This is a genomic window from Pseudomonas sp. 13B_3.2_Bac1 (assembly GCF_025466205.1).
In the GTDB taxonomy this organism is placed as follows: domain Bacteria; phylum Pseudomonadota; class Gammaproteobacteria; order Pseudomonadales; family Pseudomonadaceae; genus Aquipseudomonas; species Aquipseudomonas fluorescens_H.
In genome coordinates this window covers 1-53,706 of record NZ_JANLOG010000133.1, presented here as the reverse complement: position 1 = coordinate 53,706, position 53,706 = coordinate 1, and the positions used below count along the sequence as shown (strand labels likewise).

Annotated in this window: 55 protein-coding genes and 3 pseudogenes; 29 read left to right on the top strand and 29 right to left on the bottom strand. The window is 59.1% G+C overall.

What is annotated here, in order from left to right:
- Together NTD85_RS22045 and NTD85_RS22040 are read right to left on the bottom strand one after the other, a co-directional pair.
- Positions 1-798 (bottom strand): annotated as a pseudogene (locus NTD85_RS22045) (hypothetical protein); the annotation flags it as partial.
- Positions 799-1,392: 594 nt separating this feature from the next.
- Positions 1,393-2,160 (bottom strand): helix-turn-helix transcriptional regulator, encoded by a 768-nt coding sequence (locus NTD85_RS22040; RefSeq protein WP_103486740.1) that lies wholly within the window; start codon positions 2,158-2,160, stop codon positions 1,393-1,395.
- A 570-nt stretch (positions 2,161-2,730) separates the two neighbouring features.
- On the opposite strand from NTD85_RS22040, the gene ycaC reads away from it, so the two are divergent.
- Complete coding sequence (gene ycaC, locus NTD85_RS22035) at positions 2,731-3,363, top strand: isochorismate family cysteine hydrolase YcaC (RefSeq protein WP_007966399.1); 633 nt, start codon at positions 2,731-2,733, stop codon at positions 3,361-3,363.
- A gap of 134 nt (positions 3,364-3,497) precedes the next feature.
- Here the strand turns inward: ycaC and NTD85_RS22030 are convergent.
- A pseudogene (locus tag NTD85_RS22030) lies at positions 3,498-4,235 on the bottom strand (Fic family protein).
- The gene (locus NTD85_RS22025) at positions 4,232-4,495 is read right to left on the bottom strand and encodes a hypothetical protein (RefSeq protein WP_225138720.1); all 264 of its coding nucleotides are present in this window, start codon (positions 4,493-4,495) and stop codon (positions 4,232-4,234) included. The pseudogene NTD85_RS22030 and the gene NTD85_RS22025 overlap by 4 nt, the downstream one beginning before the upstream one ends.
- Positions 4,496-4,757: 262 nt before the next feature.
- On the opposite strand from NTD85_RS22025, the gene NTD85_RS22020 reads away from it, so the two are divergent.
- From NTD85_RS22020 to NTD85_RS21970, 11 genes are all read left to right on the top strand, one after another.
- Complete coding sequence (locus tag NTD85_RS22020; RefSeq protein WP_262143218.1) at positions 4,758-5,693, top strand: Gfo/Idh/MocA family protein; 936 nt, start codon at positions 4,758-4,760, stop codon at positions 5,691-5,693.
- A gap of 215 nt (positions 5,694-5,908) precedes the next feature.
- Positions 5,909-6,961 (top strand): isopenicillin N synthase family dioxygenase, encoded by a 1,053-nt coding sequence (locus NTD85_RS22015; protein WP_262143217.1) that lies wholly within the window; start codon positions 5,909-5,911, stop codon positions 6,959-6,961.
- A 27-nt stretch (positions 6,962-6,988) separates the two neighbouring features.
- A complete protein-coding gene (locus NTD85_RS22010) occupies positions 6,989-7,798 on the top strand; it encodes a MetQ/NlpA family ABC transporter substrate-binding protein (RefSeq protein ID WP_262143216.1) in 810 nt (269 codons plus the stop codon).
- On the top strand, positions 7,795-8,595 hold the full coding sequence (locus NTD85_RS22005) for a methionine ABC transporter ATP-binding protein (protein WP_262143215.1): 801 nt from the start codon (positions 7,795-7,797) through the stop codon (positions 8,593-8,595). The genes NTD85_RS22010 and NTD85_RS22005 overlap by 4 nt, the downstream gene beginning before the upstream one ends.
- Positions 8,592-9,263 (top strand): methionine ABC transporter permease, encoded by a 672-nt coding sequence (locus tag NTD85_RS22000; protein WP_103486640.1) that lies wholly within the window; start codon positions 8,592-8,594, stop codon positions 9,261-9,263. Before NTD85_RS22005 ends, NTD85_RS22000 begins: the two co-directional genes overlap by 4 nt.
- Positions 9,264-9,271: 8 nt before the next feature.
- Entirely contained in the window at positions 9,272-10,822 is a 1,551-nt protein-coding gene (locus NTD85_RS21995; RefSeq protein ID WP_262143214.1) for a sugar ABC transporter ATP-binding protein, read from the top strand.
- Positions 10,815-11,840, top strand: a complete 1,026-nt coding sequence (locus NTD85_RS21990; RefSeq protein WP_139055987.1) for an ABC transporter permease — start codon at positions 10,815-10,817, stop codon at positions 11,838-11,840. The genes NTD85_RS21995 and NTD85_RS21990 overlap by 8 nt, the downstream gene beginning before the upstream one ends.
- 31 nt (positions 11,841-11,871) lie before the next feature.
- The gene (locus NTD85_RS21985) at positions 11,872-12,927 is read left to right on the top strand and encodes a substrate-binding domain-containing protein (RefSeq protein ID WP_262143213.1); all 1,056 of its coding nucleotides are present in this window, start codon (positions 11,872-11,874) and stop codon (positions 12,925-12,927) included.
- Between the two features lie 68 nt (positions 12,928-12,995).
- Positions 12,996-13,661, top strand: coding sequence for a sulfite oxidase-like oxidoreductase (locus NTD85_RS21980; protein WP_003224252.1), 666 nt, complete (start codon positions 12,996-12,998; stop codon positions 13,659-13,661).
- An 808-nt stretch (positions 13,662-14,469) separates the two neighbouring features.
- Complete coding sequence (locus NTD85_RS21975) at positions 14,470-16,857, top strand: TonB-dependent receptor plug domain-containing protein (protein ID WP_262143212.1); 2,388 nt, start codon at positions 14,470-14,472, stop codon at positions 16,855-16,857.
- A 41-nt stretch (positions 16,858-16,898) separates the two neighbouring features.
- The gene (locus NTD85_RS21970) at positions 16,899-18,263 is read left to right on the top strand and encodes an APC family permease (protein WP_262143211.1); all 1,365 of its coding nucleotides are present in this window, start codon (positions 16,899-16,901) and stop codon (positions 18,261-18,263) included.
- On the opposite strand, the gene NTD85_RS21965 is transcribed toward NTD85_RS21970, so the two are convergent.
- Positions 18,260-18,721: a DUF3574 domain-containing protein gene (locus NTD85_RS21965; protein WP_262143210.1), complete on the bottom strand. Its 462-nt coding sequence runs from the start codon at positions 18,719-18,721 to the stop codon at positions 18,260-18,262. The genes NTD85_RS21970 and NTD85_RS21965 overlap by 4 nt on opposite strands.
- A 603-nt stretch (positions 18,722-19,324) precedes the next feature.
- Positions 19,325-20,236, bottom strand: a complete 912-nt coding sequence (locus tag NTD85_RS21960; protein WP_262143209.1) for an AraC family transcriptional regulator — start codon at positions 20,234-20,236, stop codon at positions 19,325-19,327.
- Between the two features lie 103 nt (positions 20,237-20,339).
- Between NTD85_RS21960 and NTD85_RS21955 the strand changes: the two genes are divergently transcribed.
- The 5 genes from NTD85_RS21955 to NTD85_RS21935 all read left to right on the top strand — a co-directional run bounded on the left by NTD85_RS21955 (position 20,340) and on the right by NTD85_RS21935 (position 24,789).
- Entirely contained in the window at positions 20,340-20,885 is a 546-nt protein-coding gene (locus NTD85_RS21955) for a carboxymuconolactone decarboxylase family protein (RefSeq protein WP_027614171.1), read from the top strand.
- 65 nt (positions 20,886-20,950) lie between these two features.
- Complete coding sequence (locus NTD85_RS21950) at positions 20,951-22,021, top strand: acyl-CoA dehydrogenase family protein (RefSeq protein WP_262143208.1); 1,071 nt, start codon at positions 20,951-20,953, stop codon at positions 22,019-22,021.
- The gene (locus tag NTD85_RS21945) at positions 22,018-22,860 is read left to right on the top strand and encodes an ABC transporter ATP-binding protein (protein WP_262143207.1); all 843 of its coding nucleotides are present in this window, start codon (positions 22,018-22,020) and stop codon (positions 22,858-22,860) included. Before NTD85_RS21950 ends, NTD85_RS21945 begins: the two co-directional genes overlap by 4 nt.
- A complete protein-coding gene (locus tag NTD85_RS21940) occupies positions 22,826-24,025 on the top strand; it encodes an ABC transporter substrate-binding protein (protein ID WP_262143206.1) in 1,200 nt (399 codons plus the stop codon). The genes NTD85_RS21945 and NTD85_RS21940 overlap by 35 nt, the downstream gene beginning before the upstream one ends.
- Positions 24,025-24,789, top strand: coding sequence for an ABC transporter permease (locus NTD85_RS21935; protein ID WP_262143205.1), 765 nt, complete (start codon positions 24,025-24,027; stop codon positions 24,787-24,789). Before NTD85_RS21940 ends, NTD85_RS21935 begins: the two co-directional genes overlap by 1 nt.
- On the opposite strand, the gene NTD85_RS21930 is transcribed toward NTD85_RS21935, so the two are convergent.
- The 3 genes from NTD85_RS21930 to NTD85_RS21920 form a co-directional block, all read right to left on the bottom strand.
- A complete protein-coding gene (locus NTD85_RS21930; RefSeq protein WP_262143204.1) occupies positions 24,763-25,668 on the bottom strand; it encodes a LysR family transcriptional regulator in 906 nt (301 codons plus the stop codon). The genes NTD85_RS21935 and NTD85_RS21930 overlap by 27 nt on opposite strands.
- 33 nt (positions 25,669-25,701) lie before the next feature.
- Positions 25,702-26,883, bottom strand: coding sequence for an MFS transporter (locus tag NTD85_RS21925; protein WP_262143203.1), 1,182 nt, complete (start codon positions 26,881-26,883; stop codon positions 25,702-25,704).
- Between the two features lie 224 nt (positions 26,884-27,107).
- A complete protein-coding gene (locus NTD85_RS21920; protein WP_262143202.1) occupies positions 27,108-29,486 on the bottom strand; it encodes a DUF3772 domain-containing protein in 2,379 nt (792 codons plus the stop codon).
- Between the two features lie 171 nt (positions 29,487-29,657).
- Here NTD85_RS21920 and NTD85_RS21915 point away from each other — a divergent pair, with 171 nt between their 5' ends.
- Positions 29,658-30,236: a DUF4337 domain-containing protein gene (locus tag NTD85_RS21915; RefSeq protein WP_262143201.1), complete on the top strand. Its 579-nt coding sequence runs from the start codon at positions 29,658-29,660 to the stop codon at positions 30,234-30,236.
- A gap of 66 nt (positions 30,237-30,302) precedes the next feature.
- Here the strand turns inward: NTD85_RS21915 and NTD85_RS21910 are convergent, their stop codons facing one another.
- The 3 genes from NTD85_RS21910 to NTD85_RS27810 form a co-directional block, all read right to left on the bottom strand.
- Positions 30,303-31,139 (bottom strand): PhzF family phenazine biosynthesis protein, encoded by an 837-nt coding sequence (locus NTD85_RS21910; RefSeq protein WP_262143200.1) that lies wholly within the window; start codon positions 31,137-31,139, stop codon positions 30,303-30,305.
- Positions 31,140-31,208: 69 nt separating this feature from the next.
- Positions 31,209-31,385 (bottom strand): GNAT family N-acetyltransferase, encoded by a 177-nt coding sequence (locus NTD85_RS21905; protein WP_262143199.1) that lies wholly within the window; start codon positions 31,383-31,385, stop codon positions 31,209-31,211.
- A gap of 105 nt (positions 31,386-31,490) precedes the next feature.
- Positions 31,491-31,772, bottom strand: a complete 282-nt coding sequence (locus NTD85_RS27810; protein WP_410017545.1) for an alpha/beta fold hydrolase — start codon at positions 31,770-31,772, stop codon at positions 31,491-31,493.
- Positions 31,773-31,940: 168 nt separating this feature from the next.
- Here NTD85_RS27810 and NTD85_RS21895 point away from each other — a divergent pair, with 168 nt between their 5' ends.
- On the top strand, positions 31,941-32,537 hold the full coding sequence (locus NTD85_RS21895) for a DJ-1/PfpI family protein (protein ID WP_262143198.1): 597 nt from the start codon (positions 31,941-31,943) through the stop codon (positions 32,535-32,537).
- On the opposite strand, the gene NTD85_RS21890 is transcribed toward NTD85_RS21895, so the two are convergent.
- Positions 32,532-32,696: a DUF2986 domain-containing protein gene (locus NTD85_RS21890; RefSeq protein WP_003224289.1), complete on the bottom strand. Its 165-nt coding sequence runs from the start codon at positions 32,694-32,696 to the stop codon at positions 32,532-32,534. The two genes, NTD85_RS21895 and NTD85_RS21890, sit on opposite strands and share 6 nt — an antisense overlap.
- A 114-nt stretch (positions 32,697-32,810) precedes the next feature.
- Positions 32,811-33,842, bottom strand: a complete 1,032-nt coding sequence (locus tag NTD85_RS21885) for an alpha/beta hydrolase family protein (RefSeq protein WP_262143197.1) — start codon at positions 33,840-33,842, stop codon at positions 32,811-32,813.
- A 222-nt stretch (positions 33,843-34,064) separates the two neighbouring features.
- Between NTD85_RS21885 and NTD85_RS21880 the strand changes: the two genes are divergently transcribed.
- From NTD85_RS21880 to NTD85_RS21870, 3 genes are all read left to right on the top strand, one after another.
- Positions 34,065-34,760 (top strand): tRNA (adenine(22)-N(1))-methyltransferase, encoded by a 696-nt coding sequence (locus NTD85_RS21880; protein ID WP_315975166.1) that lies wholly within the window; start codon positions 34,065-34,067, stop codon positions 34,758-34,760.
- A 73-nt stretch (positions 34,761-34,833) separates the two neighbouring features.
- Positions 34,834-35,277 carry a MerR family transcriptional regulator gene (locus NTD85_RS21875; protein ID WP_201137860.1) on the top strand — a complete coding sequence of 148 codons (444 nt, stop codon included), beginning with the start codon at positions 34,834-34,836 and terminating at the stop codon, positions 35,275-35,277.
- 84 nt (positions 35,278-35,361) lie between these two features.
- Positions 35,362-36,594 (top strand): NADH:flavin oxidoreductase/NADH oxidase family protein, encoded by a 1,233-nt coding sequence (locus NTD85_RS21870; RefSeq protein WP_262143195.1) that lies wholly within the window; start codon positions 35,362-35,364, stop codon positions 36,592-36,594.
- Positions 36,595-36,659: 65 nt separating this feature from the next.
- Here NTD85_RS21870 and NTD85_RS21865 read toward each other — a convergent pair whose 3' ends face one another.
- On the bottom strand, positions 36,660-37,220 hold the full coding sequence (locus NTD85_RS21865; protein ID WP_003224301.1) for a fasciclin domain-containing protein: 561 nt from the start codon (positions 37,218-37,220) through the stop codon (positions 36,660-36,662).
- A 69-nt stretch (positions 37,221-37,289) separates the two neighbouring features.
- On the opposite strand from NTD85_RS21865, the gene NTD85_RS21860 reads away from it, so the two are divergent.
- Entirely contained in the window at positions 37,290-37,835 is a 546-nt protein-coding gene (locus NTD85_RS21860) for a GFA family protein (RefSeq protein ID WP_262143219.1), read from the top strand.
- A 20-nt stretch (positions 37,836-37,855) separates the two neighbouring features.
- On the opposite strand, the gene NTD85_RS21855 is transcribed toward NTD85_RS21860, so the two are convergent.
- Positions 37,856-38,374: a DUF1993 family protein gene (locus tag NTD85_RS21855; protein ID WP_103486018.1), complete on the bottom strand. Its 519-nt coding sequence runs from the start codon at positions 38,372-38,374 to the stop codon at positions 37,856-37,858.
- 182 nt (positions 38,375-38,556) lie between these two features.
- Between NTD85_RS21855 and NTD85_RS21850 the strand changes: the two genes are divergently transcribed.
- Positions 38,557-39,189, top strand: coding sequence for a LysE family translocator (locus tag NTD85_RS21850; RefSeq protein WP_103520317.1), 633 nt, complete (start codon positions 38,557-38,559; stop codon positions 39,187-39,189).
- 122 nt (positions 39,190-39,311) lie between these two features.
- Positions 39,312-39,623: a hypothetical protein gene (locus NTD85_RS21845; protein WP_045122409.1), complete on the top strand. Its 312-nt coding sequence runs from the start codon at positions 39,312-39,314 to the stop codon at positions 39,621-39,623.
- Positions 39,624-39,751: 128 nt separating this feature from the next.
- On the opposite strand, the gene NTD85_RS21840 is transcribed toward NTD85_RS21845, so the two are convergent.
- Positions 39,752-40,114 (bottom strand): DUF6124 family protein, encoded by a 363-nt coding sequence (locus NTD85_RS21840; protein ID WP_262143194.1) that lies wholly within the window; start codon positions 40,112-40,114, stop codon positions 39,752-39,754.
- A 598-nt stretch (positions 40,115-40,712) separates the two neighbouring features.
- The gene (gene soxR, locus NTD85_RS21835; protein WP_103486166.1) at positions 40,713-41,189 is read right to left on the bottom strand and encodes a redox-sensitive transcriptional activator SoxR; all 477 of its coding nucleotides are present in this window, start codon (positions 41,187-41,189) and stop codon (positions 40,713-40,715) included.
- A 126-nt stretch (positions 41,190-41,315) separates the two neighbouring features.
- On the opposite strand from soxR, the gene NTD85_RS21830 reads away from it, so the two are divergent.
- Positions 41,316-41,621: a DUF6506 family protein gene (locus tag NTD85_RS21830; protein ID WP_003224312.1), complete on the top strand. Its 306-nt coding sequence runs from the start codon at positions 41,316-41,318 to the stop codon at positions 41,619-41,621.
- Positions 41,622-41,765: 144 nt separating this feature from the next.
- Here NTD85_RS21830 and NTD85_RS21825 read toward each other — a convergent pair whose 3' ends face one another.
- From NTD85_RS21825 to sseB, 8 genes and pseudogenes are all read right to left on the bottom strand, one after another.
- Positions 41,766-42,506 (bottom strand): NAD-dependent epimerase/dehydratase family protein, encoded by a 741-nt coding sequence (locus NTD85_RS21825; protein WP_262143193.1) that lies wholly within the window; start codon positions 42,504-42,506, stop codon positions 41,766-41,768.
- A 310-nt stretch (positions 42,507-42,816) separates the two neighbouring features.
- Positions 42,817-44,247 carry an IS1182 family transposase gene (locus NTD85_RS21820; RefSeq protein WP_262143192.1) on the bottom strand — a complete coding sequence of 477 codons (1,431 nt, stop codon included), beginning with the start codon at positions 44,245-44,247 and terminating at the stop codon, positions 42,817-42,819.
- A 189-nt stretch (positions 44,248-44,436) separates the two neighbouring features.
- Entirely contained in the window at positions 44,437-44,904 is a 468-nt protein-coding gene (locus tag NTD85_RS21815; protein ID WP_262143191.1) for a hypothetical protein, read from the bottom strand.
- A 243-nt stretch (positions 44,905-45,147) separates the two neighbouring features.
- A complete protein-coding gene (locus NTD85_RS21810) occupies positions 45,148-45,465 on the bottom strand; it encodes a hypothetical protein (RefSeq protein WP_201137856.1) in 318 nt (105 codons plus the stop codon).
- A 106-nt stretch (positions 45,466-45,571) separates the two neighbouring features.
- A pseudogene (locus NTD85_RS21805) lies at positions 45,572-45,729 on the bottom strand (IS5/IS1182 family transposase); the annotation flags it as partial.
- An 88-nt stretch (positions 45,730-45,817) separates the two neighbouring features.
- Positions 45,818-46,363 carry an NADAR family protein gene (locus NTD85_RS21800; RefSeq protein ID WP_262143190.1) on the bottom strand — a complete coding sequence of 182 codons (546 nt, stop codon included), beginning with the start codon at positions 46,361-46,363 and terminating at the stop codon, positions 45,818-45,820.
- 95 nt (positions 46,364-46,458) lie between these two features.
- Complete coding sequence (locus NTD85_RS21795; RefSeq protein WP_262143189.1) at positions 46,459-47,064, bottom strand: hypothetical protein; 606 nt, start codon at positions 47,062-47,064, stop codon at positions 46,459-46,461.
- On the bottom strand, positions 47,061-48,077 hold the full coding sequence (sseB, locus tag NTD85_RS21790; protein ID WP_262143188.1) for an enhanced serine sensitivity protein SseB: 1,017 nt from the start codon (positions 48,075-48,077) through the stop codon (positions 47,061-47,063). The genes NTD85_RS21795 and sseB overlap by 4 nt, the downstream gene beginning before the upstream one ends.
- A gap of 115 nt (positions 48,078-48,192) precedes the next feature.
- On the opposite strand from sseB, the gene NTD85_RS27670 reads away from it, so the two are divergent.
- The gene (locus NTD85_RS27670) at positions 48,193-48,381 is read left to right on the top strand and encodes a YceK/YidQ family lipoprotein (protein ID WP_016773976.1); all 189 of its coding nucleotides are present in this window, start codon (positions 48,193-48,195) and stop codon (positions 48,379-48,381) included.
- Positions 48,382-48,535: 154 nt separating this feature from the next.
- On the opposite strand, the gene NTD85_RS21785 is transcribed toward NTD85_RS27670, so the two are convergent.
- Together NTD85_RS21785 and NTD85_RS21780 are read right to left on the bottom strand one after the other, a co-directional pair.
- Positions 48,536-48,757, bottom strand: coding sequence for a hypothetical protein (locus NTD85_RS21785; RefSeq protein WP_262143187.1), 222 nt, complete (start codon positions 48,755-48,757; stop codon positions 48,536-48,538).
- 1,384 nt (positions 48,758-50,141) lie between these two features.
- Positions 50,142-51,167, bottom strand: coding sequence for an NAD(P)/FAD-dependent oxidoreductase (locus NTD85_RS21780; RefSeq protein ID WP_262143186.1), 1,026 nt, complete (start codon positions 51,165-51,167; stop codon positions 50,142-50,144).
- A gap of 136 nt (positions 51,168-51,303) precedes the next feature.
- Here NTD85_RS21780 and NTD85_RS21775 point away from each other — a divergent pair, with 136 nt between their 5' ends.
- Positions 51,304-52,419, top strand: coding sequence for a saccharopine dehydrogenase family protein (locus NTD85_RS21775; protein WP_262143185.1), 1,116 nt, complete (start codon positions 51,304-51,306; stop codon positions 52,417-52,419).
- A 2-nt stretch (positions 52,420-52,421) separates the two neighbouring features.
- Positions 52,422-52,913 (top strand): DUF2269 family protein, encoded by a 492-nt coding sequence (locus NTD85_RS21770; protein WP_262143184.1) that lies wholly within the window; start codon positions 52,422-52,424, stop codon positions 52,911-52,913.
- An 8-nt stretch (positions 52,914-52,921) separates the two neighbouring features.
- On the opposite strand, the gene NTD85_RS21765 is transcribed toward NTD85_RS21770, so the two are convergent.
- Positions 52,922-53,374: a thiol-disulfide oxidoreductase DCC family protein gene (locus tag NTD85_RS21765; RefSeq protein WP_262143183.1), complete on the bottom strand. Its 453-nt coding sequence runs from the start codon at positions 53,372-53,374 to the stop codon at positions 52,922-52,924.
- Between the last annotated feature and the right edge of the window lie 332 nt (positions 53,375-53,706).

The window sequence follows — 53,706 nt, the reverse complement described above, 5'->3', positions numbered from 1 at the left end:
CAGCCGGTTGATGCCGACAGTGACGACGATACGGGTTTCCTTGCACCAGTCTTCCGATTCATTGTCGACCTTGTCGCGCACCTTGAAGGTGACCGCCAGACCAGAGTCGTCGGTGTCACCGACGCGCTCAATGATGGCTTTGGTGATCCAGATCAGAATCGGGTTGGCCACCGGATCGTCGATCTGCGCCTGGGTCACCGGTGTGGACTCCACAAGGGTGCCACCCCAGTAGAGACGGATGACGTCGTCCACTGCGATGTCAGGGTAAGGCAGGCCGCTGCCGGACTCGGACCTGATGACAATCGGCACTCCCTCTTCGGCAACGTCTTTGTCCACACCACCGTTGACGATTTCCGGGGGAATGTACATGTACAGGTTGGAGTGACCGGGGCCCGGGTCGATGTCCTGGCCACCGGGGAGCTCCAGTTTGACGAAGAGGTCGAGGGGCTTGTCCGGACGCTCTTCTTTTTGATTGGGCTGTTTGATTTCGTAGGTGAGCTCGTAAGAACCGGTCTGCAGATGACGGGGGGCCACCGACAAGACTGTGGGCTGGTCGAGTTCGCTCTTATTGATGATGGGACGCCCGTCGACCTCACGGCCATCGAGCAGCAGCTTGACGGTGTCGCCGATAGCCTTTTGGGCCCAGGCGGGGATCAAGACAAGCATGCCGAGGTCAGGAAAGGCGAATACCGCCGCCCGGTTGATCCCCCACTGGCCGGAAGGCAGGAGGCGCCCGGGGACCCACGGGTCCAGCAGTGAATGGGGGGCAGAGATTCTCTTCTTGGGCTGAACGAGCATGGTCGGCACTCCGTGCGAACTGTCGGGAGACAAAGGGCGTGGAGTTATTCAACGCTGAAGATGACGGCTCTGGCTACTGTCAGAAATTACAGGTAGGCGCTGTTTTCTGACGAGTGGTAAAGCACGGCCCGGTGGATAAAAAGACGCTTTCCGGCATCACTCGGCGCCTTCTGTGCGTGTCGCCGGCAATGTCTGCAGGGCTTGAATGAGATGGTTGCCAGCCGTACCGGCCTCTTCGCGAGCAAGCCCGCTCCCACAGTTTTAACCGGGTGTTGCCGTAGCCATTGGCTCAGCGCATGCCAATGTGGGAGCGGGCTTGCTCGCGAATGCGGTGTGCCAGCCGACACCTTAAGTGCCTGACATGGCCTCTTCGCGAGTAAGCCCTTTCCCACAGTGTTAACCGGGTGTTGCCGTAGCCATTGGCTCAGCGCATATCGATGTGGGAGCGGGCTTGCTCGCGAATGCGGTGTGCCAGCCAACGCCTTAAGTGCCTGACACGACCTTTTCGCGAGCAAGCCCGTTCCCACCCTTGAGATTTACTCTCCTGTGGGAGCGGGCTTGTTCGCAGCGGCAGTTCCTGCAGATCGGGCATCATCAAGCGGCGTGGGGTGAGCCGGGCAGGGTGGCGGTATGTTCAGGCGAATACATCCAGCGCATCAGTGAATGCCGGCCGCTGATCCCCAGTTTGATCGCGGCGCGTTTGAGGTAGCTTTCCACTGTGTTGACCTTCAGTTGCAACTGTTCGGCCAGCTCCGGCGCGGTACGCCCGGCGAGCAGGCCGATGCACACTTCGGTTTCGCGATTGGACAGGCTCAGGCCCAGTTGCTGTAAACGCTCGTTGAAGCGCAGCCGCAGGTTTTCCAGGCCCTGTTGTGCGCCGTCAGCGCCGGGCGACGGGTCTTCTGTGTTGGCCTGCTGGGGTTGCAGGGCGTGAATGTGTTTTTCCAGCATCGGCAACAGCACCGGAGAAATGTCCTGCAACAAACTCTGCTCCTGAGCCGAGAATCGCTGCGACTGGTCGTTGCGATACACCGAAATCACGTAGCGGTAGCCGTCCTTGCGCCGGGTCAGGTGCAGCTGCGAGGCATCGGCGCTGGCCGAGGCTGGCGGGTCCATCGGCTCGCTCGAGCGTGCGGCAATCTGTTCGCAGAATACCGTTTCAGCCTGCTGGGCCGAGTCTTTGCCGGTTTCCGGCGGGTTGCGATGGGCGGGGCGGCCCACCGGCTCGACGCGCATCTGGCGAATGTGGGTGGCGTCCACCGCCAATTGCGTCTGGATCAGGTCATGCAGCATCCGCGGAAAGTGCCGGCTGCCGGTGCTGGCGATGACTTTACCGATGTGGGGAAACAGGTGTGAGTTCATAAACATCATCCATGAGTTGCAGGTGAAACAGTCCCATTCCTGACCTGCGTCGCGCATGTTCCCTGGTCGGCGCAATGTCAGGATGTGGATCCTATCCTAGTACAACGTTTGAAAGACGGTTTAATGAAGGTGTTATTAGCTCATAACTTCATCCACAGGGTTATGCGGTGAACTCAGGAATGGCGGCCTGCCGAGATCCGGTGTGGGAGCGGGCTTGCTCGCGAAAGCGGTGTGTCAGCCATTTGAGATGTTGCCTGGAATGACCCCTTCGCGAGCAAGCCCGCTCCCACAGGGTTATGGGGCACCGCCTACCCGCAAGGCCTCAACTTGATTGGCGCAACGGTGGAGAGGGTCCTGAACCGGGCGCCGTACAGTTTGATGATCGCCAAACCAATGCCCGAGCCGGATTGAGTTGGAGGCTGGCAAGTCAGTGTTATGTCGCCAGGATTGTCCGTTATGAGTTGACAGTGAAACGCTTTTCAACCGATTTATCGGCCCCGGTCGTGTCAGTAATCTGTGCCCATGTTCAACGCCACCCCAACCACCACAACCAAGAAAAGGGATTCAAACATGAGCACTGCAACCTACAACCGCCTGAACAAAGACGACGCCGTAGTCCTGCTGGTCGACCACCAGACCGGTCTGATTTCTCTGGTTCAGGACTTCTCGCCGAACGAGTTCAAGAACAACGTCCTGGCCTTGGCCGACCTGGCGAAATTCTTCAACCTGCCGACCATCCTCACCACCAGCTTCGAACAAGGCCCCAACGGCCCGCTGGTTCCGGAACTGAAAGAAATGTTCCCGGACGCGCCGTACATCGCCCGTCCGGGCCAGATCAATGCCTGGGACAACGAAGACTTCGTCAAGGCGATCAAGGCCACCGGCCGCAAACAGATCATCATTGCCGGCGTGGTGACCGACGTCTGCGTAGCGTTCCCGACCCTGTCGGCACTGGCTGAAGGCTTCGACGTATTCGTCGTCACCGACGCCTCCGGCACCTTCAACACCACCGTCCAGCAAGCCGCCTGGAGCCGCATGACCCAGGCCGGCGCACAAATGATGAACTGGTTCTCGGTCGCCTGTGAGCTGCACCGCGACTGGCGCAACGACATCGAAGGGCTGGGCAATCTGCTGTCGCAGCGGATTCCGAACTACCGGAACTTGATGAACAGTTACTCGGCGTTGACCGCGCAGCAGAAGTGACTGCAGCGTTGTGAAAGTGAAAGCCTGCCCTCAAAGGCAGGCTTTTGTTTTTCGGTTTCAGTCTGCTGCAGGCGTGTGGCACACCTCAAATGTGATGAAGATCTGCAGGGAAGGGGGGGCTTCACAACTGACGCTTACTCAATGGGCTGCGCTCTATAAGTTTTATAGAGCCGCTGAACCTCAGGATCATCCAGGCTTTCGTAGGTGATGCCCTCTTTATCCAGACCATCGAGTCCTTTTATGCCGCCAATCATTTCAGGCCACTCTTCACGGCTGGAGATGTCGATGATGAAAGGTGTCAGGTAACGATCCAGATGGCCTTGGAAAGGATCTCGAATCTCGTCGCTGAGAGCCCGCAGATAGTCATCTTTATTGGTCATTGACCAGTTGATGGCGAATTTGGTCGAAAAGCACAGCTCCATTTACACGAGCAGGATCGTGCGCCCATTGCCGTCCAGAAAAGGGTGCGCAGAAGCCAACTGACCCATGACTTCCCCAGGCCGAGCACGGAAGCGCTTTTTGTTTACCGCGAGTTCGAGGGCGTATTCGACCGACCGTTTGATCAGCTCCGGACGCTCAAATATCGTGTGATGAGGATCATCTTTCGATCCCTTGAAAACTGCCAGATGGGGGACTAGCTCATTTCTGTCTTTCCCCGCCCAAGGGTAAAAGCCCGAGAAAAGTATTTCGTGTGTTTTCAGGACTGCCTTGTAGTCAATGGGCTTTTTCTTGGCGAGATAGGCGAGAGCGTCGTCGATACTGGCTTCAAATGAGAGGTGCTCGGACTCTTTGACTTCAGTGGGATCTTTGAGTTTGAGCGAGTTTTGAAGATAGCCTTCAGTCTCAAAATCGCCGAAGGGGTCGAAATTCATGCGCTGAGTTGCTTGTTGCAACGCCTTTTTTCCTGCAGGTAGCGGCCTTGCAGGGCCATGATTTCTGTCTTGCTCAGAACGCCTTTTCTTTTGAGGTTGACGAGCAATTGCTCAACACCGTCCAGTTCCACGACATCACCGGCCAGGCGTGTGATGGTCACCGCCATGCAACTGAGGTTGTCACGGTCGGCGGTAACTTTGTGGGCTTTGGCGAGCAGGCGAACTTCAGTCGCGACGCTCTCAGTGGCTGATCTGGTCATTTGGAACCCCTCGTTTTCTCTATCGGAGCATAGCATGGCGTCGTTTCTGTGAGCGTGCCAGCTAACGTGCAGCTAGCTGGGAAGATACACAAAGAAAGCAGGCTTTCTTTGTTTGCGCCGCTGCATCAGCGTTGCTACCCGTTGTGGTGAAGTGAGCGCTGGCTTATGCGGTTTTTTGATCAGACTCAGCTGGGTATTCCCTGACGTTTACGGCTAATCTGCGCACTCGCTGACGACAACAAGACAAAAACAGGAGTCACTGATGCAACCGATCCGTCTCGGTCTGGTGGGCTACGGCAAGATTGCCCAGGATCAACATGTGCCGGCGATCAACGCCAATCCCGGATTTCGTCTGGTGGCGGTCGCCACGCAAGGCAAACCCTGTGTCGGGGTGGAGAACTTTCACTCGTTGAGCGAGTTGCTGGAAGACGGCCCCGAGGTGGATGCGATCGCGTTTTGTACGCCGCCGCAAGGTCGATTCGCACTGGTGCAGCAGGCGCTGGCCGCCGGCAAACATGTGTTGGTGGAAAAGCCTCCGTGCGCGACGCTGGGCGAGGCGCTGGCCCTGGTCAGTCAAGCGCAGCAACAGGGTGTCAGTGCGTTGTTCGCCTGGCATTCGCGCTACGCCCCCGGCATTGAAGCCGCCCGCGACTGGCTCGCCGGCTGCACGTTGCAAAGCGTGCAGATCGACTGGAAGGAAGACGTGCGCAAGTGGCATCCCGGTCAGACGTGGATCTGGCAACCCGGTGGTCTGGGCGTTTTCGATCCGGGCATCAATGCCTTGTCGATTGTCACCCGTTTGCTGGCGCAGCCATTGTTTGTCGAAGCCGCCGAACTGCGCGTACCGGACAACTGCCAATCGCCGATTGCCGCGTCGATCAAGATGTCCGACGCGAACCGGCTCGACGTGCAGGCCGAATTCGATTTCGACCACGGTCACGACGAACTCTGGAGCATCGAGATGCGCTGCGCCGAAGGGCTGCTGCGCCTGGACAACGGCGGGGCGCTGCTGAGCATCGACGGCGTGCGCCAGGCGGTGTCGGAAGAGGGCGAGTACACGGCGGTGTATCGACACTTTCAGCAACTGATTGGCGATCGTGCCAGCGACGTCGATCTGCAGCCGCTGCGGCTGGTGGCTGACAGTTTCTTCGTCGGCAGCCGAGTGGCAGTCGAGCCGTTTTATGACCCGGCACGCTGATCAGTTCAAGCGGGAGAGCTGTTGCGCGATGACAGCGAACCTGAGCGTCAGGCCTAAGCTAATGCAAAAAGGGTATTTGTTCGTGGTTTTTAAGATCGTTTAGTTTTGTCTCACGACGAATCAAACGCATCAAACCGATAGACCCCCGATTGCCATGACGGCACACGCTGAATCGATCAAAGGCTCTTCAGGTTTGGTTCACACGGGAGTGAATCATGCCGCATACCCTCGATATCACCACGCTGCCGACGCTGGACCTTTCGTTGTTCGAAGGCACCGCGCAACAGCGTTATGCATTTCTTGAAAACCTGCGTCACGCCGCGCGTGACGTCGGCTTTTTCTATCTCACCGGCCATGGCATCGACAGCCAACTGCTCAAGCAGGTGCAAGATCACGCCCGGCAGTTTTTCGGCTTGTCCGAGCAGGAAAAGGCCGCCGTCGGCATGATCAATTCGCCGCACTTTCGCGGGTACAACCGTGCCGCTTCCGAGATCACCCGTGGTCAACCCGACTGGCGTGAACAGTTCGATCTCGGCGCCGAGCGTGAAGCGTTGCCGCTGGACGCGGACAGCCCGTTGTGGGCACGGTTGCAGGGGCCCAACCAATGGCCGCAGGCTTTGCCGCAACTCAAGCCGTTGCTGCTCGAATGGCAACAGGCGATGACGCGCATGGCGTTGCGTCTGCTGCGTGCATTTGCCCAGGCGCTGTCGCTGCGGGCGGACGCGTTCGATCAGTTGTACGGCGACAAACCCAACGAACACATCAAGTTGATGCGCTATCCAGGCCAGGCCGCCAACGCGAGCCAGCAAGGCGTCGGCGCGCACAAGGATTCGGGGTTCCTGAGCTTTCTGCTGCAAGACCAACAGGCCGGTCTGCAAGTGGAGGTCGAGGAAGGGCACTGGATCGATGCGCTGCCCCGCGACAACACGCTGGTGGTGAACATCGGCGAACTGCTGGAGCTGGCCACCAACGGTTATCTGCGCGCCACAGTGCATCGGGTGGTGTCGCCGCCCGCAGGCAGCGAACGCTTGTCCATCGCCTTCTTCCTCGGCGCGCAACTCGATGCCGTGGTGCCGCTGTATCCGTTGCCCACCGTGCTGTTGCGTGAAGCGCGTGGCCCGGCGAGTGATCCGCTCAATCCATTGTTTCGCGATGTCGGCTGGAACTACCTCAAGGGTCGTTTGCGCTCGCACCCCGACGTCGCCCGGCGCTTTTATGCCGATGCATTGATTCCTGCAGCACCGCTGCGCAAGACCGCCAACGCCTGATTCATCACTCGCTCAAGGACTCCGCACATGTTGAAAAAAGCAGGTTTGACCCTGGCCGTGCTCGGCGCGCTGGTGACTTCGTTCGGCGCTCAGGCACTGGAACCGTTGCGGGTGGCCGCCGACCCGGTGCCCCACGCGCAGATTCTCGCGTACATCCAGACAATCGATCCGCAACTCAACCTCAAGGTCATCGAGATTCCCAACGGCGTGAACTCCAACGAGCTGCTGGTGCATGGCGATGTCGATGCCAATTACTTCCAGCATCTGCCGTATCTGAAATCCCAGGAGCAAGCGCTGGGGCAGAAACTCGCGGTGGCCGCCACGGTGCATATCGAGCCGCTGGGCATCTATTCGCGCCGGCACAAAAGCTTCGCCGACGTGCCGGAAAAAGGCACCGTGGCGGTTCCCAACAACGTCACCAACCTGAGTCGTGCGCTGTACCTGTTGCAGGACAACGGGCTGATCAAACTCAAGCCCGGCTTCAAGGATCCGGCAGCCGATCAGGCCACGCCCAAGGACATCGCCGAGAACCCGAAACAGCTGAAGATCCTTGAAATCGAATCGCCGCAAATCCCTCGGGCGCTGGACGACGTCGACCTTGCGGTGATCAACGGCAACTACGCGCTGGAAGCCGGACTGGTGCCGGCCCAGGATGCGCTGGGGCTGGAGAAGGCCGAGCACAATCCGTACGCCAACATTCTGGTGACCACGCCGAAACTGCAGAACGATCCGCGCATCGCGCAACTGGCCAAGGACCTGACCTCGCCGCAAGTGGCGAAATACATCACCGATAACTTCAAGGGTTCGGTGATCCCCGTGGTGGATGCCAAACCATGATCGTCGTCGAGCAGGTCAGCAAGACCTACCCGTCGGCGCCGACGCCGGCACTGGATCAGGTGTCGCTGAGCATTCCCGATGGTGCGATCTACGGCATCCTCGGGCGCAGCGGGGCAGGCAAGTCGACCCTGTTGCGCTGTCTCAATCTGCTTGAACGCCCGGACAGCGGGCGAATCCTGATCGACGGCGTGGACCTGTTGACGCTGTCAGCCAGCGACCTGCGCCGCCAGCGTCAGCGCATCGGCATGATCTTCCAGGGTTTCAATCTGCTGCACTCGCGCACCGTGTTCGACAACATCGCCGTGCCGCTGGAAATCGCCAACGTCGGTAAACCGTGGCGCCATGTGCGGGTGCGCGAGCTGCTGGAACTGGTCGGCTTGACTGACAAGGCGCAAGCCTTTCCCTCGCAGTTGTCCGGTGGGCAAAAACAGCGGGTTGGGATTGCCCGCGCCCTGGCCGCCGAGCCGGCGTATCTGCTGTCGGACGAAGCCACCAGTGCGCTGGACCCGGAAACCACCGCGTCGATTCTCGACCTGCTGCGCGATATCAATCGGCAACTGGGCGTGACCATCGTGCTGATCACCCATGAGCTGGAGGTGGTCAAGTCGATCTGCGATCACGCGGCGTGCATGGCTGACGGGCGTCTGGTCGAGTCCGGCCCGGTGCCGCGCTTGCTCGCCGATCCGCAATCGAGTCTCGGCACTTCGTTACGTCCCACCTGCGGCCTGCCGCTGGGCCACGACATTCCCGGTCTCAGCTTCCTCAAGCAATACGGCGTACGGGCGGCGCAACCATGAACCGCAGCATCGACTGGAATGAAATCCTGCAACTGGTGTTCAACGCCACCGGCGAAACCCTGTACATGATCTTGCTCGCCGGGCTGTTCACGTTGCTGATCGGTTTGCCGCTCGGGGTGTTGCTGTTTGTCAGTCGGCGCGACGGACTGTGGCCGCTGCCACGCCTCAATGCCGCGCTGGGTTCGCTGGTCAATCTTGGGCGCTCGCTGCCCTTTGTGGTGATGTTGATTGCGCTGATTCCTCTGACGCGTCTGCTGGTCGGCACCACCCTCGGCAGCACCGCGGCGGTGGTGCCGATCACCATTGGCGCGTTTCCGTTTTTTGCACGGATCGTCGAGAACGCCCTGGATGAGGTCGACAAGGGCCGCATCGAAGCGATCCTCGCCATGGGCGGCGATATCCGTCATGTGATTTTCAAAGTGCTGTTGCCCGAAGCGCTGCCCGCATTACTGGCGGGGATCACTCTGACGCTGGTGATGCTGATCGGTTTTTCTTCCATGGCCGGGGTGATTGGCGGTGGCGGCCTCGGTGATCTGGCGATCCGTTACGGCTATCAGCGTTTCAACAATGAAGTGATGGTCGCCACCGTGGTGGTGCTGGTCATTCTGGTGCAGGGCGTGCAGAGCCTGGGCGACCGGCTGGTACGTTCGCTGGCCCATCGACGTTAAGGAATTTTATGAGTGTCGTCGTGGCCCGCGCGCCGCTGATTCAGGTGCGCGAACTAAGCAAAACTTTTGGCTCGAACCGCGCACTGGATCGCGTCAGCCTGCAGATTCATCCCGCCGAAGTGGTGGCGTTGCTCGGTGCCAACGGTGCCGGCAAATCGACGCTGGTGAAGATTCTCGCCGGCAGCCAGCGCGCCGATGGCGGCGAGATTTACATCGACGGGCAGCCCCGGCAATTCAGCTCGCCGCTGTCGGCACGTCGGGTCGGGATTGTCGCGGTGCATCAGCAGATCAACGAGGGCATTGCGCCCGGTTTGAGCGTGGCGGAAAACCTGCTGCTCGATGAGTTGTGCAAGCCTGACGCGGACTTCTGGCTCAATCGCAAACGCTTGCTGGAACGCGCCGCGAGCATCGCCGCCGGGCTGGGTCTGGTGTTGCCGCTGGAGCAGCCGATTGAACACCTGGGCCAGGCCGAACGGCAGTTGGTGGTGCTGGCGCGGGCCTTTGCCTTGCAGCCGCGTCTGCTGATTCTCGATGAGCCGACCGCAGCCTTGTCGGACGCCGAGGCGCAACGGCTGTTCGGTCTGATCGACACCCTGCGCAGCCGTGGCGTGGCGATTGTTTACATCTCCCATCGCTTGTCCGATCTGCAACGGGTGGCGGATCGCGCCATTGTCTTGCGCGATGGGCGACTGGCCGGAGAGTTCAGCGCACGGCAGTTGCCCGAGGCGGTGCAGGCGATGCTCGGGCAGGCGCTGGACGGGCATGTCTACACGCCCGGCAGCGTGGGCCGAAAAGTCCTTGGTGTGCGCGGTTTGCAGATTTTGCCGCGCTCCAGGCGTTTCGATTTCGACCTGCACCAAGGCGAAGTGGTGGTGCTGACCGGGCTGCTCGGCGCCGGCAAAAGCGAGATCGCCGAAGTGCTGTTCGGCTTGCGCAAAGCCGTGGCCGGCAGCCTGCAACTCGATGGCGTGGAATGGCTGCCGGGTTCGCCAAGGGCGGCGATTCGCAGCGGTGTGTTTCTCGCGGCGGAGGATCGCGCCAGTCAATTGTTGGTGCCCGACTTTTCGCTGCGCCGCACCCTGACGCTGCCGTTTTTGGAGCGCTTCACCCGTGCCGGTTTCATTCGCAACCGCGCCGAAGCCGCAGCGGTCGAGGCGCAAGTCGCGGCGCTGGGGATCAAGACCGCCGGGATCGAGGTGCCGATGAGCGCGCTGTCCGGCGGCAATCAACAGAAGGTCGTGCTTGGCCGCTGGCTGCTCGGAGAAGGGCGGGTGTTGATCCTCGACGAGCCGTTTCAGGGCGTCGACGTGCGCGCCCGCCGCGAGATCGGCCAACTGCTGCGCGACAGTGCCGGCGGTCGCGCGACCCTGGTGATTTGCGCCGATGTCGACGAAGCCCTGGAAATCGCCGACCGCATTCTGTTGGTGCGCGAACACGCGGTGGTCGCCGAATACCCGCGCGCCGGCCTTGAACGCGCGACCCTGGTCGCCGCGCTGGCCGGCAGCGACGCTAGCGAAAATCCCTTTCACGCCACGCCAAGGAGCAGAGCGAGTGCCTGATTCGAGTTCATTGTTGTCTGCCGCTACGGCACCTGCCGAGCGCCTGCTGCAAGCGCTGATCCGCTACGGCCTGTTGTGGCTGCTGGCGTTGATCGTGGTGTTTTTCAGTGTCGCGGAGCCGGCGTTTTTGCGCGTCGGCAATCTGTTCAGCATCTTGCAGTCGGTGTCGATCGTCGCACTGCTGGCCCTTGGTGTGACGCTGACCATGGCCGTCGGCGGACTTGATCTGTCGATTGGGGCGGTGGCAGCGATGAGCCTGATGATCGCCAGTTACGTGATGGTGGTGCTCGGCTGGGGCGCGGTGCCGGCGGTGCTGATCAGTCTGGCCGGTGGCGCACTGGTCGGGCTGCTCAATGGCTGGCTGATCGTCAAGCTGCGGGTGCCGGACATTCTCGCGACGCTGGGCAGCATGTTTCTGGTAATTGGCGTGCAACTGATTCCCACGGGCGGGCGCTCGATTGCGGTGGGCATGACCTTGCCCAGTGGCGTGGAAACCGAGGGTACGTTCAGTACCGCGTTTCTCGCCCTCGGCCGCGGTCGCTTGTGGGACGTGGTGCCGGTGCCGGTACTGATCACTGCGTTGGTGGCGCTGGCGGTGTGGCTGTTTCTCGAGCGCACGCGCATCGGCCGGTTGTTTTATGCGATTGGCGGTAACGAACAGGCAGCGCGATTGGCAGGCGCGCCAGTGCAGCGCTTCAAGCTGCTCGCTTACGTGCTCTCGGCATTGCTCGCCTCGCTCGGCGGTTTGCTGTTGGCGGCGCGCCTGGGCCGGGGTGATGTCAGCTCTGGCAACGGTCTGGTGCTCGACGCCCTCGGTGCGGCGCTGATCGGTTTTGCCGTGCTCGGCGCGAAGAAGCCCAATGCGTTCGGCACGTTGGTCGGCGCACTGTTGGTGGCGTCGCTGCTCAATGGCCTGACCATGCTCAACGCGCCGTACTACGCGCAGGATTTCGTCAAGGGACTGGTGCTGGTGCTGGCCCTGATGTTCACCTTCGGCCTCGCGCATCGGGCGCGCTGAGCCGGTTCATTTGTCGCTGCAAGGAAGATGTATGCACGGTTCAATCAAGCAGTTCGCACGCCATTGCCTCGCCGGCGCGGTGCTCTCGGCGTTGGCGTTGAGCGCTCAGGCCAAGGCATTGCCGGGTGCTCCGGCGCCGTTCGACAAGGGCCAGGTGCAGATCGCGCTGGTCGGTTATCTGTTTTCCGGGGACTTTCCCGAGGCCTATCTGCGCGGCGTGGAAAAACAGACCGAGGCGCTGGGGGCCAATCTGCGGGTGTTCGATGCGCGGCAGCAGGCGGCGAGTCAGGGCGAGATGATCGATCAGGCGATCGACCTCGGCGTGGACGGGATCATCGTGCAACTGGGCCTGGCGGAAACCCTCAAGGGACCGATTGACCGGGCGATCGCCAAAGGCATCAAGGTGGTGGCGTTCGACGTCGATCTGAACAGCCCGCAAGTGACCCAGGTCGAGCAGGATCACCATGCACTGGCGCGACTGGCGCTGGATCAGGCGGTGAAGGACAACGGCACGCGGTTCGATGCCGGTTACGTGTACATCAGCGGTTTCACGCCGATGGAGCGCCGCGACGAGATCTGGAATCAGGTGAAAAAGGCCAATCCGGGCATCATCGAGAAGGCGCGGTTCGGCACGCTCAACCCGCCGATTGCCAACTCGGTGGCGGATCAGGCCAGCGCGGTGCTGCGGGCCAATCCGGATATCAGCGTGATCTTCGCGCCGTTCGACGAGTTCGCCAAAGGCGCGAAAATCGCCGTCGACGAGGCCGGGCTGGGGCGCAAGGTGAAGATCTACAGCGCCGACATTTCCACCGCCGACATTCAGATCATGAAAGAACCGGACAGCGCCTGGGCGGCGACCGCAGCGGTCAATCCGCAAGTCGCAGGGGCGATCAGCGTGCGCAGTCTGGCGATGTTGATTGCTGGCGAAAATCCGGGACATCAGGTGTTGGTGCCACCGACCCTGATCACACGCCAACAGTTGCTCGATCTGGACGTGAAAAACGTCCGCGACCTGGCGCAGAAACTCCCGGCGTTCGGTGATAGCGCCAACGTGGCGCGGGCCGAGTGGATTCCTGTGGCGAACTGAATGCAGCCGTTATCACCGGGTGATGCGCTGTATGCGCGGCAGGCATCCTGACGCGCTTGGGAGTGAATATGCACAACAAAGCCATGCGCTTGCGCAACAGCCGCGCACCCAAGGCTGACCCGGCGCTCGGTCAACGTTTGCCGCCGGGGCAGGTGTTGACGGAGCGCTTCCCGATCCTCCACGAAGGCACGGTGCCGGAGTATGAATTGGCAACATGGTCACTGCGCCTGTTCGGCAAGGTCGGACGTGTCGTCGAGTTGAGTTTTGCTGACCTGCAAAGGTTGCCGCAGCGCGAGTTGCAATGTGACATTCATTGCGTGACGCGCTGGTCGAAGTTCGACACGCAGTGGAGCGGGGTGCATCTGCAGGATCTGCTGAGCGAGTTCGGGATCCAGCCCGCGTCACGTTTTGTCATGGCCCACGCCGATCACGATTACCAGACCAACCTGTTGCTGGACGACCTGCTGCACCCGGACAGCCTGCTCGCCACCCATTACGCCGGCCAACCCTTGACCGCCCAGCACGGCTGGCCGCTGCGGCTGGTGGTCGCCGGGCGCTACTTCTGGAAAAGCGCCAAATGGCTGCGCGGTCTGGAGTTTGTCGACGAAGAACAACCCGGCTTCTGGGAGCGCAACGGCTTTCACCTGCACGCCGACCCGTTTGCGGAACAACGCTTCAGTGCGCAGGCCTTGGACATTGCCGCGGATGCCTGGCTGGAAAAGGAATTCGACTAAGTTTTTTGCACTTGTTTGCAGTCAAGGTCTCGGGTGACTGATCGACCGCTTTCGCGAGCAAGCTCGCTCCCACACTGGATTTCAGTCGGGAGTAAAAAGTCAGCTCGCTCCAATAACAACTGTGGGAGCGAGCTTGCTCGCGAAGAGGCCATTCCAGCCAACATCTGCATTGGCTGATACACCGCTTTCACGAGCAGGCTCGCTCTCACGCTGGATTTTAGCCGGGAGTAAAAAGTCAGTTCACTCCAATAAAAAACTGTGGGAGCGGGCTTGCTCGCGAAGGGGCCATTCCAGCCAACATCTGCATTGACTGATACACCGCTTTCGCGAGCAGGCTCGCTCCCACACTGGATTTCAGTCGGGAGTAAAAAGTCAATTCACTCCAATAAAAACTGTGGGAGCGAGCTTGCTCGCGAAGAGGCCATTCCAGCCAACATCTGCATTGGCTGATACACCGCTATCGCGAGCAAGCTCGCTCCCACAGGGTGATATTTATGTTCTAGTTAGTTGTTGGTTAGTTGCTTTGCTGTTGTGGTGGCAACACTTGTGTTGCTCAAAAAACAAATAGTCGGCCCGATCTAACCTAAGTGTTATTGGTTCTTTTACGGCGGGCCTCCACCCGTCTAGCATCGGTGTTCAAGGGGAAATAACTAACTTTGGGGATTCTGCGCTTCACTGACTAATCACGCTAAAAAGCCTTCACCGCCTTCCTGATTTCTAAAACTACAGCAGACATTGCCGTGCATTGATTGCCGAACCCTTATTGTCGGCAACGGCCGGGTATTAGCTGCGATAAAGGAGCTGTCACATGTATCACCGTTCCCGTTCATTACTAGCCATCGCGGTTGTCGGTGCGATCTGGCAAGTTCCGGCGCAAGCCGAAGACACTTCCACGCGCGTTGACGATGACACACGGTTGGGTACCGTGCTGGTCACCGGCACCCGTGGCACTGCTCGCACGGTGCTGGATTCTCCGGTGCCGGTTGACGTGTTGACCGCCGCCGACCTCAAGTCCACCGGCGCGGCCGACGGTGAGTTGGGCCAGGCGCTGCAAACGTTGCTGCCATCGTTCAGCATGCCGCGTCAGTCCAACTCCGGTGGCGCTGACCATGTGCGCGCCGCACAGTTGCGCGGCATGAGTCCGGACCAGGTGCTGGTGTTGGTCAATGGCAAGCGTCGTCACACTTCAGCGGTGGTCAACGACTCGTCGAAAATCGGTCGTGGCACGGCGCCGGTGGACTTCAACTCGATCCCCATCAGCGCGATCAAACGCATCGAAGTGCTGCGCGATGGCGCCGGCGCGCAGTACGGTTCCGACGCGATTGCCGGGGTGATCAACATCATCCTCGACGACGCCCCCGAGGGCGGCGAAGTGTCCACCAGCTACGGCGCGTTTCACACCCATCAGGACGCCATCGGCAGAACCACCACCGACGGCCAGAACAGCGTGACCACGGCCAAGATCGGCACGCGGCTGGGCGAAGAGGGTGGGTTCATTCGTGGCGGCACCGAGTACAAAAATCGCAACCCGACCAACCGCGCCGGTTTCGATGGCTTTGCCGATACCCCCGACCAGCGCAACTATGTGATGGGCGACGGCCTGGCGCGGGACGTCAACCTGTGGTTCAACAGCGAGCTGCCGCTGGCCGGCGGCAAAGCCTACAGCTTCGGCACCTACAACCAGCGCCACACCACTGGCGCCGAATTCTATCGCTACCCCTACGAGCAGCCGCAGTTCTATCCCAACGGCTACCTGCCGCAGTCGCTGGGCGACAACAAGGACGTTTCCGCCACCGCCGGTTTCAAAGGCATGATCGGCGAAGACTGGGACTTCGACAGCAGCGTTACCCATGGCCGTAATCGCTTCGACGGATCCACCCGCCGCACCCTCAACGTCAGCCTCGGCGAGGACTCGCCGACCAAGTTCGACACCGGCGATTACGAGCTGCGCCAGACCACCACCAACCTCGATTTCAGCCGCGAGCTGCGCTTGGGCGGACGCTCGTTCGTGCTGGCGCTGGGCGGCGAATATCGCTACGAAAACTACCTGACCTACGCGGGTGACGAGGCCTCTTACATTGGCTCCGGCGCTGATGGTGCCAACGGTCTGCGCCCCAGCGAAGAGTCGGACCTGGACCGCAACGTGTTCGCGACTTACGCCGAGTTGTCGGGCGATCTCACCGACCGCTTCTTCGTCGACGCCGCCACGCGTTGGGAACATTACGATGATGCCGGTAGCAAACTCACCGGCAAGCTCAGCGGTCGCTACAAACTGACCGAGCAGTGGGCGCTGCGCGGTGCGGTGTCGAACAACTTCCGCGCGCCGTCGCTGGCGCAGAGCGGGTTCCAGAACACCACCAGCAACTTTGGCGAAGGCGGCACACTCACCGATATTCGTGTGCTCTCGGTCAACGACCCGATCGCCCGTGCGCTGGGGGCCGAGAAGCTCGATCCGGAAACCTCGAAGAACTTCAGCCTCGGCCTGACCTTCCAGCTCAACGAACGCTTCGACGCTTCGCTCGATGTGTTCCGCATCGACGTCAAGGACCGCATCACCCTGTCGCAGCGCATCGGCAGCGACGCCATGGAGCAATACATCAACGACAACTTTGGCGTGGCCGGAGTGCATGACGTCAACTTCTTCACCAACGCCGCCGACACCAGCACCCACGGCGCCGAACTGGTGCTCAACTATCACCAGCCACTGTATGAAGGGACGTTGGGCCTGACCACCGCCTACACCTACAACCACACCAAAGTCACCAGCACCAAAGGCACGCCGTCGCAACTGACGGCGTTGGGTATCGGCAACGATGCACTGGTCGGCGTTGAAGAAACCAATACCCTGACCGATGCCGCACCCAAGGATCGTTTCGTGTTTTCCGCCAACTGGGCCAGCGAACACTGGGGGCTGCTCGGGCGTCTGACTCGTCAGGGCGAGACCACTCGGGTGTTCGATTTCGGCGACTCGCAACCGGAGCAGACCTACGGCGCGGTGTGGCAACTGGACGCCGAGGTGACCTACAAATTCACCCCGAAATTCAGCGTCGCCCTGGGCGGCAACAACCTTACCGACAATTACCCGGAACGCTCCGGCTCGGCGATCAACTACGGTGGCAACCTGCCGTATGACGTGCTGTCGCCAATCGGCACCAACGGCGCGTACTACTACGCCAGCGCCACCTACGGCTTCTGAGCCGATCCGCCACGGATGGCGGACTTTTTGCGGAACTCTCCATGAATCACTCCAACGGCCCCAAGCGTCACCTGCCGGTGCTGCAGGCGTTGCTGATCACGCTGGGCATGGTGATCACCACCGACATCCTGAAAACCGCGCCGACCGTGGCGCTGAACGTCGGGCCGGAATATTTCTATTGGGTCTGGGTGCTCGGCGGTCTCGCGTCGATGAGCGGGGCCTTGTGCTTCGCCGAAATGGCCAGCGCATTTCCGCACCCGGGCGGCGACTATCACTTTCTGCGCACGGCCTATGGCGAGCGCATGGGTTTCCTGTTTGCCTGGTCGCGCTTCTCGGTGATGCATACCGGCTGGATCGCCTTGTCGGCGTTCATGTTTGCCGATTACGTCAATGCCGTGGTGCCGCTCGGTCGGTACGGCTCGGGCTTGTTTGCCAGCGGGGTCATCGCTTCGCTGGTGCTGCTCAATCTCACCGGCAAGCACATCGGTTTCATCACCCAGACCTTGTTGGTGGGCCTGTTGGCGCTGGGCTTTTTGAGCATCGCCAGCGCCGGTGTGTGGCTGGCGTGGCAGGGGATTGAAGCACCACCACCGAGCGTTTCGGTCACGCCGGAAAACACCGGTATGGCCGGATTCTCCGCAGCGATGATTTTCGTGTTTCTGGCGTTCGGCGGCTGGAGCGATGCGGCGACCTTGTCGGCGGAAGTGCGCGATGGTCGACGTGGAATATTCATCGCCATGCTCGGTGCGCTGACGGTGCTGATGGCGATTTATCTGGCGCTGAACTGGGCGCTCGTTCGAGGCCTGGGTTTCGCTGGACTGGCAGCGAGCAACGCACCGGCGGTGGAACTGTTAAACCGTGCATTCGGTGCGCCGGGGGTGCTGCTGATTCTGCTGATGGTCGGCATCGCGGCCATCGCCACCATCAACTCGACCTTGCTGGTCGGCGCGCGCACCACCTACGCCGCGGCCCGCGATGTGCCGCAGTTACGTCGTTTCGGCGAGTGGGACGAGCGCGACGGCGTGCCGCGCAAGGCCTTGCTGGCGGAGGGCGCGGTGGCATTGTTGCTGGTGCTGTTCGGCAGTTTCACCCAGAGCGGCTTCAACACCATGGTCGAGTACCTGACCCCGGTGTACTGGTTGTTTCTGAGCTTCAGCAGCCTGGCGTTGATCATCCTGCGCCGGCGCTTTCCCGAGGTGCCGAGGCCGGTCAGGGTGCCGTTGTATCCGCTGTTGCCGCTGCTGTTTTTCGGGCTGTGCCTGTACATGCTCTATTCGAGCGTGACGGTGGTGGGGTGGGGCGCGTTTTTGGGGATTGGTGTGTTGCTGGTCGGCGCGCTGCTGCTGGCGGGATCGAGCCGCCTGGCGTCGACGCCTCGGCAAGCTCTCGGACAGATGAACGATTAGAACGATACGTCGGCCGGTTGCGACAGACGCAGCACCGACAGATCCCCGGTAATGCGTTTGTACGCCAGACGAATCGCCTCGATGTTGCCGGCGTTCTGCGGATTGTTCTCGTGCAGGATCACAATGACCTTGGTGCTCAGCCGCTCAGGCTCTTTCGCCCCATGATCACGCCACTGCCCATAGGCATCGAACACGGTGAAACCGTCGGGAAACCGCGACGTCACTTCCTTGTCGAGAAACTCGCGCCAGCGCGCCGGGCTGACCGCGCCTTCCTTGCCATCCACGGTGCCCACCGAGAAGTACAGCTCGGTGCGGATCCACTGTGCCTGCGCCGGACGCGTGGCATCACCTTGCAGGGTCGAACTGGTGGGGTCTTTGGTATGCACCGAAACAGCAGGAGGACTGGCGCACCCGGCGACAGCGACAAACAGTGCAGCCAGTAACAGGCGTCTTTGCATGGAACATCCTTTTTTATGAGTTAAGTGCAGACGCGCAATTATAAGGGGCGAGTTTAATAGCGATAAAAGATTAAAAAGTGGTTTTCTGGTTGATTAATCGAATAAGAAACGAACGGCCCAGGATGCTGAATGTACCTACGCCTTCGCGGGCAAGCCCGCTCCCACAGGTTTTGTGGCGTGCACCAATCCCGTGATCGACACATCTCCCCTGTGGGAGCGGGCTTGCCCGCGAAAGCGCCGGTTCAGTCAACAAAGATGTTGGATGTACCAACGTCATCGCTGGCAAGCCAGCTCCCACAGGTTTTGCGGTGTGCACAGATCCGTTGATCGACACCATCCCCTGTGGGAGCGGGCTTGCTCGCGAAAGCGCCGGTTCAGTCAACGAAGATGTTGGATGTACCAACACCATCACTGGCAAGCCAGCTCCCACAGGTTTTTGCGGTGGGCACAGATCCGTTGATCGACACATCTCCCCTGTAGGAGCGGGCTTGCCCGCGAAAGCGCTAGTTCAGTCAATAAAGATGTTGGATGTACCGCCGCTTTCGCGAGCAAGCCCGCTCCCACAGATTCTCTGTGCTTTCCAGTAGCGACGGCACGCGTAGCTCAGCGCCCCTCATGCTGCTTGCGATAAGCCCCCGGTTGCACCCCCACCGACTTGGCAAACGCTCGGGTAAACGCGGCGATCGACTGATAGCCCACCGCCGCGCACACCTGCTCCACCGTGTGATTGGCCCGCAGCAACTGGCAGGCATGCCGAATGCGCAACGCCAGCAATACCTGCCCCGGCGATTGCCCGGCCAGCTCATTGAAGCGTTTGAAAAATGCCGAGCGCGACAGGCCGATACTCGCTGCCATGCTCTCCAGCGACCACGGCAATTGCGGTTGTTCGATCAATTGATCCAGCAACGGCGCGAACTGCGGATTGCGCGCCAATGCCACCAGGCCGCCGAGGCTCTGGTTGTCGGCCATCTGCTGGCGCAACACGTACAAAAACAGCAGGTGACTCAGGCGTTCGAGCAGCGCCGAGGAGGGCGCCGGCAGGCGTTCGCACTCTTGCAGGATCAACTCGAACAAGGCTCGCGCCGCGCTCGAAGAAGGATCGCCCGCGCGCAGGATGATCCAGTCCGGCAAGCCTTCGATGATCAGCGATGACAATCCCGACTTGAAATGAAAGAACCCGCAAACCAGCCCGACACCGTCCTGCGCCTGACTGTCGAGCGCGGTCATGGCCATGCGCGGCAGCGTCTGGGCGATGCTCGCCTCTTCGGCGCTGGAGAGGCGGTAATTCAGATCCCGCAGCAGGAACACTGCATCCCCGGTGTTCAGCGGAATTGGCTGCTCCTGCCCGTCAATGTGCAGCCAGCAGCGGCCCTGCACGATCAAGTGAAAACTTGCGCGCGCCAGCCCATGGGTGCTGGCGTGCCAACCACCGCAATAGCGGCCGACGTGAAACAGACTGGCGTCGAGTTCGAGGCTTTCTAATAACCAATCAACCAGTGGGCTGGACGAAATCATCTAATGGAAACACTCAGGAGCAAGTAATCGCTACTTTAGAATATGGATCGAAATTTTTATAACCAACAGACTGGCCGGACACTCAACAGCAGGAGTCCACTCCATGTCGCGCCTTACTCTACACACCGTGCAAAGCGCTCCCGAAGCCGCCAAACCGTTTCTGGAAAATGCGCAGAAAAACTCCGGATTCATTCCGAACCTGCTGGCCGTGCTGGCCAATGCCCCGGCGGCGCTGGAAACCTACGTTACGGTATCGGCGCTCAATGGCAAGTCCGAACTCAGCCTCGCCGAGCGCGAAGTGGTGCAACTGATTGCGGCGACCAACCATGGTTGCGATTTCTGTGTCGCAGGTCATACCGCCGTCGCGCTGAATAAGGCAAAACTGCCGCCGGAAGTCGTCAGTGCGCTGCGTGAAAAAGCCACTGTCCCCGTGGAAAAACTGGAAACCCTGGCCGCGTTTGCCCGCGAAGTGATTGCCACACGGGGCAAGGTCAGCGATCAGACCTTCAACCAATTCAAGGCTGCCGGCTACACCGAAGGCAATGCGCTGGAAGTGATTCTCGGCATCAGCCTGGCGACCCTGTGCAACTTCGCCAACGTATTCGCCGACACGCCGCTCAACCCCGAGCTGGCCCCGTATCGCGCGTGATCGGCCAGCGGTTCCGGCAGCGTCGTCTATGGTTGATGCGGCTGCGTAAAAAGGAGAAAAACGACATGCTCAATCCGGCATTGATTCAATGGCTGGAACACAACGCCCAGGCACTGGATGCGGGCGACGGCGATCCGCAGCAGGTGCTGACGCAATTGGCGCAGGCTCAGGTGCTGCGCGTCGGCATCAACCCGGTGCTGGGCGGCAGCGGCGGTCACGTCAGTGATGCCGTGGAAACCCTGGCCGCTGTCGCCAGCCATTCACTGGCGGCGGCGTTTGTGTTCTGGGGCCAACGGGCCTTTATCGAATACCTGTTGCACAGTCCCAACGCTGCGCTGAGGGAAAAACTGCTGCCGTCACTGCTCAGTGGAGAGCTGGCCGGCGCCACCGGTTTGTCCAACGCGATGAAGTACCTGTCCGGCATCGAGGCATTGCAAGTGCGCGCCGCCCACACCGCAGACGGCTGGACCTTGAACGGGCGCCTGCACTGGGTCACCAATCTGCGCAAAAGCGGTTTTGTGGTGGCGGCGGCAATCGAGCACGAGGAGGGCGGTTCGCCGTTCGTGCTGGCGATTGCGGATGACGCTGCTGGTGTGCAACGTTCCGCCGACCTGCAACTGATGGGGCTGCAATCGAGTAACACGGCTGCGATCGATTTCGCGCAAGTGGCGGTCGGACGCGAATGGTTGCTGCATGAAGATGCACGCAAGTTTCTGCCGGCGGTACGCCCGGCGTTTCTCGGTCTGCAATGCGGTATGGCGATCGGTCTGGCGCGACGGGCACTGGCCGAGGTCGAAGGACATTTGCAGGACGGGCGCTCGATCCTGCTGGAGCCGTTGCAGGAACAACGCGAGCAACTGGCGCAGACCGTCGACGCGCTCAAGCAGGGCCTGCACGACGGACGTTTCCTGAGCCAGCCGGGCGCGTTGTTCCAGATCCGCATCGCGCTGGCCGAATCCGCCGCCAACGCCGTGCAACTGGAACTGCAATCCAGCGGCGGCAAAGCCTATCTGACCGAGCACGGCAGCGGTTTCGCCCGGCGCTGGCGCGAATCGGCGTTCGTGCCGATTGTCACCCCAAGCCTGGTGCAACTGCGCGCCGAATTGCAGCGGCAGAAACGGGAAGCGACGGCATGACTGCGCCACTGCTGGAGGCGTACGGCATCAGCCTCGGCTACCCGCGAGAGCAGGGCTGGCACACCGTGCTGGAGCACTTCGACCTGCAATTGCAGCCCGGTGAAGTGGTGACCATTCTCGGCCCCAGCGGTGTCGGCAAGTCCAGTCTGCTGCGAGTGCTGGCCGGTTTGCAGGCGCCGCAACAGGGCCGGGTGAGCCTGCTTGGCGAACCGCTGACCGGCGCGCATCCACGGGTGGCGGTGGCGTTTCAGGATCCGAGCCTGTTGCCGTGGCTGACCCTGGAAAAGAACGTCGCCTTCGGCCTCGACTTCGCCCGCCAGCCGCACCTGACGGCCGAGCAGCGCAAGGCGCGGATCGACCACGCCATCGCTGCGGTCGGCCTCGAACATGCACGTCAGCAGCACCCGGCGCAGTTGTCCGGCGGCATGGCCCAACGCACCGCGTTGGCCCGTTGTCTGGCCCGTCAGCCGCAGGTGCTGTTGCTCGATGAACCGTTCGGCGCGCTGGATGAAATCACCCGCGCCGACATGCAGCAGTTGCTCCTGCAACTGATTGCCGAGCACCACACCGCAGCCGTGTTGATCACCCACGACATCGACGAAGCCCTGCTGCTTTCCGAGCGGATTCTGCTACTGGGTAACAGCCCGGCGCACATCCTCGGGGAGTGGCGCATCGACCTGCCTCAGCCGCGTGCCGAGCTGGTCGAGGAACTGGGCGCGCTGCGCATCGACATCCTCAAAACCCTTCGGCGGGCGAGCCGCAACCCCCTCACTCAACCTGTGCCCGCTACGTCGGAGATTGACCATGTGCCTGGACGACTTCACTCACACACGTCGTGACTTCCTCAAACTCAGCGCGCTGCTGACTGCCGGCGGTGCGTTGCCGCTGCTCAACAGCCTCAGCGCGCGCGCCGCTGCCGAGCCGAACGCGCCAGTGCGCATCGGTTATCTGCCGATCACCGACGCCACGCCGTTGCTGGTTGCACACAACAATGGCCTGTTCGAAGCCGAAGGCATTCAGGCTGAACGCCCGGTGCAGCTGCGCAGTTGGGCGCAGGTGATCGAGGCGTTCATTTCCGGACAGGTCAACGTGATTCACCTGCTGTCGCCGATGACCGTGTGGGCGCGCTACGGCAGCAAGGTGCCGGCGAAAGTCGTGGCATGGAACCACGTCGGCGGCTCGGGTCTGACCGTGGCGCCGGGCATCACCGAGGTCAAGCAACTGGGTGGGCAATCGGTGGCGATTCCGTTCTGGTATTCGATTCATAACGTGGTGGTGCAGCAACTGTTCCGCGACCACGGACTGGTGCCGGTGAGCAAGTCGGCGAACGCCGCGCTGGCGCCGAACGAAGTCAATCTGCTGGTGCTGCCGCCGTCGGATATGCCGCCGGCCCTGGCGAGCAAACGCATCGCTGGCTACATCGTTGCCGAGCCGTTCAACGCCCTGGCCGAGGAGCTCAAGGTCGGCCGGGTGCAGCGCTTTACCGGCGACGTCTGGCGCAATCACGCCTGCTGCGTGGTGTTCATGCATGAGCAGGATCTGAACAACCGTCCCGAGTGGTCGCAGAAAGTGGTCAACGCGATCGTCAAGGCGCAGGTCTGGACCCGCGACAACCGCGCCGAGGCAGCGAAACTGCTGTCCAAGGATGGCGCCAATCGCTACACGCCGCACGCGCAACCGGTGCTCGACCGGGTGCTGTCGCCGGCCACCAGCGACCGCGAGCAATACCTGGCCAGCGGCGCGATCCAGCACAGCCAGTGGGACGAGCAGCGCATCGACTTTCAGCCGTACCCGTTCCCCAGCTACACCGAAGAACTGGTCAAGCGTCTGAAGGACACCTTGATCGAGGGTGATAAAGGCTTCCTCGCCAGCCTCGATCCGCAGCAAACCGCTAAAGATCTGGTGGACGACCGCTTTGTGCGCAACGCCATTGCGGCGGTGGGTGGCATGCAGACCTTCGGCCTGCCGGAAAGCTTCGAACGCAGCGAGGAGTTCAGCCTCTGATGCGTCAGCGATCTTCATCGACCGTGCACGGTTTGTTGGGCGTAGCAGGGCTGTTGTGCCTGTTGCTGCTGTGGTGGCTGGGCGTGCATCTGCTTGGTGGCAACGACAGCCTGGCGTTGCGCTTTTCACCCGCGGCGACGCTGGCCAGCCTCGGCGAACTGCTGCTGCGCCCGGAGCTGTACGAGCATGTGCTGGTCAGCCTGAAACGGATTGTGGTCGGCCTGTTGCTGGCGCTGCTGATCGGCGTGCCGCTGGGCCTGATGATCGGCAGCTACCGGCATCTGGAAGCGGCGACCACGCCGGCGTTTCAGTTTCTGCGGATGATCTCACCGTTGTCGTGGATGCCGGTGGTGGTGATGCTGCTGGGCGTCGGTGATCAGCCGATCTACTTCCTGCTGACCTTCGCTGCGGTGTGGCCGATCCTGCTCAACACCGTGGCCGGCGTGCGCCAGCTCGACCCGCGCTGGCTGCAACTCAGTCGCAGCCTCAGTGCCACTCGTTGGGAAACCCTGCGCAAAGTGATCCTGCCCGGCGTACTCGGCCATGTGCTGACTGGAGTGCGGCTGTCGATCGGCATTCTGTGGATTGTGCTGGTGCCGTGCGAAATGCTCGGCGTCAGCGCGGGGTTGGGCTACTTCATTCTCGATACGCGAGATCGGCTGGCGTATTCGGAACTGATGGCGATGGTGCTGCTGATCGGTGTGCTGGGCTTTGCGCTGGATGCGTTTGCGCGGTGGCTACATCGGCGCTGGGCGCCGGCCTGAGGCGCTGAATGCAGCGAGCAAATAGTCACGCACGTAAAGCAGGCTCGGGCTTTTCATCACGCTTTTGCTCCACACCAGATAGAGCACATTGACCGGTGCCTCGCTGGGCGGTGTCGGTGAAATCAGCCGACCGTCAGCGATGGCGTCGGCGCACTGGTAGTCCGGCAGCACGCTCCAGCCGTGGCCGCCGAGCACCAGCTCCTTGATGATCCGCAGGTCGGGAATCGTCAGCGCCGCTTGCAGTTGCGGAGCGACCTGAAACATTGAAGTCCACAGTGGCCGAACCAGCGCCAGATCCTCATCGAAAGCGATCAGCGGGACTTGCTTGAGTTGTGCTTTATTCGGGTCTTTGCCGAGGCGATCCAGGAGGCTCGGTGCATACACCAGCAACAGGCGTTCGGTGAGCAAATGGGCGTAACCGTGGGATTGTTCGTTGGGCATGGAGGCCGTGATCGCGAAGTCGGTCTGCTTCGCTTCGAGCATCTCGTAAATGCGCTTTTTGGCACCGGTGTGAAAACGCAGGGTGAAGCCTTCGTCCATCAGCGGTGCGAGGCGAGCCGCGACTAGCGCATGGAGGAAGTCGGAGGGGCCGACCAGATGCACTGTGCCGCCCTTGATCAGGCCCGGACGCAGCGACGCGATCTTGTTTTCCAGCCCATCGAGAAACGGTGCCACCGAACGCGCCAGTTCATCCGCCGCTTCGGTGGGTTCCACCCCCCGAGGCAAACGCTGAAACAGCGGTTTGCCGACCAGCGCCTCCAGCGCCTGCACATGCATCGACGCCGCCGGTTGGGTGATGCCCAAATGGTCCGCCGCCCTGGAGAACGACTTGGTGCGGTACGCTTCGAGGAATGTGCGCAGGTGGGTGAGGTGGCTCATGGTGCTTTGGCGCCCGTGAAAATGTAGGTTGGCTTACAGATTATCAGCCGTGCGATAGCGCGGCGTAGCGAACATTTGACTTAACACCAGCAGCAGCCCCAGCGCCGAGACTGCCGCACCGGTCAGCCCGACATGACTGAGGCCCACCTGGCTGATCGTCACGCCACCTAGCACTGAACCCAGCGCGATCCCCGAGTTGAACCCGGCAATGTTCAGCCCGGCCGCAACGCCATGTGCGTGCGGCGCATGTCGTTCGGCGATTCCCAGCAGCCGGGCCTGCAAGGCCGGCACTGCAGCAAAGCTGAACATCCCCAACAAGCCGACGAGCAAGCCCATCATCCACGGCGAACCGGAGAAGCCCCACATGCCCGCTGTCACCCCTACGATCCCGGCAATCAACGCGGCGCTGGCGCGATCCACTCCCCAGGCATCGGTCAGTTTGCCGCCCAGTACATTGCCAATGGCTGCCATCGCGCCGTACAACAACATGAACACGCCGACAGTGGCGGCCGTGGTATGAGTGACTTCAGTCAGCATTGGCGCGATGTAGGTGTAGGCGACGAACGAACCGGCGTAGCCGAGCACAGTGACCAAGGCGCCGGCCAGCAACTTGCCGTTGAGCAGCGCTTTAAGGCTGTGCAACGCCGAGCTGCCGTCGGAAGCAGTCGGTAGCGGATCGCGCATGCCGAACAGCAAGCCGAAGAAACCAATCGCTCCGAACACGGCAATCGCCGCCAGCACCAGGCGCCACGACATTACGCCACCCAGATAGGTGCTGACAGGCACGCCAATCGCCATCGCCAGGGTAAACCCGCCAAACACCACTGCCACTGCGCTCCCTGCGCGACCCGGCCCGGCCAGACGCGCCGCGGTGCTTGAAGCCACCGCCAGGAACAGGCCATGTCCCATGCCGGCGATGAATCGCGCTACCAGCATCAAGGTCAGCGAGGTTGCAAACGCCGCGGCGAGACTGCCGACGGTGAATACCAGAGCGGTCACCAGCATTACGTTCTTGCGCGACCAACTTGCGGTCAATGCACTGAAGACCGGTGCTGAGAAAGTGGCGCCCAAGGCATACGCAGTGATGGTTGCCCCGGTCGCCTCGACGTCGACTCCGAGACTGCGAGCCATGACGTCGGTGAGGCCGATCGGAACGAATTCGGCCAGACCCAAGGCAAAGGCGCTGAGGGTAAAGATGTAGATGACAAAGGGCATGGGAGCCTCGCTCAAGAAGGAATTTGGCGAGAGGCTAGGGATTGGTGACGCATAAGTGAAATTGGCGATTTCGCGTACTGGCATAAATAGATTTATACCTTGCCAGAATCCATACGCGGCACGAGAGCCTGCAGGCTCTGTCGAGTGCAACGAGGCTGTGATCTTTTGATGTCTGGATTTCAAGATCGACAGATCGCAGCGTGCCGCAACTCTTGCAAGGAGGATTACGTCGCTGGCGGTTTGGCCAGCGCGATGCCCTCGGCGCCCAGCCGCTTGAGAATCTCGAACAGCAGATCACTCTTGGTCCCGCCGACAATCCGCGGGCTGCCGACGTAGCCGGTCACCGTCAAGGTGATGCCATCGGGCGAGAGTTTGCTGAAGCGCACGTACGACGCCGGTTTGTCGAGGATGTTTTCGTTTTCGCGGTAGGTGTTCAGCAGCAGTTCCTTGACCTGTTCGGGGTCGATGTCCAGTGGGAACATCAGCTCCAGGCTCGCCACCCCTTGGGCGCTGCCGCCGAGGGTGACGTTGCGCAGGTTCTGCGAGATCAGTTGCGAGTTGGGCACGATGACGATGGAGCGGTCGCTGAGCTGGATTTCCGTGGCGCGCACGTTGATTCGGCGGATATCGCCCTCGACGCCGCTGATGCTGATCAGGTCGCCGACCTTCACCGGGCGCTCGGTGAGCAGGATCAGCCCGGAGACGAAGTTCTTGACGATCTCCTGCAGGCCGAAGCCGATCCCCACCGACAGCGCACTGACGATCCACGCCAGATTGGTCCAGCGCACGCCCAGCGACGACAGCGTCAGGAGGATGACCGTGGCATAACCGATGTTGGAAAACAGCGTACTCAGCGACGCGCACATGCCCGGATCCATGTCGGTCTTGGGCAGGAACTCGTTGTCGAGCCAGCGGCGCAGGGCGCGGATCAGGTAGATGCCGATCAGCAGTGCCAGCACCGCATTGATCAAGTGCGCGGGGACGATGTTCAGCTTGCGCAACCCGGCGCCGCCAAGGATGCCGAGGACATTGCTGGTCAACTGCCCGAACGTGGTGCCGATGCCGCCGACGAAGAGGGTAATCACCGCCAGCAACAGCAGCCCGGCGCGGCTGGCACCGGACAGCACAATCGAAATCTGCTCCAGCCGCCGGTCACCCATGCCCAGGGTCTGCTTGATGGTCTTGCCGGCCGAGTAGCGCGGCGAGAACAGGTATTCGCAGCCGTCCATGACCACCTGGATCAGCAGATAAAACCCGGACAACACGATATAGCCCCACACCAGTTCAAAGGTGATGAATCGGGCCAGCGACACGTAGCCGGTGAGCAAGGCCAGCGCCGACAAGCAAATGGACACTGCGGCAATGGTGTAGATCACCCCGGCAAACGTGTTGCCGGCGGTAGGGTCATTGGTGGTGAGCAACGCCTTGCGTACTTTGCCGATGCGCAAGAGCATTGGCACCAGAATCGCGATCACCATGATTGCGACCACCCCGCGCAGGGCTGTCACGATCTGGCTGCTCATGCCGGTGGCGTTGCTGACCTGCACCAGCGTCACCAGCACCAGCAGGATGGCCGCGAGAATCCTTGGATAGGGTCTCAGGGCCAGCGCCACCGAATCGGCAATCGCCGGCAGCCGCCACGAGGGATGCTTGGTCGACAGCAGTGCACGGCTCAACGCGGTGATCAGGACGCAGGCGTAGACGGCTTTTTCGAATTCCTCGGAAAAAGTCTGCAGCACTGGCGTCAGCGGTTCGTGGCGGGTGCAGGCGTAAAACAGCAGGTGCAGGGCGATGGCCGTGGTGCCAAGGGTCGCCAGCGCCGAGGCGAACGCCAGCGCGCTGCGGCGCAGGCGCCCCTCCGGCATGCGGTGGATGCAAACCCAGGTCAGGCCGCGCTCGGCGAGTCGGCGGCCGAGCGTCCAGAAAGCCAGCGCCAGCAGCACCAGCACACAGGTGAAAAACCGCTGGCCGGGCGCCCAGACCGTGGCCCAGGTGAGTTTCACCTGATTGATGAAAAAATTAAGGCGCTGGCGGTCATCCGGCTCTGGCGACACCAATGGCGACCAGAAGTCAGGGCTCAGGATGCTGTCGGTGCGCAGGGTCAATTCGCTTTCAAGCAGCGTGCGGCGGATGCCGGCGATTTGCGTGATCAGATCAGCCGCGCTTTGTTTGAGCGCGGCAAGGCTTTTGAGCGTGGCGTCGACCTTGTTTTTCTGTTCGCCGAGCATCGCCCGTTGTGCGGCGATTTCCGCTTGTTCGGCGGCAATCTGCGTATCCGGCGCTGCGCCGAGCACCCCCAGTTGCACCGTCAATTGAGCTTGCTGCGGCAACAACGCCGCCGATAACCGATCGATGTCCAGAATGAACGTCTGTACCCGGTCTTGCGGGCCTTCGAGCTGGTTGTAGTTGTTGGCGGCGGAAATCTGCTGCTTCAACCCGTCGAGGCGCATTTGCAGGGCTTGCAGATCACTCTGCGAGACTTCCACCAGCGGTGCCGCAGTGGTCGCTGTGGGCGCCGGTAAATCCGCCGCCCACAGCGCCGAACCGCTTGGAAAAAGCACGGTCAGCGCGACAAAAAACAATGACTTCAATGTGTTGCGCATGAGAGGGGCCGGTTCTCGTTGATCACACAATCTATGAGGTTAGGTGATCGAACCGGGCACGGCGGAAAATTTCAGGTGAGCAGGGCGGGCTCGCAGAGTGGCTTGCGTGTTTCGGTGTGGTTGTCCTCATAATGCCGCCCATCTCCAATTACCCATCCAAGTTCGACAGCCATGCCTGAAGAGTTCGAAGTCCCCAGCCCCCACGAGCAACATATCGAGCACACCACCCATCATGCCCATGCACTGGGCGATCGCTTTGCCAGCAAGATTGCGGTGATGACGGCGATCATGGCGACCGTCGGCGCCCTGATGAGTTATCAGGCCGGTTCGACGGAAAGTGAAGCGGCCATGGACAAAAACAACGCCGCTATCCAGAAGACCGAAGCCGCCAACGAATGGAACTACTACCAGGCCAAGTCCAGCCGGCAGAACCTGTCGGATCTGGCCAGCCATCTGCCGGGGCTGGATTCCGCCCACTATGCTGCCGAGGCGCGACGCTACGGGGAGCAGAAAGAGGGGGCGCGCAAGAAGGCCGAAGTGCTTGAGCAACAGGCGCGCGAGTGGGAGGAAAAATCTGAGCAGGTGCTGCACCAGCATCACCGCTGGGCCCAGGCCATGACCGCGATTCAAATCGCCATTTCACTGGCAGCCATTACCTTGCTGACGCGCAAGGAATGGCTGCGGCGCGTGTCGTTTGGCGCCGCCGGTGTCGGCGTCATGCTGGGATCGCTGGCCTGGCTGCATATTTGAGCGTCTTGGATTCCGGCACGGGGCAGCGGTTATCGCGGGATTAATCACCCCGGATTCCATGGTTCATCAAAAGACCACCTGGCCGGAAATACAGTGCTGAACGGCTCCGCCCACCCAGACGGTGCCGTCAACGCTTTCGATGTGCAGTCGGCCGCGGCGGCCCATGGTGGTGCCCTGGCTGACGGTGTAGCGCTCGCTGAGGATGCCCGCGCCGATCAGCCACTGAGCCAGGCTTGCATTGAGGCTGCCAGTGACGGCGTCCTCGGTGCATTCCTCGCCGATGAAGGCTCTGACCTCCACGTCCGTTTCAGCTTCGGCCCCTGCCCACGGCGCAATAACGCCGACATTCAGCCCCTGCAGCGCCGCGTAATCAGGCTTGATCGCCAGCACTTCTTCGCGACTCGCCAGCAACACGCCCGCCCAACCCGGGCCGTTGTCTACCCATTGGCTCGCGCGGATCTGCCCAGCGGCGAGGCCAAGCCCTTGTTCGATCAGGCGTAGTGTCACTGCCTCCAGCGGTCCGCTGCGCACCAGCGGTGGCGCGGAGAAGGCCAGTTGCGGGCCTTGCTTGCGTACCCGAATCAAACCTGCCGAGCACTCCTGAATAATCTCGACGCGCTCAGGGTTGTCGTTGTGGGCCAGCCACACTTTGCAGCTGCCCAGAGTGGGGTGGCCAGCGAAGGGCAGTTCTCGCAGCGGTGTAAAAATGCGTACGCGGTAATGCGCTCCCGGCGCTTCGGGCTTCAGCAGAAAAGTGGTCTCACTGAGTTGCGTCCAGCGGGCAAACGCTTGCATCTGCTCGGTTGTCAGCTCATCGGCATTCACCACCACTGCCAGTGCATTGCCTTCGTAGGGTTGATCGGCGAATACATCGACTTGTTCGAATTGCAGAGCGCGTGGCATTGAATGTCCTTATAGGTTGAATCAGGGAAGATCTTTTTCACGGATGGATTCGGATCACGGCTGCTGTTGTCAGATGCCCGATTTCTCATAGAGCTTCTGCGCCAAAGTATTCGTGCGAAAAGCGCCCAATTGCAAGGGCACCTGGCGGGCAGCGGCTTGCAGCTGGAGCTTCTTTAGAATGCGCGAGCCGATGCCCTTGCTTTGGAGGATTACCTGGTCACTATCCGTGGCGGGGCGTACGGTCATGCTGGTCTCTGATTTGTGCTTTTGGCTTGGTGAGGCTAGTGGCTGCAACAATAAACGGCAATTCGGATCGATATGGCCCGCAGCATCTGACGGCCCCAAATACACTCAAAGTGCCACCCGCTGCAGAAACTTCCTGACCTCCAGCGAATACGCCGCCGGATGCGAAAACCTGAACATATGCCCGGTTCTCGGCATGACGACTTCCTGCGCGCCTTTTATGCCCTTCAGCAGAATCGCTGCAGCCTCTTTGCCGATCAGCTTGTCTTCCTCGGGCTTCAGGATCAGCGTCGGCACCTGCGCCGCACGACCGACGTGCCTTTCCGCCCAAAGCGCCTCAAGCACCACCAGAAGGTTGAGGTCGAAACGCGTCAGATCCAGCGGCTTCATGGAGGGTTGGCCTTTTCATCATTCGATGCAGGTTACTGTCCTACAGGCATTGGCTGAAAGCTACAGCGCCCCTCGGCTACAGCTGAAAATGTAGCCATGACAATTTTTTGATTGTCGTGATTCTCTGCTCTTACGATGCAGCATCGTCCATCAAGCTCGAGGCTCATCATGCACATCGCCATCCTGACCTTCGAAGGTTTCAACGAGCTGGATTCGCTTATCGCGTTCAGCATTCTCAACCGGGTCCAACAGCCCGGTTGGCGCGTGTCTGTCGCCAGTCCCACGGACAAGGTGCGCTCGATGAATGGCCTTGTGATTGAGGCACAGGCGTCATTGGAGGAGGCGTGCGACGCGGACGCGGTATTGGTGGGAAGCGGGCGGATGACCCGGGACGTGGTGGCGAATGCCGAATTGATGTCGCGTCTGCAGCTTGATCCGGCTCGCCAATTGTTGGGTGCCCAATGTTCCGGCACGTTGATTCTGGCGAAGCTCGGCCTGCTGAGCGAGGTACCGGCCTGTACGGATCTGATCAGCAAACCCTGGGTGGAAGAGGCTGGCGTTGCCGTGCTCAACCAACCGTTCGTGGCCAATGGCAATGTCGCCACCGCAGGCGGGTGCTTGTCTTCGCAGTACCTGGCGGCCTGGTTCATTGCCCGTCTTGCCGGTGTGGAGGCCGCACGCAGCGCGCTTCACTATGTGGCACCGGTTGGCGAAAAAGAACTCTATGTCACGCGGGCAATGAGCAATATTTCAGCGTTTTTATAAAGTGTTTTCGCCGGTCTCAACCGGTTCGGCCGCCGCTTCAGCCGCCATCTTCGCGCGGTCAGCCTTGCTGATGTACTTGGGCTTTTTCGGCGCGAGTTTGGCGCTGGCCTTTTTGGCCTTTTCCTTGAACAACTGCTGCAGTTTCTTTTGGCGGTTCATGTTTCTACTCGGTGAAGGGGAGCCGGGCATATGCCCATCAAGCGCGCATTAAAACCGGCTCGGAGCGATTTGGCGAGTCGCTTGCAGCGATGCAGGATCAAACGGCTGCCCGGATCATGGTTTCGACGTCGCCAGAAAATCGCTGATCAGCGCCACCACCTGCTGCTGGATCACTTCACGCGGTCGCGCATTGTCGCGATCCTGGCAAATGACGCCATCGCCCGGTGCGTCTTCCTCGAGCATCTCGATCGCGCCCGGTTTGCAGATCGACGTGAAGCTGAAGTGGGTGGCGTCGTTGATCTCGACATAACGAGTGGTAGCCGCTGGCAGGCGTTTGGCCAGATCGGCGGACTCCAGTTGCGCCGGAAGATCTTCGGAAGGTGCGCCGGCGGCAATCACCAGTGCCGGTACGGGGAGCGCCGCGAGGCTTGCGTCAGTCATGCCGCGTGACAGGCCCAGGTCCAGCGAAACGATGGCGCTGACCGGTTCGTAGCGCCGGTCGGCCGCCAGGTCGGCTTTGCCTTGCGCGGTGCTGGCGGGATTCATCTGCCTGTAGACGCTGCAACTGGCGAGCTGCGCATGGGCTTTGCAGTCCTCGGCAAAGCGCTCGGGGTCGAAGCGTGCACCGGCGATTTCCAGAGCCGTCCAGCCACCGAGCGAATGACCGACGACGGCAATCCGCTGCGGCGCCACTGCGCCAAATTTTCCCGGCTGCGCCACAACGGCTTCGATGACCCGCCGCAGATCAACTGGCCGCTGCCACAACTGCGCCGCTGCTTGCGGACTGCGATCATGGGTGGTGCTGCCGGGATGGTTGACCGCCGCGACGATGTAACCTTGATCCGCCAAGGCACTGGCCAGCCACATCTGGTTGCTCCAGTTGCCCCGATAACCATGGGAAAGCACCACCAGCGGGTGCTCGCCGGCAGTCGGCGGCGCATCGTGCACGGCAGAGGCACTGACGAACACCGGACTGTCGTCGATCACTTGCGCGGTTGCATGGGTCGCCGCCGGGTACCAGACAACCATTTCCAGCGGCCGCTGCGGGTCTGGCAGGGTTGTGTTGTGGAAGCCGATGGGGTGGGAATCCGCGAGTGCGTTGGTGGAGAGGCCAATCAGAAGCAGGGCGCCGAGAGCTGTTTTCAAGGTTGATGTCTTCCATGAATGCGTTTGTTGTTTTGAGGTACGGCTGCGCGCAGGTTAGTAGACCGGTTGCAAAGAAGATAGCGGATGTCTCGCCCTGCAGTGACAGGCCGAATCCGACCTGGACCGCGCCAGTCCAAATTTGAAATACCCACCATTGCCCGCTACAGTCGCGCCCCTTGTCCGGCCAGCAGCGCCGGCGATGGCTGGGGAAGAGGGCGGCAGTTGAACGAACACACATTGTCCATGCGTCTGGAGCGGGTGGCGGCGCATGTACCGGCCGGCGCGCGGTTGGCGGATATCGGCTCGGATCACGCCTATCTTCCGGTGGCCCTGATGCGCCGTGGCGCCATCGTTGCGGCGGTGGCCGGCGAGGTGGCGTTGACGCCGTTCCATGCCGCGGTGCGCACTGTGCGCGATAACGATCTTCAGCAGCACATCAGCGTGCGTCTGGCCAGTGGACTGACGGCGATCGAGCCGTCCGACGGGATTACCGCGATCAGCCTCTGCGGCATGGGCGGCGAGACGATTCGCGACATTCTCGACAGCGGCAAGGCGCGCATGAGCGGGCACGAACGGCTGATCCTGCAACCCAACGGCGGCGAACAACCCCTGCGCCAATGGCTGATGGACAACGGCTACCGCATCCTCGACGAGGAAGTGCTGCAGGAAAACCGCTTCTTCTACGAAATCATCGTCGCCGAGCGCAGCGGCCCGCTGAGCTACAGCGCCGAACAGTTGTACTTCGGCCCGTTGCAGATGCAGGCGCGCAGCCCGGCATTCCTCGCCAAATGGCAGCGTTCGTTAAGGCAGAAACAGAAAACCCTGAACAGCTTCAAACAGGCGCGTCAGGCTGTGCCCGAGGAGAAGCTGGAAGAGGTTGCGCGACAGGTGCAGTGGATTACTGAGCTGTTGGCTTGATCTGCCGTGTTGGCTGTTGCACCCCTTCAGGTTTAAAGTCAGCTTCAAGGTTAACGTTCTTGCGGAGTCGGACATGAGAATCGGTGAACTGGCGAAAATCAGCGGGCTGGCGCCGTCGCGTATCCGTTTTTACGAGGCGAGCGGGTTGATCACTTCGGTCGCGCGCAAAGCCAACGGCTATCGCGATTACGCTCCCGACACCCAATGGGTATTGCAGATCATCACTGGTGCGCAGGCGGCGGGTTTCTCCCTGGAGGAAATCCGTCAGTTGATGCCGATGAACGCGAGTGGCTGGCAGCACGAGCAGTTGCTCAATGGCCTCAAGCAAAAGGTTGAAGAAATCGATGTTCTGCAGCAACGCCTGGCGCAGAACAAAGCGCAACTTCAGCTCGTCATCCAGGGCATTGAAGACAAGCCCATGGGCGTGGCGTGTGCGGACAATGCGCAAATGCTGATAAATCGTCTGCGCGAACAAGGTGTGGTGAGCGCAGCAGAGCGTCGCGATGTGGCGCGTTGAAGCGCGAATCAGCTAAAAAAGGTTATTGACCTTAAAGTTGACTTCAATCTTATGGTGGCCTCATCTCTAGTTGAGGACTGCCCCATGAATGTGTTCGACCCCCTGACCTTACCCAACGGTTCGACCATCAAGAACCGCATCGCCAAAGCCGCCATGGAAGAAAACATGGCGGACGCCGACCAGGCGCCCTCCGCAGAACTGATGCGTCTGTATCAAGCGTGGGCCGACGGTGGTGCCGGGCTGATCATCTCCGGCAACGTGATGGTCGACGGCCGCGCCATGACCGGGCCGGGCGGCGTGGTGCTGCAGGACGATCAACAACTGGACAAGTTCAAGCGCTGGGCGCGGATTGGTCGTTCTGCCGGAGCGCAGTTCTGGTTGCAGATCAATCACCCGGGGCGCCAGATGCAGTCCAACCTCGGGCAGAAAACCTGGGCGCCATCCGCTGTGGCGCTGGAGCTGGGCAAACTGTCCAAACGTTTCGCCACGCCCCACGCCATGACCGCCAGTGTGATCGAGGAAGTCATCCAGCGCTTTGCGCACACCGCACGCCTGGGTGAACAGGCCGGCTTCACTGGCGTGGAAATCCACGCCGCCCACGGCTATCTGTTGAGCCAGTTTCTCTCGCCACTGACCAATCAAAGGACGGACGAGTGGGGCGGCTCTTTGCAGAACCGCGCGCGGTTGTTGGTCGAGGTCGTCAAGGCAGTCAGGGCGGTGGTTTCTGCAGAGTTTGCCGTAGCGGTGAAACTTAATTCCGCCGATTTCCAGTGCGGCGGATTCACCGCTGAGGATGCGAAAAAGGTGGTTGAACTGCTCAACGGTCTGGGCGTGGATCTGGTGGAACTGTCCGGCGGCAGCTACGAAGTCCCGGCCATGCAGGGTGAGGCGCGCGATGGTCGAACCCTGGCTCGCGAGGCCTATTTCGTCGAATTTGCTCGGGATATTCAGACCGTCGCGAAAATGCCGGTGATGGTCACCGGCGGCATCCGCCGTCGTCCGGTTGCCGAAAGCGTCGTGCAGAGTGGGGTGGACATGGTCGGCATCGGTACCGCGTTGGCTATCGATCCGCACCTGCCGCGCGACTGGCAGCAGGGTAAGGACAACGCCCCGCAATTGCCGCCGATCACCTGGAAAAACAAGGCCATTGCCGCGCTGGCGAACATGGCGGTGGTGAAGTTTCAGCTGGGTAAGCTCAGTCGGGCGCAAGCGCCTGATCCGAGCGTGTCACCGTTGCGGGCGCTGATTTTGCAGCAGATCGCTATGGCGTTTCGCACCCGGCAATATCGGCGCTGGGTGGAAAAACGTTCGGCGTGAGTCGGTAGTTCTTTCAATCGTGACTTTGGCGGGACTCTTTGATGAGTACCCGCCAAGTCAGCCAGTCAATTCGGCATCAGCACCGTATCGACCACGTGAATCACGCCATTGGATTGCATGACGTCAGCGATGGTAACGGCAGCTTTGCCGCCCTTGGCGTCCTGCACCCATAGCTTGCCGTCGTGCAGCATCACGGTCAGCGATTCGCCCTGGACGGTTTTCAGCATCACTTTGCCGCCGTGCATTTTGGCGTCGTCCATCAGCTGTTTGGCCGTGTGAGTGCCGGCGACGACGTGGTAAGTCAGGATCTTGGTCAGGTCCGCCTTGTGTTCAGGCTTGACCAATGTATCGACCGTGCCGGCGGGCAGTTTTGCGAAGGCTTCGTTGGTGGGGGCGAAGACGGTGAACGGTCCCTTGCTGTTGAGCGTATCCACCAGCCCGGCGGCCTTGACCGCAGCGACCAGTGTCGTGTGATCCTTGGAGTTGACTGCGTTTTCGACGATGGTTTTGGTCGGATACATGGCCGCGCCGCCAACCATCACGGTATCGGCGGCAAAGCTGGATCCGGCGCCGAGGCAGAGCAGGGTGAAGCAAGCGACAGCAAGGCGTTTGATGAGCATGTGCATGGTGCGTCTCCTTGATTCTTCGACCCTTCGAATGAGGGTGTTGAATGTACGGAGCAGGGAGTGAAACGGATGCAGAGCAGCGCGGAAAACTTTGGTTTTTCATCTGGTCCATTAGAATGCGGCTTTGACCATAAGAAACTTCAGCATGGATGTGCAAGCGCTCGTCCGAAGGAGATCCCCATGACAACAGGGCAGTGTCTTTGCGCCGCAGTACGCTTTTCCCTTACCGTGGAACCGCGCTTTTTCTATCGCTGCCATTGCTCTCTGTGCCGTAAGCAAACCGGTGTCGGGTTCAACCTCGCCACGCTGGTCAACGCTCGGGATTTTTGCTGGGAGGCAGGGCAGGACGCGATCAGCAGTTGGGTCAAACCCAGCGGCTACAGGAACGACTTCTGCGCACAATGCGGTTCGACCGTGCCGAATCCACTTCGCGAATCGCCTTACGTGTGGATTCCGCTCGGACTGCTTGATGAGGATCTGAACGTGGAATGTGTGGGTGATTTCTGCGTGGACGATGCGATGTCATGGGATACGCAGCGCTCGGCGCAGAGTCATCACGGTGCGGTGGAGTCACTGGAATTTCTTCTGCAAGAGCTCCGGGTCAACCCTGATTGACCCCGAAGCCTGACCTGCAATCACTTCCGCAGATAAGCAAACATGTGCTGCACATAATCCGCCTTGCCCAGCGGCACGCCATTGTGGCGCAGGATGTTGTACGCCGTGATCAGGTGGAAGTAGAACTGTGGCATTGCCCAGTCCACGGCGAATTCGCTGCCGCTCATGTCGAAGGCGATGCCGTTGGGCAACTCGATTGAGATCTGTCGCTCAGCGCTTGCGTCAATCTGCGCCGGATCCGCCGCCGCCAGCATCTCCAGTGTTCTTTCGATCAACGCCTTCGCCGCTGCCATGTTTGCGGGCGGTGTGAGCTTGGTCAGCGGTTGTTGCGTCAGCCGTTGCACGGTGTCCTGTGCCTGGGTGCAGGTGTATTGAACCTGCGTGGCGAGATTGTGCATGTCCGGCGCCAGACGTGCTTCGAGCAGAACCTGCGGGTCATAGCCGCGCTCAACGGCGCAGGCCTCGCCTTTGGACAGGATCGCCGTCAGGGAGCGCAGCATTTGGGTGAAACGAGGGATGGTCATTGCGTAGATCGACATGGTTATTCCCTTTAGTAGTCATTCGAGCGTGAAGCCTCAGTGGCGAAGGGTAGTCGATTCGCTATCGACAGGGCCGCGCCATCACAGTTTCCGAATGAGCCTCCCCATGGGATTTACCGTTCGGTAAACTGCCTCGACTCGCCCGCAAGGCGACCCAGACAATAAAAACGCCGAGGCCCCCCATGATCGATCTTTCCGTAGCACTCCTGTTCGCCGGCGCCTGCTTCGCGCTGGCCCTGACCCCCGGCCCGGACATGCTGCTGATCGCCTCCCGAAGCCTGAGCCAGGGCCGCGCCTCGGGCTTCGTCTCCCTCGCCGGCATTCAGGCCGGCACCTACTGCCACGCACTGGCAGCCGCCCTCGGGTTGTCGCAACTGGTCGCCACCGTGCCCGCCGCCTACGACATCATCCGCTTCGCCGGCGCCGCGTACCTGGCATTCCTGGCGTGGAAAGCCTTCACCAGCGACGTATCACCCTTGGCCACCAACGAAACCCTGCCAGCCACCCCGTTGTTGCGTATCTTCCGCCAAGGGTTGGTGACCAATCTGCTCAATCCGAAAATGGCGCTGTTTGTGCTGGCGTTGTTTCCGCAGTTCATTGATCCGGGGAAAGGCTCGCTGGTGCTACAGATGTTGGTGTTTGCGACAATCCTGAATGTGATCGGATTGCTGGTGAACGGGGCGGTTATTGTTTTGGCCAGCAAGGTCGGGAACAAGCTGGCGAGTAATGCGCGGATCGCGCGGCGGTTGAATCAGGTGTTGGGGGCGGTGTTTTTTGGCTTGGCGTGTCGGTTGGCGTTGTTTTCGGGGCGGTAGGGTGGGGCTGCTTCAGGTCTAAAGCGGACGTCCAAGGCTAACTTTTTTCAACCCAAAGCGGTCATCATCATGTTCCAGTATTATTGCGCCGATGCTCGGACTGCTCATAGGTAGGTTGATGTATGGCCAGAAGCGTTAGGCTTCAACAGAAACTTCATTCAAAGTATCTCGTTGAGGTAGCCGGAGAGGTGGTGCTTGATGATTGCCTTGTTGAAAAGCTATGGGCGCTCAACAGAGGTGACAGGTTTGAGTTGAATTCACGCTCCTTCAGTTTTGGACCTGTTCAAAAATACCGCTTGGAATACGTGATAACGAGAGGACCGATTTCTGGGCATTGGCTTTACAAAGAATTTGACCCAAAGGAACTGACATTATTTTTTACGGCAAAAGACTTTGCCGGCATTTGCCATGGCTGGACCTTGTTTGACGAGTGACCACTCAGCGTTAGCTTTCTGGGAGGCTGCTTCTGGCCGTCAGCGGTCGGGTGCGAACGTCCGCTTCTGGCCGAAATCCGCCGTTCGTAAACGTCCGTGACGAAAATGTCCCGCCACGGACCAGTCACCTACTTCACCAACTCAACCCTATCTAGCGCCCGATTCACCGCTAGCTCCCCAAGCATCACCACCTGCGCAATCCCCAACAGCGTTTTGCGCATCGGTCCTTCCACCAGTGCAGCCACATCCCCGAGCATCACCGTCGCCGAGGCGAGTGATTCGCAGGCGTTGGCGAGAAGGGATTCGGTGTCGGTGTCGGGATTGACGAGAAACATGCTGTTGGTTTGGTAAGGGGTTGCCATGATCGCGGCGGATGGGCTGAGGTAGTGGTCGAGCGCGCGTTCGGCGGCTTCGTGGAGTTTCTTTGAATCGAGAGATTCATAGGGGGAGGCCGGATCGGTGTCTGGCGGGTTTGGCGTTACTTTGACCATGTTCTTCTTTTTCCTGTTTGTTGGCGGCCACTCCGAGCTACTAAACAGGGGGTGGCAGCTGTGCGCAGGTTAGTAGACCGGGGAAAAGAAGAAAGCCGGCGCGCCCGAGGGCGCCCTACACACAGCCGCCATCAAGTGCAGGTAGGAAAATACCTGACTGACGGACGCGCATGCGCTTTCATTTACCACGGGCTACTAAACCCGATCACTGAGAATCAGTGACCGACACAAGTTACCGATGGCTCTCCAGGCGCACAAGCCGGCGGATTCTGGCGTAGTCGTAGGCAACGGCGCAAGGCGTTGTAGCCTTCAGGGCGTAACGCGGGGTGTCTGTTAAACGCCAGGCAAAAACCGTTAAACGCAGGATGGTGGGAAGTCGGCCCGCGCATGACGCTGACGTTGTGATTGAGTGCGTACAGGCACGTGAAGAAGGGGAGGCCAGAACGCATTGCCAGCCATCCACCGCGCTTTAGTTGAAAACGCGGTCGCCACGCCAGAAGCGGCGCCTCACACTTGAATCTCCCTTTCATTCATTGAATTATGAGGTTCGGCCCGGTCTGACTTCTTCGCTTTTCACTCTGGGAACACAAAGGGCTGATTACGTATTCAGCCTTTTCTCAAGTTCCTGATCAAATATCACGGCACCCGAATTCTTTTCGCCCAGCGAATCCTGTGGATTGAGTAGCGGGCATTCACCCATGGTCAGACAACCGCAGCCAATGCAGCCCTCCAGACTGGTCGACAGCTTTGTCAGTTGTTCGATGCGGCGCTTCAGGGAGGATGCCCAGTCTTTCGACACCGTCTCCCATTCCTTGGCTGAAGCCTTCCGGTCATGGGGGATGGGTTCAAGGGCAGTCTTGATTTCCGCCAGCGAAATCCCGCTGGCTTGCGCGATTCGAATGATCGCGATCCGGCGAAGCGTGCCACGCGCATAAACCCGATGATTGCCGGCTGTGCGCTGAGACGCCAACAAGCCTTTCGACTCATAAAAATGAAGCGTGGAGACAGAGAGACCGCTTCGTTTTGCGACCTGGCCCACGCTCAGGTTTTGATGGTCAGTAATTCTTTCCTGCACGGCTGTTGACCTCAAGCATTCTTGAGGTTTTAGAGTGTAATCAGCGCAGAGAAAAAAACAACTTCAGCCAAGTGGTCACCCGCTTGGCGGTTTCTCTGTGACTTACTCAGCATGGAGATTAGTTAGATGGTCAGTTGGGCATTTATTTTTGAAGCACCGGAAACCAACCCCGAAACCGATCGATTCGTCATCGACCGCGCGGGTCGGCGTAATACGATCGTCGCTGTACCCGAGCAACATGACGCTGTTCAAGTTGCCGTAGATTTGGTCAAGGATGGCGTTCAGTTCATAGAACTGTGCGGTGGCTTCGAGCCTGTCTGGGTCGGGAAAATCATTGAAGCGACGGGAGGAACCATTCCCGTCGGCAACGTGGGTTTTTCGGGCGGAGCATCGGTTGCCAGGCTTGTTGAAATCTTTGCTGAAGAAAAGTAGTTGTGAACTGAAATCACGGTGGGGACTGTTTTCTTGCTCGAAATCAGTCTGTCTGATCGATTTTTAATCTTGCATAAAGACACCCACCGTTAATTCAGCAAAGCTACATCGCTTGTGCTCCGGTAAACTGAAAGGCACCGGCAATCAATCAGCTGGAGTCTGTCCTTCCAGAATCTCAAAAGCGTCGTCGAGGGGCGCGTACCCAACGGCTTTTCTGGTCTTATCAATCGAAAGGCGTTTGTAGCGGTTATCTGAAACCCCATGGACAATGTGGAATCCGATCAGATCGGCCTCAACGCAACGCCCAAGCAACGCGACGACATCCCGATAGCTGATAAATGCAGCTACGTCCCGAGGGCTGTGGGTTTCCCCAGGGTGAAATTCGGCTACGTTTGCAATACGGACTGCGATTGTTGTCATTTGCCCATCGTTGGCATACATCGAAGCCAGTGCGTCGCCAAACGCCTTGCTGACCCCGTATAGGTTCCCGGGTCTGGGGGCCATCCATTCATGTACCTGGACATCCTTTGGATAACCTTCAATCGCCTGCGCACTGCTCGCAAATATGAAGCGTTTGCAGCCTTGAGTTTTTGCGGCAAACAGCATGTTGTAGGTGCCGACAATATTTACAGGCAGCAGTGAAGACGTGAATTCAGCGTCTGCGTTCGGATCAGCAGCGAGATGAATCACTGTGTCTATGCCTTCGCAGGCTTCAAGGCAACTGGCTTGATCCCTGATGTCGAGAGAGAAACGTTGGACCGAGTCAGGAAGTTTTGATACGTCTATATCGGCCAGGCGCAGATCTGATTTATCGTCTCGCGCTATCCAAAAAGCTCTGCCGATATGGCCAGCAGCCCCGGTAACCAAAATTTTTTGCTTGCTCATTTCCGTATGTCCTTATGGTAAACGACACTCTAGCCTCTCAGCCTTGTGACCGATTCACAACTTCCATGAAGAGTGAAACGCTTGAATGCCAAATACTGGCAGACAAGAAGCTGCAATCACAGGCAGCAAGTAAGTTGATGGGCCGCTTCCGGCCCAGAGTGTATAAAAACACTTTCCGTATGTTGGATGCCTAAGCCCAGCGCTGCTGGGCGAGGCGATTCCCGAACATTTGCCAAGATCGGCGCCGATAGCGCTTCAGATCGTTTATGAAGCGCTTTGGTACATCCTGGAGCAGTAAAAGCTGCGGCTTTTACGCCGCCATCGCCTTCAGCAAGCCTTCTGTACCGATGATTTTCATAACCCGCTTCAAGTTATAGGCGAGCACATTCAAGCTCATCTCCGCACTCACCCCGTTCAGTTTTCGAGTCAGGAAGTGCGTTGCCCCCATCCATTGCTTGAGCGTCCCGAAGGGATGCTCAACTGTCCGTTTTCGAACCTTCATCATCTCTGGTGCTTGGTTCAACCGACGCTGCATTTCCTCCAGCACAGCTTCATGTTCCCAGCACCTTACTCGACGATTTGTGCTCGGCGTGCACTGGGTTTTCAGCGTGCAACTCTGGCACTTTGAACTCCAGTAGCAGTGCATATACAAGCCTTTCTCAACGCTGGAGAATCGCCAGATCAGTGCCTCTCCCACCGGGCAGGTGTATTCGTTTTTCGTCGCGTTATACACGAAGGCATCTTTGTTGAATCGGCCATCAGCTTTGGCGCTTGAAGTCATCGGCTTCGGCACGTAGGCGGTGATGCTTGCGTCGTGACAGGCCAGGATTTCTTCGCCTTTGAAGTAGCCTCGGTCGGCAACTACCGACAACGTTTCTACGCCGATGGCTTCACGAGCCTGCTTCGCCATTGAACTGAGTTGGTCACGGTCAGAACCTCTGTTGGTGACCTCGTGAGCAACGATTAAGTGGTGCTGCGTGTCGACAGCCGTCTGCACGTTGTAGCCAACGATCCCGCTGCCGCGCGTCATCATCGAACGGGCATCCGGGTCGGTCAGCGAAACCTGTTTATCTGGCGATTCGTTGAGCTGAGACTCGATCCCCTGAAGCTCTTTCATCTGTGCTTTGAGCTTGGCGATTTTATCTTCCAAGCTCACTGTGTCGGGCTTGGAGGCGCTAGGGATCTGGCGATCAGCCGCATCGAGCGAGGCCAAATAACGGCTGATGCTCGCCTCGATTTCTTCCATGCGCCGCTTCAGTTTGGCGCTGGTGAAGTTCCGGTCGCGATTGTTCATCGCCTTGAATTTACTGCCGTCGATGGCAACCAGGTTTTCGCTAAACAACCCCAACTGCTGGCAGAGCAAAACGAACTGGCGGCAGACACCGCGAATGGCTTTGCTGTTGTCTTTTCGGAAGTTGGCGATGGTCTTGAAGTCGGGCATCAGGCGCCCGGTTAACCACATCAACTCGACGTTACGCTGAGCTTCTCGCTCAAGACGTCGGCTCGATTGAATACGGTTTAGGTAGCCGTAGATATAGATCTTCAGCAGGATCGCAGGGTGATAAGCAGGTCTGCCGGTTTCGGCTGGAATAACGCTATCGAAACCCAGTTTGGCTAGGTCGAGTTCATCGACGAAGACATCGACCACACGCACTGGATTGGTATCGCAGACGTAGTCGTCGAGGCTTTCTGGAAGTAAGGTACTTTGACCTCGGTGTTCACCCTGGATAAACCGTTTCATGGGTTCCCCCTGCGATGAGATTCTCAGAAATCATAGCAAGGGTTTGTCGGGGCGTTTTTACACACTCTGGGCCGTTTTCTGACCGTCGCGACCGGTTGAATCCACAACACAAAGCGGACGGTGAAATTTTCCGGAGGAGCGTACTGAAAAAAAGAAAGGGCCTGATCACATGTAAATAGCTAACAAGAGCTAGTCCCAGTCCATTTTGATGTTTTCTTGTTTTCGGAACTCATCCAGCACGCTGTGATAATTCGACCTTTCAAAAATCACGCTGGGTATCGCGTCGAACCAGTCAACATCGGTGTTTTCCAACGCAATTGAATCCTTTAGCAAGCCAAATCGGCCCCACTGAACTCGATGCTCATGAGCGCACTGCTCTGCGACAATAACTGTGCAGGTCAAGTCTAGGTCATCAGAGCAGACAAGCAGGGGTACCAGAGTCTTCCAACCAGGCGCAGTGGAATATATCCGATCCCATATCAACAAGTTATCTTCATCGCTGTACAAGCCTGAGTGGGCAGCTACGAGGTGGAACTCAGCAGCCGGGTTCTGCCTAGGCAGCCAAACCTCCAGAGGCACTCCGTCAATGGCAAAGGTCGGGTAGAAGCCGCTGCTGTATTTGGATTTATGGCTGGCAATTGATAGCAGGTTGATCATTCCATTCCTCGCTTTCCCTGAAATCTGTACAGACTAATTCTCCCAGTTGTAAATGTCTGCTTTTGGCCGAGGCTGTGTAAAAACGTTTTTGAGCGCGACAGGTACTGAAAACCGGACTGAAAATCGCGCTTCTACGCGAAATCCACATCTGCTGACGTGCCGATAAATTTCAGATTTAACGTAGACGCGCACACTTCAATTTTGGCGAAGCGTTTTTACACACTCTGGACCCAAAGCTGTCGTTTACTTTGTATAAGCAAGTCTGCGTGCTCTGTGGCGGTGAGATTGAGGTAGGGCTTTATTCTCGGCGCAAAAAGCCAACATTTCGGTCAGCTCGAAATCCAAAGGAAAGCCATCTTCTAACCATTGAAGCGCTAATCCTGCCCAGTACTCGGAATGTGAAGCCAGTGCTGTGAGCACCAACTGTTGCAGCGATATCTGGGCAGGCAGCGTGTGCTTTTTCTGCAAGATTTTTACTGAGTCAGGCAAATCGATTGCCGCCGCTTCGAAAGGCTTTTCAAGCAGTGGCAATAACCAGACGTAACTGAATTCGTTGCTCATCTTTCCCTTCGGCTGTTAATGGCGATGAACCTGCTCTTGAAATCTTCAAGGAACAGACATCCGAACTATGATGGCCGCTTCTGGAATGGGCCAAAATCAGCCTTTTTCAGGCCGTCAGCGCTTTCATCAAACCATTGGCACCGATGATTTTCATGACCCGTTTCAAGTTGTAGGCGAGAACATTCAAGTTCATCTCCGCACTCACTCCGGCCAGCTTTCGCGTCAGGAAGTGCGTCGCCCCATCCATCGTTTGAGCGTCCCGAAGGAAAGCGAGCATGAGAGGGCGGTCGCGTTAGTTGCCCGGCTTCTGTGCGGTTCGCCCGGCGCGGTGTTCGCCACCGCGACGGGCGAATCATGTTTCGTCGCGGACCTGCATCAGCGCGAACCCCAGAAGATTCAGGCCTTGCCACAGGTTGGGGTTACTCGCGTTTACGTGATCCTGGGCGAGTCCGATGCCCCAGATGCTATCAACCGGGCTTGCCTCAACGATGATGCGAGAACCAGTACCCTTGAGGAATGCATTCAACTCCGGGTTTTGCGAGAACTTGGCCTGGTTGGCCCGGACCACAATTGCATACCGGTGTTGCAACCAATCGTGTTCGTTGAATCCGCGCACGTCGCGGCCAAGCGCCTTGGCCGCGTTGGGCGTAGGCGCCTGGAGCACTTGAGCGCGAATGTCCTGATCGCCGAACAAGGCTGCTTTCTCTGCCATCATGAAATGTTCGGCAGTCGCGTAGCGTTGCCCGTCGACAACAAATTCGGCTTCGAACCACTGGCTGAAGCACGAAGCGGTGACTCCGTGCCTGCTTCGCTGGTGTCCCCAGAAAAAGACATAGTTCAGATCTTCTCCAGCGTTGAAGCGGGAGCGGAGGTCTTCCAGATATTTGGAGTCGTGCAATTGGACTTCCTTGGCAATTGGATTTTGGCGTGAGAGATTTACCACGATATGCACTCGCGTTGAAAATCGTGCAAGTTCTGCGGATTTCAAACCTCTCAGCACAACCTTTTGCGCACAGCCTTCAATACTGCTTCGGTGTACCAGGTCTCGACATCGATCGCGATAGCTTCACCCGCATCAGCGACTAACTCGATTTGGGTGTTTATGCCCTGTTCAAGAAGCATTCGCTGCGCGTCTTCAAGGATCCTGCGTTTACCCGTGAGCCAGAGTCGTTGTTCTCCCGTCAGCAATGCAAGGGTTTGCGGGTAGGTGCACTGCAGTTTTCGACGCAAGTTGACCAGTGCCGTTTTGTCACTCCGGTCAATTATCGGAATCAGTACATACGGCTTGCCCGAGGCTGCCCCCAAGTCGTATTTGTCTTGCAGATGCTCATCGACACTCCAACCGACGACTGTGTCATGTTCGCCTGTCCTGACGTTGATCAAGTGCGCGTTAACACCGACGTAGCAGTACTCCGTCATGCCGTGGACGACGTAATCCTCACTGTTACTGCGAATGACCCAGTAATCACCGTTGGCAGAAAGTTCACAGGACTGAATGACAAAACGCACAGGCTTACCGTCTCTCATGACGTTATCAGACAGGCCGAGCACGATTTCACAGGCCTGTTCTGCGGTTAGCCCGGTGTTGTGTAGTGTCATGCTTTGCCAAAACCAAACAATGAACGCAGCCAGCCTGCCGACTTCCGTTCATAGAAGGGCGTGGTTTGCTTGAGGAAGTAATCGCTAAGGCCTGAATCTCCGTCATGAACGCGGTACAGATCAACGGGTTCGCCATCCGGAGCAGAGTCCCCGGCAACGCTGCCCGCTTCGCGCATGACCTGTTCAAAATCGCCGTCCGCTTCGATCCCGATGATCAGATGAGGCCTTTGGTCAGACGAAGCGTCATGCATCAATGCCAGAAACGCGCGCTTCACATTGCGATGTCTGGCGAGTAATTGAGTGAGCGAATTGACCATCTTCGAGGGATATTGCGACGACTGTCCGAGCAGTACCTGAGTGTCCTTTTCGACCGTGCGCTGCACCGGTCCCTGGCCGACCTCATCGGAGAGCAGGTAGCGCACTTCCTCGGGGAAAAACTCTTTCCCGTAGGGAGACTTTGGATTGAGGAAAAGAGGAGTACCCAGCGTGATTTCAAACAGCGATCTGGCCGGGATCTCTATGTAGGACTCTTCGCTGTTTATGGATCTTTGTAGCGTATGCAGCGAAGTGAAAAACGGGATGACAGCGGAGCCGTCGGGCTTTTGCCAGTGCGCAATGCTGATGTTGCTGCCTGCCTCAAGGTTGACTTGCCCTTCGCCAGTGCCGGCGGTGCCGAGGACGTAGATATCCGAATTCAGCAGCGTCTTGAAAAAATCAGGTCGGTGGGCGGGTTCATCCGCCGCCAGTCTGAGTGACTTTTCGAGGGTGTTTTCTTGCTGGGTATCCATGATGTCCATCGGCAGTTCCATCAATGCAGGCAAAAAATGAGTGACAAAGAACGCGCAGTTTTTCACGCTGTTGTAAAAACAGGAAGAACTGAAACCTGATAAATCTGCCGCATCAGGAAGGCAACACCGTGTGATTACGTCGAGCCGAGTGGAAAGAATGCAGCATGGCGGGATATGGGTATTTTTTGTTTGATGCGTCACAGCGCCCGCACCGTGGCCATCCAAGGGTGACTAACTTTACACAACAGCGTCTATGCAACTCTGTGCAAAGAAGTAATAAGGACGTTACGTGGTTCGAAGGGTAGTTTTACTGGTGCTGACTGCCAGTCTGGGTGGGTGTATGGCAACAGCTATGCGTATGGATTATGACAAGCACCGATGCCCCTATATCGGCGTGCGGTTTGACTGGTGGTTGGTCGGTACATCCAAAGGAAAACTGATACCCTTTTTGCTGATCGACGCGCCGTTTTCTTTGGTGGTCGACACCGTCTTTTTTCCCTTCGAATATCAATACAGCTGCAACCTTTAAGGCAACAACGGTGTTTGCAACGGGGTAAGGGATTGCTATGCATCAGGTGGTTGAAAGAGCGTTAAACGTGATCGCTGTAGAGAGTTGCGAGCCTGTATACAACCAAGTCTTGGCAGGCGCACGATTTTCGCGATGATGACATGTACGGTCCTTCTCACTTCATTTGCGCACCGTAGAAGTGGTTGAGCAGTATCAGCTCAAGCACAGCTACAAAAACGCACAGCACGAGAAAGCCAAGACTGAAGACGCGCTTGCGGCCGGATGAGCTTATATCCATCCAATTAGCGCTTGATTCGCCGGAAGTCAGTAGCAGGAACGTTATCCAGGCACAAGCCAAAACTTTGCCCCAGAAACCAAGATTTCTGAAAGGAGTCATCCGTGTTTTTCCGTATTCCGCTTGATTCGGCAGATCTTTATTTGTTGGTTAGGCTTGGCGGGGGCATTTACGCCTTCTAGAGAACGCTTCTGTGCCAAACGAGACGGCCGATTGATTTCAGCCTCTGGCAGGATATCGTCACCGTAGCGCGCCCTCAAGCCGATTATTAGGTAACTCATGCCGCGATTCGAAGTTTTCAGTAATGGGCAGCAAATCGGTTGGTCCGGGCTGGAGCATGGCGATCCGCCCATGGGCGTTACACACGGTATATTCATTCCTGGTCCAGGATATTCCGGAATCCAGGAACAGGTCAGGGCTTCTACACAGCGTGATCAGCGCCATTTTAAATTTACGGTGCGCCTAGACGGGGTAGAGGTTCCTGCTTCCGGTGCATCTATTGCTGACTACTCCGTTTGCTCTGAGACGGATGAAATAGAAGTGGTTGTTCTAGGCGTTGAATACCCAATATATGGTGATGTCTTTCCCGAACACGTCGCGGCCTATAAGCAGCAGTGGGGCGCTTAGCTTCAGTTGCTAACGGTGTGCGAGGGGGAGGCGAAGAGTTTTAATGAGCGGCTGTTTTCGGCGAGAAGCGGTCGTTTAGAGCAAGGAAAATAAATTCGTCGCATTTCTTCCCGGCTTTGCAATTTTCGGACGCGCTTTTACACACTCTGGGCTGGTAAGTTTAGAGTCGGACAATCAACTAGTCCCTTTTTCTAAAGTAGGTGCCAATGGTTACTTCTATCGTTCTTCAGGACTTTGACGTTGGATGGATCGCCACTGACGGCATCGGGCAGGTTGCGCTCTTCACTACGGCTGGTCCGGGGCCGATTCCTCACTCCGCACTTCCCTCCGTCGATAACGCCGAAGAGGCGGTCCTTTCATTGCCGGAGGTGTCCGATGTAGATCAGGTCACTTCGATGTCTGGCGCAAACGCTTTCGTTGCCTTTGCCAAGCGTGGGTTCTTTGCATATGACTGGTCGGACGTCCATTGCGCTACGCGCCTAGCCTTGAATGGGTATGAGCTGCAATACCGTCCACTGAATCCATTGACACTTCTCGACTTGCCCGCCCCTTTACGGGCATTGGCTGAGGTTACCCGGCTATCTGGCGTAACGTTCGGAGTACCTATCGTAGTCATAGATGATCAGATTTCTTAGCCGTCATTCAGCGGTTTGGGAGCGTTTTGGCCGTTTGCACCCGTTCACTACCGGCAGCTAATGGTCGATAGCTACCTCCAGTGAGCGACTGCCTTTGGCTGAAAATTGCCTGTCCCAAACGACGGCTATTGGCCTATAGCATTCGTTCGTAACGGCCGAGGAGAATGATTCAGGCCCAGGCATCCGTTGGATACCCGGGTTTTGTACATGTCATCGCGCATGAATTACTGGAATCGTTCTGGCCGACAGGGCGCCAACGCAGTCGCAAAGCGGCCATCGACGATCTCCTCGGCCACCAGTCGCCCCACGACCGCCGCCAATGTCACGCCCGGATGCATCACGCAAAGATATACACCACTGATGTTCGGTAGATAGCCAATGAGCGGAATGCCATCGACAGGCATTGGTCTGAGGCCGACGCACGCCAGTTCCGGCTCGATGGATATCACCCCGTGCAGTTCGTGCTGAATGGCTTTGGCTGTTCTCAGCGCGATGGCTTGCGCGCTGTTTTGCGGCGCCTCATCTATATAGTCTTCCGCCGCCAGCAGCGTATCGTCGGCGTCTTGCCTGATTTCCATTTGAGGGCTGGAGATGATCGTGTTCACTCGCTGAGGCTGGGTTTTGTAGCGGATGAATATTGCGGGTGAGGCTTCGATGGGCAAGTTGACGCTTAGCTGTTCTGCCAACTGCGGGGTCGCGGTTCCCGCGGCCAGCACGACAATGTCGGCATCGAGCTCACTTGTTGCAGTGATCACGCCGGTGACCAGACCGTTGAAAATCTGGAAGCCAACCACCGGAGTTTGTGTGAGAACCGTCGCGCCATGGTCTTGGGCACCGGCGATCAAGACGTGCGTTGCCTGCACGGCATCCAGCGCGCCTTCTTCGGCGGCAAGGAACGCGCGTTCTGGAGGATGTTTGAGATTGGGTTCAAGGTCGAGAATCTGCGCGCTATGTATAGAAGGTGCTTGAAACCAGCCATCGCCGTAAGACAGAGCACCGGTCCAGCGCACCTTCAGCCCCGGCAGTTCGGATTCGAGTCGGCGGTATTCTGCGATGGCCGCTGCGCGCAGCGGCGCAACAGAGTCCGGACCGCCGAGCGAAGTGTTGATCCAGGCGAAGGAGCGGCCCGTCGCACCGGAGGCAATCTCACCGGCCTCGATCACAGCCACTTTTGCACCTTTCGCGGCAAGGTGATAGGCCAGTGACGCGCCGACGATTCCCGCGCCGATGACGATGATTCGTTTGCTCATATCAACCTCCGTTGTCGATGCGCTGACGTTACTACATCGCTGCTCATGGGCGCAGACTTGCCTGGCCCAGAGATATCAGGGAAGCTGCGCCGAACCCGGTTATGGGTCAGTAGTTGAATTGTTCAGGGAAGCGTTGATGGTACTCAGGGTGTTGGTGGTTGGCGGGTATGGAAACTTTGGCAGTATTGTTTGTCGGCATCTGATCGACACACCGGGCATCGAACTGGCGATCTCGGGGCGCGATCCGCAGAAGCTGGCGCGTAAAGTCGCTGAGCTGGGCGCGACCTGCGAGAGCTGGTGCGGCGATGCCATGGGTGCCGGGTTCGTCCCGGCTCTGCGCGCGATGAACATTCAGTGGGTGATTCACACCGGCGGCCCGTTTCAGGGGCAATCCTATGCAGTGGCCGAGAGCTGCATCGAGGCGGGCGTCAACTATTGCGATCTGGCGGATTGCCGGACATTCGTCAATGCCATCGGCGTGCTCGATGCCCGGGCCCGGCAGGCGGGTGTCGCCCTCCTCAGTGGCTGCAGTTCGGTGCCGACGCTGTCGTCGGCGATCATCGATGAGCAGCGCTATCGGTTCAAACGCATCGACTCCATCGAACACGGTATTTCCTCGTCAGCGAAGATGCCTGGGTTGTCGACGATCGAGGGTGTGCTCGCGTACGCGGGCAAACCGATTCGCCAGCTCAGAAATGGTCGTGTACATGAAGTGATGGGGTGGGAGGATCTGACCCTGCGCAAGCTGCAAAATCTTGGCACTCGTGCGTTGGCCAATGTTGATGTGCCGGACATGGATATTTTCGCCAGCCGGTTTGGTGCGCACACTTTGAGCTTCAAGGCCGGTGCAGGTCTGAAGCTCGGCGGCGTGGCCAATTATCTGTTTGCTCTGGCGATGAGAAAGGGGCTGGTGCGTGACCACATGGCGTGGGCCGCCCGGTTGCATCGCTGGGGGACGTGGTTCGAACGTTTCGGCGATGGCAAGAGTGCGATGTATATAGATGTGCAGGGTGTCGACCTGAATGACCAGCCGTTGTCGATGACGGCGCAATTGACCGCGCTGAATGACAAGGGGCCGGAGATCCCAAGCTGTGCCGCAGTCGCTCTGGCCGTGAAGATCGCCCGAGGTTACTTGCCCGAACCGGGTGCCCGTCCTTGCGTTGGCGAGATCAACGTCGACGAATACATGGCCGCGATCAACGATCCGCAAAACCTGAGCCTGGCGGTGCACTTTTCTGATGGGCAGCCCTGAGCATGCTCTATCTGGGCCTGAAGTACGTGCATGTCATTGCCGCGATTTTCCTGTTCGGTTTCGGCATGGGTTCCTATCTGTACCTGATCGCCGCCAGTCGTACGGCCAATCCGCAGGTGATTGCGCATGTGGCGCGAATGGTGGTGCGCTACGATGCCTGGATCACTACGCCGGCCGGTTTTATCCAGATTGCGACAGGTTATTGGATGACAAGGCTCACCGGGTTGCCCTTGACCGCGGATTGGGTGCTGATGTCGCTGATCCTCTTCTTTATAGTGGGCTCGCTTTGGCTGCCAGTGCTGGTGTTGCAGAAGCGCCTGCAGCGGATGGCGGCGAGTGCGGTCGTGTGTGGTACTCGTCTGGCGGACGAGTACCGGGCCGTTTATCGCCAGTGGTTCTGGATGGGCGTTTGCGGTTTTCTCGGTATGTTCGTGATTGTCTTGATGATGGTGACGAAGATGACGCCGGGGCAGTGGCTGCAAATGATGTTGTAGCGGGGCATTCACAATGGCGATTTGAGAAAGCGGCGTTCGTGATCGGGATTGGGCAACAGGCAGGTGTCGTACTTGCCGAAGATTCGGTAGCGGTTCAGTGCCACGCGGTCGTAGGCCCAATCCCTGAGCGCTCGCGGGAAAATTCGCAGAAGTCTGACCGGCCACCAGCGGGCAGGCAATTGCGCGACGACTTCGAAGAATGCCTCCGAGCGTACCGAGTAATGCTGGTCGCGAATCACCGCCATGGTGTCGAACTGATCCACCGGCAGACCGGCCCATGCCAGCAATGCCTGACCTTCCGGCGATTGCACCGCCGCCAGGCGCACCCGGTGCCGGTTGTCGTGGCGAATCAGGAAGCGCGCCCAGCCGTTGCACAGCTTGCAGACACCGTCGAACAGAACCACGGTCTCGCCTGGATTGAGCAGGGGGGCTGGGGAAGGGCGAATTCGGGAGCCAGGCATGGAGGATGATCTAAGAAGTGGGTCAGTCATTGCGAGGCATCATCCTTAGGTAAGAGGAGTTGTTGGGCAACATGCTGCGCATTCGCTGACACTGCGTCTATATATAAGCAGGCTTTTTCAGGGACTCGACAGAAAACTGAAATTAACGGTTGACGGCAGATTCTGGAGGTCTATAATTCGCCCCACTTCCGGCGCAGTCGAAACGGAAAACTCCTTGAGATTCAATGAGTTAAGCGGTTTTCGACGGCGGCTTGCTTCAGTTCATCGAAGCCTGGAGGGAGTTGAAAGAGCGGTGATGTTTGGCTCTTTTGACGGTTCGATCTTCTCGGTCG

Excerpts from the sequence above, each read along its gene's own strand:
- NTD85_RS22040 (WP_103486740.1), bottom strand. The coding sequence starts at position 2,160 with ATGAACTCACACCTGTTTCCCCACATCGGTAAAGTCATCGCCAGCACC.
- ycaC (WP_007966399.1), top strand. The coding sequence starts at position 2,731 with ATGAGCACTGCAACCTACAACCGCCTGAACAAAGACGACGCCGTAGTC.
- NTD85_RS22025 (WP_225138720.1), bottom strand. The coding sequence starts at position 4,495 with ATGACCAGATCAGCCACTGAGAGCGTCGCGACTGAAGTTCGCCTGCTC.
- NTD85_RS22020 (WP_262143218.1), top strand. The coding sequence starts at position 4,758 with ATGCAACCGATCCGTCTCGGTCTGGTGGGCTACGGCAAGATTGCCCAG.
- NTD85_RS22015 (WP_262143217.1), top strand. The coding sequence starts at position 5,909 with ATGCCGCATACCCTCGATATCACCACGCTGCCGACGCTGGACCTTTCG.
- NTD85_RS22010 (WP_262143216.1), top strand. The coding sequence starts at position 6,989 with ATGTTGAAAAAAGCAGGTTTGACCCTGGCCGTGCTCGGCGCGCTGGTG.
- NTD85_RS22005 (WP_262143215.1), top strand. The coding sequence starts at position 7,795 with ATGATCGTCGTCGAGCAGGTCAGCAAGACCTACCCGTCGGCGCCGACG.
- NTD85_RS22000 (WP_103486640.1), top strand. The coding sequence starts at position 8,592 with ATGAACCGCAGCATCGACTGGAATGAAATCCTGCAACTGGTGTTCAAC.
- NTD85_RS21995 (WP_262143214.1), top strand. The coding sequence starts at position 9,272 with ATGAGTGTCGTCGTGGCCCGCGCGCCGCTGATTCAGGTGCGCGAACTA.
- NTD85_RS21985 (WP_262143213.1), top strand. The coding sequence starts at position 11,872 with ATGCACGGTTCAATCAAGCAGTTCGCACGCCATTGCCTCGCCGGCGCG.
- NTD85_RS21980 (WP_003224252.1), top strand. The coding sequence starts at position 12,996 with ATGCACAACAAAGCCATGCGCTTGCGCAACAGCCGCGCACCCAAGGCT.
- NTD85_RS21975 (WP_262143212.1), top strand. The coding sequence starts at position 14,470 with ATGTATCACCGTTCCCGTTCATTACTAGCCATCGCGGTTGTCGGTGCG.
- NTD85_RS21970 (WP_262143211.1), top strand. The coding sequence starts at position 16,899 with ATGAATCACTCCAACGGCCCCAAGCGTCACCTGCCGGTGCTGCAGGCG.
- NTD85_RS21965 (WP_262143210.1), bottom strand. The coding sequence starts at position 18,721 with ATGCAAAGACGCCTGTTACTGGCTGCACTGTTTGTCGCTGTCGCCGGG.
- NTD85_RS21960 (WP_262143209.1), bottom strand. The coding sequence starts at position 20,236 with ATGATTTCGTCCAGCCCACTGGTTGATTGGTTATTAGAAAGCCTCGAA.
- NTD85_RS21955 (WP_027614171.1), top strand. The coding sequence starts at position 20,340 with ATGTCGCGCCTTACTCTACACACCGTGCAAAGCGCTCCCGAAGCCGCC.
- NTD85_RS21950 (WP_262143208.1), top strand. The coding sequence starts at position 20,951 with ATGCTCAATCCGGCATTGATTCAATGGCTGGAACACAACGCCCAGGCA.
- NTD85_RS21945 (WP_262143207.1), top strand. The coding sequence starts at position 22,018 with ATGACTGCGCCACTGCTGGAGGCGTACGGCATCAGCCTCGGCTACCCG.
- NTD85_RS21940 (WP_262143206.1), top strand. The coding sequence starts at position 22,826 with ATGTGCCTGGACGACTTCACTCACACACGTCGTGACTTCCTCAAACTC.
- NTD85_RS21935 (WP_262143205.1), top strand. The coding sequence starts at position 24,025 with ATGCGTCAGCGATCTTCATCGACCGTGCACGGTTTGTTGGGCGTAGCA.
- NTD85_RS21930 (WP_262143204.1), bottom strand. The coding sequence starts at position 25,668 with ATGAGCCACCTCACCCACCTGCGCACATTCCTCGAAGCGTACCGCACC.
- NTD85_RS21925 (WP_262143203.1), bottom strand. The coding sequence starts at position 26,883 with ATGCCCTTTGTCATCTACATCTTTACCCTCAGCGCCTTTGCCTTGGGT.
- NTD85_RS21920 (WP_262143202.1), bottom strand. The coding sequence starts at position 29,486 with ATGCGCAACACATTGAAGTCATTGTTTTTTGTCGCGCTGACCGTGCTT.
- NTD85_RS21915 (WP_262143201.1), top strand. The coding sequence starts at position 29,658 with ATGCCTGAAGAGTTCGAAGTCCCCAGCCCCCACGAGCAACATATCGAG.
- NTD85_RS21910 (WP_262143200.1), bottom strand. The coding sequence starts at position 31,139 with ATGCCACGCGCTCTGCAATTCGAACAAGTCGATGTATTCGCCGATCAA.
- NTD85_RS21905 (WP_262143199.1), bottom strand. The coding sequence starts at position 31,385 with ATGACCGTACGCCCCGCCACGGATAGTGACCAGGTAATCCTCCAAAGC.
- NTD85_RS27810 (WP_410017545.1), bottom strand. The coding sequence starts at position 31,772 with ATGAAGCCGCTGGATCTGACGCGTTTCGACCTCAACCTTCTGGTGGTG.
- NTD85_RS21895 (WP_262143198.1), top strand. The coding sequence starts at position 31,941 with ATGCACATCGCCATCCTGACCTTCGAAGGTTTCAACGAGCTGGATTCG.
- NTD85_RS21890 (WP_003224289.1), bottom strand. The coding sequence starts at position 32,696 with ATGAACCGCCAAAAGAAACTGCAGCAGTTGTTCAAGGAAAAGGCCAAA.
- NTD85_RS21875 (WP_201137860.1), top strand. The coding sequence starts at position 34,834 with ATGAGAATCGGTGAACTGGCGAAAATCAGCGGGCTGGCGCCGTCGCGT.
- NTD85_RS21870 (WP_262143195.1), top strand. The coding sequence starts at position 35,362 with ATGAATGTGTTCGACCCCCTGACCTTACCCAACGGTTCGACCATCAAG.
- NTD85_RS21865 (WP_003224301.1), bottom strand. The coding sequence starts at position 37,220 with ATGCACATGCTCATCAAACGCCTTGCTGTCGCTTGCTTCACCCTGCTC.
- NTD85_RS21860 (WP_262143219.1), top strand. The coding sequence starts at position 37,290 with ATGCAGAGCAGCGCGGAAAACTTTGGTTTTTCATCTGGTCCATTAGAA.
- NTD85_RS21855 (WP_103486018.1), bottom strand. The coding sequence starts at position 38,374 with ATGTCGATCTACGCAATGACCATCCCTCGTTTCACCCAAATGCTGCGC.
- NTD85_RS21850 (WP_103520317.1), top strand. The coding sequence starts at position 38,557 with ATGATCGATCTTTCCGTAGCACTCCTGTTCGCCGGCGCCTGCTTCGCG.
- NTD85_RS21845 (WP_045122409.1), top strand. The coding sequence starts at position 39,312 with ATGGCCAGAAGCGTTAGGCTTCAACAGAAACTTCATTCAAAGTATCTC.
- NTD85_RS21840 (WP_262143194.1), bottom strand. The coding sequence starts at position 40,114 with ATGGTCAAAGTAACGCCAAACCCGCCAGACACCGATCCGGCCTCCCCC.
- NTD85_RS21830 (WP_003224312.1), top strand. The coding sequence starts at position 41,316 with ATGGTCAGTTGGGCATTTATTTTTGAAGCACCGGAAACCAACCCCGAA.
- NTD85_RS21825 (WP_262143193.1), bottom strand. The coding sequence starts at position 42,506 with ATGAGCAAGCAAAAAATTTTGGTTACCGGGGCTGCTGGCCATATCGGC.
- NTD85_RS21820 (WP_262143192.1), bottom strand. The coding sequence starts at position 44,247 with ATGAAACGGTTTATCCAGGGTGAACACCGAGGTCAAAGTACCTTACTT.
- NTD85_RS21815 (WP_262143191.1), bottom strand. The coding sequence starts at position 44,904 with ATGATCAACCTGCTATCAATTGCCAGCCATAAATCCAAATACAGCAGC.
- NTD85_RS21810 (WP_201137856.1), bottom strand. The coding sequence starts at position 45,465 with ATGAGCAACGAATTCAGTTACGTCTGGTTATTGCCACTGCTTGAAAAG.
- NTD85_RS21795 (WP_262143189.1), bottom strand. The coding sequence starts at position 47,064 with ATGACACTACACAACACCGGGCTAACCGCAGAACAGGCCTGTGAAATC.
- NTD85_RS27670 (WP_016773976.1), top strand. The coding sequence starts at position 48,193 with ATGGCAACAGCTATGCGTATGGATTATGACAAGCACCGATGCCCCTAT.
- NTD85_RS21785 (WP_262143187.1), bottom strand. The coding sequence starts at position 48,757 with ATGACTCCTTTCAGAAATCTTGGTTTCTGGGGCAAAGTTTTGGCTTGT.
- NTD85_RS21780 (WP_262143186.1), bottom strand. The coding sequence starts at position 51,167 with ATGAGCAAACGAATCATCGTCATCGGCGCGGGAATCGTCGGCGCGTCA.
- NTD85_RS21775 (WP_262143185.1), top strand. The coding sequence starts at position 51,304 with ATGGTACTCAGGGTGTTGGTGGTTGGCGGGTATGGAAACTTTGGCAGT.
- NTD85_RS21770 (WP_262143184.1), top strand. The coding sequence starts at position 52,422 with ATGCTCTATCTGGGCCTGAAGTACGTGCATGTCATTGCCGCGATTTTC.
- NTD85_RS21765 (WP_262143183.1), bottom strand. The coding sequence starts at position 53,374 with ATGCCTGGCTCCCGAATTCGCCCTTCCCCAGCCCCCCTGCTCAATCCA.